The following is a 56189-nucleotide window of genomic DNA, read 5'->3' on the forward strand; positions in this document are numbered from 1 at the left end:
GTGGCCCACCGTGTTCGGCGATCCCAAGATGACCACCGCGCTCCTCGACCGCGTCACCCATCATTGCGACATCGTCGAGACCGGCAATGACAGTTGGCGCTTCAAAAACCGCAGCTGATCCGCCCCAGCGGGCATCAATTAGAAGATGCCTTGCGCTGCGCGCGCCTCCGGTCGGGCTACGCCCTCCCTACGCCGCGCGCAGCGCAAGGAAGCCCATCACATCAACGTTCCGCTATCCTGACGGGGGGTCCCTTTTGCGCGCCGATAAGGGGGCCCGTTTGGACGCCGATTGACATGTTCATTCTGATTAAGCGGACCATCGAGAATGTCGTGAAGCAGCTTGTCGATGGACGACCATCGAACCGTTATGGTCCCGATGGCGCGCAAATGGTCAGGAAATGCCTCGATTATAAGTGCCATCAAATGCCCCTAAAATAGAGGAACCTGACGGATTTGCGTGTTAGGTCAACCCCAGGATCAGGCAATCCTACCCCTATTTTTGTCCTCTACAATTTATGCGGCTTGCTCGCGTTAACCATGTCCTAAGACTGCTGACTGAACGATAGTGGCCTCCTACTTTTTAATCAGTAGCACCCGTTCAGGAGCCTGCTCAGCTATTCGATAATCTGACCTAAGGCGGGTAAGAATACCTACCCCTCCAGCAGCGACGGCTAAACCTATCGCCATAACTGCGACATCAAATCCGATTGCGGCCACGGCGGGCGCAAATGCGAAACCGGCTACGACCCCTTCAATAGGTGCGGCCGCGCCGCCGGTAGCGACAGCGGCAGGAAGAGCCGTGATTATGGCCACGGTGGCCAAGCCGATAGCTGCGAACGCAATGGCCCAAGCCACCTTCCCAGTGGCTTTAATCCGTATCACCTTCTTGGCTAAATCACCGACAATCTCGATAGTGCTTTCGCCGCTGTTCATCGCATTTTTCAGCGCATCAGCATTATCGACCTTAGACATGGAGCCTCATTTCAACCACAGCGCCACCCACTATTAGTGGCTTGCAATCAATGTCGTTGGGTAGTGATCGGACTATGCGACGCGCTCTATCAGTTCGACCGAACCATCGATGTCGAATTCCTCATCCTCGTCAAGATCATTGACATCAGGCATCTCGAAATCGGCCTTCCAGTCGTAGATCTTCTCGACCTTCTGGTCGCCTTCACCATGCCATACCAAGACGGCACCGTTCTTCGTCTCTCCGGCAGTCTTCTCTAGAAACTCAACGATGACAGCTTCAGCGGCTTGCTCAAAATCATCGCCAAAAACTGCGGTAGCGTTATATTCTTTAGGTTCACCGATGATTTGTGCCCACAACATGCGCTGCCTCCATGGATTGCTGCGGATAGGTAAGCATTTGGAGGCGGGGCCGCAACTTATGATCACGAAGGCGTCCACCAGAATTCGCCGATCCGCGTGATTTTTTGTCCTCTACAATTCATGCGGCTTGCTCGCGTTAACCATGTCCTAGCAGCACCGATTCACAAGTAGTGAGAACACAACTGGGCAGCTCGGCTCTTCGACTGATGCTGAACCGTGCCTTTAAACCGGCTGTTCATTTTATGCGGATAGCCCATGCGTAGAACGGATTCAGAGGCAAGGTATGATAGCAGCATTCATAGCGTTGGCCGTCGCATCGAGCGCCTATCCTACGCCGCCAAGGTCGCAGGTCGACGATGCTATCAAGGCTTTCAAGAGCGAATGCTTATCAGACAAAGGCATTGCTGTAGGCGTGCGAAATTGGACTGAACGCATGAGCTTTGTCGATAACCATCGGCAGACGACGCTTGCGATCGAAGCCGAATTATCCATGGCCAAGAAGGCAGTCCCTTTCGATGTTGATCGATATGCTAAGGCCCTGAAGGCCGCAAATGACGATCAGTATATTCGCCTCAGCAAAAGCAATGAGTATGAGATCAAATTCCTGCGCGACCTTCCGGTAGCGGATCGGACGCGATGGGCTAAGAGGTTAGCACGGGGCTACACACCTCCCGCCAATTACTGCGTGGAGAAATAAGCTCTTACCCTGTTAAACGGCGCTGAGGCGCTAAAATCTCACATTTGCGTGATTTTTTGTCCTCTACAATCTATGCGGCTTGCTCATTAACCATATTGCCTAACATGGCGTGGGTTGGTCATTTATAGTGGTGTGAACCTGATCCCCACTTGTCGAAATGAGCATCAACGGCCAGACTGTCGCACATGCTTCACACTCTGCTACCCATCACTCTCGCAATGCTGGCTTCGCCTTCTAAAGACGATCTTCCCTCCACCCAACCATGGGCGATTATCGCGAAAGCCGATATGTCAGCAGGGCAAATGGTCTACGACGAAATAGGCAACAGTTGGAATGTAGGCGGACACCTAATTTGGGGTCAGGTTTATCTCACCGACGACGAGGTGAGCATCGACATTGCCGCGCGTGGGTGTGTGGATCGTACTATCGATTACAGGCAGAAGATCACTTTTCCTCGCACGAATAAGGAAACCGAAATCGCAGCCCTACGCGCTTCCACGCTGACATTAGTGGGGGTGATCCAAGAGCAATGCTCATTGTCGGGCAGCACGACGGACACCTTTATGAATGGTTTGGAACCCGCATATCGAGATCTTTTCGATAAAAACAAAAACTCACGCTCCAAAGCTCAGTAATCTGGGCGCTGGAGGCGTAAAGCATGTTAGCCGCAGTCATAGCGGCGAAAGAGGACGACATGCCAAATTACGATGAGATTGCGCTGGCAGCGTTCGGGCGCGAAGCCATGAACGAAATCTATGACATCTATAACCGGAAGGGTGGTCGGGAAGCTGTCGATCGCGAAGCATTAAAGCGAGTTCTTGACCGTTTCCCCAATGCGACGGACAAAGAAAAGATCCACGTTCAAAACTGGGCAGCCTTTCGCACCCGGCAGTAAAAATCACAGAAATGCGTGATTTTTGTCCTCTACAATCTACGCGGCTTGCTCGACCACCGGATAGCCCAGCAACGTCGCGGGCTGCCCCGCACTCAGCGAAGGCTGCCACAGAAACGCGCCATCGCTCGTTTTCATCTTGCGAATAGCGCTCAGCGTCGCGCTGTTCATCACGAACGACGCCCCCTGTCGATAGGGCGCACGCAGGCTCTGCACCAGGTCGATCAGCCGGTCCTGCGGGTTGGACGCGGCGAAAGCCCCCGCCGCGCCCGACGCCACATATTGCAGCGACCCGAACGCCCGCACAGCGTCCGCCTCGTTGGTGGTGGTATAGGTCAGGAAGCCCTTGGGCTTGTTCGTGCCATTGCCGTTGATGAAGGCCGCCCCTTCCGCCACCGCAAATTCACGGGCAATCTCGCCCGCCAGCCAGCCCTCGACATCGAACTGCGCATCGTCCAGCATCGCCTGAGACGCCGCCGGATTGGCGAACAATTCGCCCGACGGCGGCGCAATCTCGTTGAAGCTTGGCGTCCCCGTCTCGCCCCGCGCCCCCGTTTCGCTGGCCCAGCCCGACACGATCCCACCAGCCGTCACCAGCTTGCGATAGCCCGCCGTCCCGGTCCGCACGACATTGGCGATCGCGCGAATGGGCGAAATGCTTTTCAGCGTCGCATCGATCAGCTGATCAATCTCCCGCGGCACCGCATAACCGCCGGTCGCACCGCTCGCGCCGGAAAAGCTCTTCAGCTCCACCCCCGCTTCCTGCCCCTGCCGCAAATAGCGATCAACGAAGTTGGCGCGCACCGGATCAACCGCCCCGCCCTTCACCCCATCCAATGCCGGCCGCTGCATAGCCACCCGCATCGCGCTCAAATCCGCCTCCAAAGCCGCAATCCGCTCCCCCTGAAGCATCACATCAAAGCTCCCCTCCAGAGCATCCGTCACGCCGTCCGTCATGTCATTCTCCCGCTAGAAAACACAAAAAAGGGCGGCCCCGCATGGGACCGCCCTGAAATTCTCAAAACCTTCTCCCCAGGGGGGAGAAGGATACGAAGCCTTGCCAGCCTGCTGGCTAGGCGAAGTTGGATGAGGGGGAGCTGCGCCCGCGTAAATCACTCCACCGCAATCACCCGCGCCCCATCCTGCATCGGATGCGTCACCAAACTCACCTCCACCAGCTCCAGCGCCAGCAACTCACGCGGTCCAGCTCCCCGTGCCTCCCGCACCCTATATCCAAACGACAGCCCATCCAGCGCCCCGGCCTTCAGCCCCGCCGCCGCCTCGCGCCCGGCCGCCGTCCGCGCCGACACCCGGCCGATCACGCGCAGCCCCGCGCATCCTCCTCCAGTCGCTCGACCGATCCGATCACCTGACCCGGCCCATGCTGCCACAGCAACGGCACGCCCGCCGCGCGCACGCCACCAAAGGCGCCCGCCCGCACCACATCCCCGCCCCGGTCCACCCGGTCGAAAATCGCCGCATAGCCCGCAAAGCGCAAGTCGCCCTCATTCCCCCCCTCCGTTCGCTTCGAGCGAAGTCGAGAAGCCCCCAGCGCCACATCGCCACTCACGTCCGCACCAACCCGACCAGCCCGGTCTTGACCGCAATCCCCAGCAACACCAGCGCCAGCGCGATCCGCACCATCCAGCCGATCACCGCCCCGCGCGCCGCCTTCTTCGCGTCGCGCCAGGCGCGCAGCAGTTCGCGCAGCTCCCGCACATCGCCCTCGGCCCGCCGGTCCGCCAGCCCCAGCCGCTCCAGCGCCCGCCCCGCGCCCAGCTCGCTTGCCTCCTCCACCAGCGCCCGGATCATCACCATATCCGCCGCCCCCGGCCCGCCATCTGCTTGCGCCACCAACCGCGCCAGCATCTCGCCATCCTGTTTCATCACGCCCCTCCCTGCGTCGCTGGCAGAAAATTCGCGCAGAGGCGCAGATGACGAGGAGAAGAAAAAAGCCGCCCAAGGCGGCCTCCAAAAATCTCTGCGCCCTCTGCGCCTCTGCGCGAAATCCCTATAACCCCAACAAAGCCTTCTTCTCCTCCGCCGACAGGAAGTCCGTCCCCGCAACCCGCTCCCACAGCGCCGCCCGCTCATCGCTCAGCGCCGCCACGCTATCCAGGTCCGGCTCGATCCGCAGCCCCGGCCACCAGCCAGCCAAACCCTGCCCCAGCCCCGCGCATATCTTCCCCACCAGCGGCAATATCGTCTGCCGCCACAGCGCCTTGTTCGCCTCGCGATAATTGGCGTAGCTATTGTCGCCGGGCAGCCCCATCAGCATCGGCGGCACCCCGAAAGCCAGCGCAATCTCCCGCGCCGTCGCCGCCTTCAATCCCACAAAATCCATCTCCGCAGGCGTCAGGCTCAGCGCCTTCCAGCTCAACCCGCCCTCCAGCAGCATTGGCCGCCCCGCATTGGCCGCGCCCGCAAAAGCGATCTCCATCTCCCGCTTCACCCGCTCATATTGGTCGGGCGCCATCACCGATCCGTCGCCCGGATCATAAACCATCGCCCCGCTGGGCCGAGCCGCATTGTCCAGCAAAGCCTTGTTCCACACGGTCGCCGCATTGTGGATCGCCACCGCCCCCGCCGCCGCACCGACACAGCCCAATCCATAATGATCGTCCAGCGGATGCAGGCTTTTCAAATGTAGCACGTTGGTCCGCCCCGCCCCATCTTCGGGTGACAGCCGCGTCACGCTCTCCCCGACGCGATAAAGATAGGCCGCCGGCCACCCCCGCGCATCCGCCTCCACCGACACCCGCTCAGGCCGCAGCGCGAACAGCTCGGCCGGCATCCCGTCCGTCCCGCCAATCAGCTGCACATAGGCATTGCCGTGCAGCAGCAAATGGCAGGCCAAAGTCTCCACCAAGCCCTGCCCCGCCGAAGCCCGCGCCACCAACGCCAGCACCCGCGCGCCATCCGCCACGCCAGCGACTTTCAGCGCCGTCGCCCCCGCCCCCTCCGACACCAGCCGCATCGCCCGCTGCGCCACCGGATTGCCGATCACCCCCGCGCGCAACTGCGCCTCATAGCTGGCAGGCCACTCCCCCAGCGCCACCGCCCCCGTCCCCCAGGCCCGCGCCAACACCGGCCGCACATCCGCCGACGCAGCGGCCTTCATCCCAAAAAATTTCATATCCTGTCCCCCAAAACGCAAAAACCCTCTCCCCGGCGGGGAGAGGGCCAAAGCGATTTCTAATCAGATAGAATATCTGATGACTCGGAAATCGCGCTAAAACTAAAGTGAAGGTTGGTGGCGAAGCCGCCTACCGAAACTGGAAGAGGGGAAAGCCCCCTCACGTCTAATCAACGATTGCGCCGCTACTTTCAGCCCAACCCTTTACAATCCAGTCGCCACGATCGAACATCCGCTGATGTGGCACCACGCACTAAGCCTACTCGCTCTGACCGACCCGACGCAGCTTCCACCAGCACCGGCAAAGCGGGAGATCATCCCCATCGCCCTGCCGACAGCGCAGGACTATGCGCTCGTGACGCTGCGGGCGGACGCCATTGGCGAAGCCATCGTCACTATCGCGCAACGCGGTGATACCGACCAGATCGATTGTACGCCGACGGACATTGTCGGAGGCCGGGACATCGCGGTGGCCAGCTGCCAACTCATCATGTCCAAAATGGGCTGGATCCTGGCGGTAAGCCGCCATGACGGCAGCAAACTGACAGTGCCGAAAATGCGCGTCATGTGGGAACCGGCTCCCTCGTCATTTCGTAGCGATTTCGGCGGAACCACGCCTTTGGCTGTCGATGGCAATCCCCCCATCACGGGAACGACCCGTCCTACGGACCTGACCAGTGACTATATCACAGATATTGACGCCACTGGACGGCCAACATCCTGTCGCATCAAAAAGTCATCAGGCAACCGCAAATATGACGACCAGTCCTGCCTCGTCGCCATGGGGCAGCGTTACTTGCCAGCGATCAATTCGGCGGGGCAACCTGTCCCCACGCAGGTGCAATCCTGGGTCAGATGGCGGGACCGGGAACTGACCACCCCCGCCAAGTGATCATTCAAGGATTACGCCGCAACACCCGGTCGCAGGTCGAATTCGTCCCCTCGCTCTTGCCGATCACCCGGCCCGCCAGCGCCCCGGCCCCCGCGCCCAGCAAAGTCTCGCCCAGACCACCGCCCGCAATCAGCCCGACGCCAGCACCACCAGCCGCGCCGATCACCGTACCCTTGTCGCGGCCCTTCTTCGCCTGGATCAGGCAATAGCGCACATCGTCACGATCCCGCGGCACCGCCCGCGCTACCCGCGCCCGCTCCTTGGCGCTCAACGTCACCGCCATCACCGGCGTCGCCACTAAAGTCGCCCCGACCAGCGCGCCCACTATCGTCACCATCTTCATCTGAATCGCTCCGCAATCAAAATATGATGCGCCAAAAACGAGCCAAGCCTATCCCTTGTTCCGATCCCCTAGCCGAGATCATCGGGCAAGCGCGCGGGCCAGCTTGCCCAGCTTCCCACGCCCAACCACAAAATCCACATGATCCAGTAAAGGGTGAAAGGAGCCGTTACCCACGCCAGAGGATATGAGGCAAGATGCACGACCGCCCACAGCAGGACCAACGCCACAAACAGGTGCAAACTCGGATAATAATCTGCGCCCCCACCGTTCCGCGCCAGCCACCATCCTGCCCGCTTCCGCCATTCGACCGGCGGCGCATAGAGCGTAAAGGCAAATCGCAGAAAGGGATAAGTCAGCAGCAGCATGACCGGGAAGGCCATCACCTCCAGCACTGGAATATAGTCGTTGAAACAATCGTCGAACGCACCGGTGAAGGTCCGCCCACCACAACGCACCTGCCATTTGGCAGCGGTGCCGAACCAGAATATGAGTGGATAGGCGATCCAAAGCGGCGCACCGATGACCGCCATCCAGAACCGTTGCCGTTCGCTCATCCGATGCCTCCGATCAGTTGATGTAACGCGCATCAAAACAAACGCCACCCCTCAAAACCCCCGCACCCGCGCCTCGCCCCTTCGCCCCAGCATCAGTTCCGTCAGCGCCCACACCAGCGCATCGGCGCGATCGGGTGACCGCCCCGGCCCGACATAGCCGCCCCCGGTCAGCAGCCCGCACATCTCGTCCTCCAGTTGCGCAAACGCCCCGCGATGCGCCACCCGCCCGGCCTCGTAGAGCGCCGCAACCGGCTCGGCCCGCGCCACCTTCCCGCGCGATGCGTGAACCAGCTTCACCGGCAGCCTCTCGTCCGCCGCGCGCAGCAGGCTTTCCACCATCGCCCCGCCATTATTCGCCTCGGCCACCACCTTGTCCGCGCCATGCACCGCCGCCGCCGCCGCCACTGCCCGCGCCCAGCTTTCGGGCGAGCAACCCTCGACACTCGCATCCGCAATCACATAGGCGCGCCCGTCACCACCCACGCCCGCCACCACGATCCCGCACGCATCGCCATGCGCCGACGCCGGCGGATCGACCGCCACCACCACCCGGCGCAACGCCGCCCCGTCTTGCCCGCCCGGCACATGCGCCACCCGGCACCGCTCGATCAGGTCGCGCGACCACAAAGCGCCCTCCACCTCCTCGATCAGCTCGCCATCCAGCTCCTGCCGCCCCAGCCGCGTGCCGCCATAGCTGCGCTCCATCGCCTCCACGAACCCGTCGGCCAGATTAGCGCGATTGTCCGCCGTCCGCCCGCGTGTCACCACCACGCTCCCCGCGGCCGCATCCGCCACCAGCCGCCGCACCAGCGCCACCGGACGCGGCGTCGTCGTCGCCATCACCTGCGGCCGCCTGCCCAGCCGCATCGCCATCATCAGATTGTCCCACGCCCCTTGCGCAAAGGGCCATTTGGCGATCTCGTCGGCCCAGCCATGGCTGAATTGCGGCCCGCGCAGGCTTTCCGGTTCCGCTGCCCCGAACAGGGTCGCCACCGCGCCATTGGGCCAGGTCAGCTTGCGCAGCGCGGGTGCAAAGACCGGGCGGCACCACCAGGGCGCAATCGCCAACAGGCCCGACGCCCCTTCCACCATCACCCGCCGCGCCTCGCCCAGCGTCGCGCCGACCAGCGCGATCCGCGCCGCCGGATCAGCCTCCGCGATTCCCCGCACCCACTCCGCCCCGGCCCGCGTCTTGCCGAACCCGCGCCCCGCCATCATCAACCAGATGCGCCAGTCGCCCTCCGGCGCCATCTGCCCCGGCCGCGCAAGCCAGTCCCAATCAAATTTCAGCGCCTCACAGCCCGCCGCCTTCAGACGCCGCAGAAACCTGTCCCGCTCGTCCGGCCACGCATCCAGCCATGCAATATGCGAAGTCTCCATCGCCCTCCCCTTGCCGGGGCGGCGACAAGCACGCCCCTATTTGCGCGGCGCCATTCCGCCGAACGTCACGATGCTCTCGCTCCCGTCCCTGGCTACCGCCGCCACGCCGATGAAATGATCGTCCACCACCACATCTTTCAGCAGCAATTCGGTCGCGCCGGTCACCAGCCTGCTATCGGTCCAGTCCTGCGCATCGGCCCGCCGCCAATATACATGATAGGCCGCCGCCCCCGGCACCGCGTCCCAAAACACCCGCGTATCCATCGACAGCGCACCATCCAGCGACACAGTCGCAGGCGCCGCCGGCGCACGCGCCAAAGCCCGCAATGCCGCGACATTCAGCGCCGTCACCTTCGCCAGATAGGGAAAGTCCATTCCGACAACCGTGTCGCCATAATCGCGGCCAGCCTCGACCCGCAGATCCTGATGCTGCCGGTCGTAATTTTCGATCCCCACCGAAAAACGCACCGCCGGATAACCCGCCTCCAGCAGCGGCGTATGATCGCCGCCGCGCCCGAAACGGTCAGGCCGCCGCACCGCAAACACGTCCAGCCCGATCTGCGGATTGGCCGCCGCAATCCCGTCGATCGCCTTGGCCAGCGCCCGCGAAGGCCCGTCATCCTCCCCGCCAATCCCGCGCCGGGTCAGCCCCGCCTTGGCATCCTCGGCGGATCGTATTCCTTCGGAAAACACCCGCACTCGGTCCGCCACGATCCGCCCGTTCAGGCCAGTCGTGTTGCCGACAATATCATTGTTCAGCATCGCCCGCACCTGCCAGCCGCGCGCCTTGGCGGTATTCGCCAGCAACTTGCCGCCCAGCAACCCCTGCTCCTCGCCGGACAGCAGCGCATAGACGATCGTCCCGTCAAATTTCTCTCCGGCCAGCACCCGCGCCGCCTCGATCACCAGCGCGCTGCCCGACCCATTGTCGTTCGCGCCCGGCGCATCGCTGGTTGCATCCATCACGTCGCTCACCCGGCTGTCGATATGCCCCGCGACGATCACCACCTGATTGGGATCGCCCGTCCCGGTCTGGATCGCCAGCACGTCGACAATATCCGCGCCATTGGGTACGCGCGGCGCGGTAAAGCGCTCCGACACGCTCTCGACCTTCAGACAGCCGCCACACCCCTTGGAAATCCGCGCAAACTCCGCCGCCGCCCACGCCCGCGCCGCGCCGATCCCCCGCTTGGGATCGGTCGCCGACGACAATGTATGCCGCGTCCCGAAACTCACCAGTTTCTCGACCGTCGCCTTCAATCGCGCCGGATCAGGCGCTTGGCTCTGCGCGGTTGCAGGCGACGAAAGCGCCGAAGCGACGGCGATCAGGATCAGTTTTTTCATATGTTCGGGTCTAGCTTTTGTTGGCCATTTGTAAAGCATCACGCCCCTTGGCCAAAAAGACTCCATATCGGATCAATCGGCTTGTTCCGTAGCGGAAATCCGTTTTCCCAAGCGCGAAAATCCGCCATTGTTCCACTATGGAAACGGTGAGGGGAGCGCTATGATTGATCGAGTTGGTGAAATCGAGCATCACCTGATCAGCTTGGGTATCAGCCCCAAAGTCGTCACAAATCTGCTCGACATCATTCGTACACATGCAACGGCCAAACCGTCCTATGAACCGGATATCACCCCGGAACCGATGGACGCAGAGATCGGGCAAATTGCACGCATGTTTCACAAGTCGTCGCTGCGCCGTGGCGAAGCGCTGGGCCAGCCCGTGTCTGACCCCGGCTGGAACATGCTGCTAGCCCTGGTTGCGGACGCCACTGAATATCGCGCGTCCTGCGTAACATCTCTATGCTATGCCAGCGGCTCGCCGATGACGACTGCACTGCGTCATCTGAGACGGCTGGAAAAGAACGGCAAAATCCTCCGGCGGGAACACCGGCATGATTCCCGAAAATCGATTATCGAGGCTACACCAGCTACTCTGGCGGTGATGAAACAACTCATTCTCAGCTTCTGCGTCCCGCCGCCATCGCGTTGAACCCGCTGCAAGGGGCCAGACGCATCAAGCGACCAGATCATCATCATGATCTGGTCGGCGAAATCAGCCGGATCATAGAGGGGCTTATCGCCGCGTCGGACGCCCGGCTTGAGGATCTCAAGAAGCAGCGGCTGGCCCCGCTCGGCGCGCCAGTGACCGCGTTTCTGGACGAAGATGTCAGCGTTGCTTTCGCCCCGGCCCAATCAACGGTCGTTCCGCTTCAGTCCGCACCAGCAGCGCCGACCGCCACTCCCAAGGCCACGACCGCCTCACTGGTCAACCCCTCACTGGAGATCAAGGCGCAGTAAGCCTTGACCCGGCTTGGCTCCCCTCCCGTCCGGGGAGGGGAGTTTTTAACGGCCAGCCCCCGGACAACTACCTAAAGACCACAACGCCACCACGCCCCATAGTCTCCCCACCAAAACAGGAGACGATAGAATGAGCGAACATGGCCACGATCTCCACAGCCTGTTTCCCCACGCCGTCGACCGGCTGCACCATCTCAAACTCACCGACGCGCATTTTCGCGGGCTGGCCGATCGCTATCATGATCTGGTCGGCGAAATCAGCCGGATCATAGAGGGGCTTACCGCCGCGTCGGACGCGCGGCTGGAGGATCTCAAGAAACAGCGGCTGGCCCTGCTCGACACGATCAGCGCGATGATCGCGCCCGAACGCACGGTCTGACAGCGCGCCTCACGTCCCCGTCGCCGCCCGCATCCGCTCCACTTCGTCCCGCGCCCGGCGTACCCGCCGCACCACCGCCGGGCTGTCGGGCCGCTCCTTCCCCGCCGCCGCGCTCGCGCGATAGGCCAGCACCCGGTCGCGATGCCGGGTCAGCAATTGCAGCGCCAGTTTCAGGTCATGCCCACGCCTGACCTTGCGGCTCTTCACCGCCCCCTCGCCGTCCAGCAAAATCTCCTCGCTCTCGCTCCCGAACAGGGCCTCGCGCATCAGCATCGCCTCAATCTCGGCATAGCCAATATCCATCGCCCGCTCCCAGTCGGCGGCAAAGCGCCGGTTGCGCTGCCTGCGGTCATAGGCGCTCGTCCGGCTCACGCCCGCCACCCGCGCCGCCTCGCTGGTGTTGCACGTCGTCGCTAGCGTCTGCAAAAACAGCCGCTCCTGATCTTTGGTCCAGCCATCCTTGCGCGGCGCACGCATCTGCACTTGGCTCTTGCCCGCGATCGTCCGGCGCGCCGGTTCCAAGTCGCGCGCCTGCGCCTCCACCCCGTCCGCCATGCCTGTCCCCCCACCCGCGCGCCACAAGCCCAACGCAAAAAGGGCCGACCCGCCCGGATCAGCCCCTGTTGCGTCGCGCCTTGGCGACTCACATTTTTCCACTGTGCCTATCTCTGCCAGAACAGCGTGACGCTGTCAAGGCAAATGTTCCATATAGGTTATTTCTTGCCCATCATTCCGGCCACGACCGGCGCCTCCAGCGCTAGCGCCGCGACCACGCTGGGCCGCGCTTTCACCGCCGCGATCCACGCCGCAACCCTCGGCCACCGCTCCGCATCCAGCCCCTCCGAACAATAGATGACATTGATGATCGGGCAGGCCGCCGCCAGATCGGCCAGCGTAAAGCGATCCTCCACCAGCCAGCCGCTGTCGGGCAAAACCCCTTCCAGATAGTCATACAGGCGCGGCATCTCCTCCGCCTCCGCCTTGTCCGCTGCGTCCAGATCCCACGGCAACTTCAGCGCCCTGGCAACGACCCGGTTGAAAAATATCTTCGCGCCCACCGGCTGCACGACGGTATCGCCAAATTCCTCAAACCATATTGTCCGCGCCCGCGCCCGCGGCTCTGCCGGAATCATCTCCGTCCCCGGTCGCAGCACATCCATATAGGTTATGATCGCGGTCGAATCGCACAGCAGGAAATCGCCATCCTCCAGCGCCGGAATCTTACCGAACGGCGACCCCTTGAAATAGCCCTCCGCCCCGCGCCCGAACCCGGCCGTCTGCACCTCGACATCAATCCCCTTTTCCGCCGCAAAGACGATAACCTTGCGCACAAAAGGCGACGGCCGCGCACCATGGATGATCATGCAATCTCTCCCTATCCTGTCAGCGCGGCAGGATGACAACCCAGTCTCAAAATGCAACTATTTTATGCATCCTGCCACAACGGAGCGATTATGGCGCAAACGCCATTTGCCGTTCCGTTACGCACAAGTAATGATGATGCTTCCGGGAGGGCAGGAATCATGCATATGTCGTTCAAGACTATTGGCCTGGTCGCAACAATTTCGATGCTATCTGGTTGCGCCAACGACGGACGCCCCACTTTTATATCGGATCGTGGCGTCACGAAAGAAGTCATCGATGCCAACGGCGCCAGCCCGACGGGTGACGGACTTCTTTTTCAGTTCAAACTTGCCGCCGCCGAAGCCAGTCCATTTACCAGCGGTCCGACCATTGCCCTCAAACCCAATGATCCCGTCAAGCAGCGCGCCTTCATGGACGCCGGCTTCGCCCTCATCCAGGCCCGCTGCAACATCTACATCCTGTCCAAGGCCGACAATCAGCGCCGCGTGAATGTATGGCGCGATACTTTCGCCCCGATCACCGCCTTGCTGACCGGGGCAGTGGCGCTGATCGGCAAGGGCGACGACACCAGCAACGACGCCCTGACCGCGCTGTCGCTCGGCACCAGCGCCGCATCGGCCGGTTTTCGCATCTATGAGCAACGCTACCTGTTCGGGGCCGAAAATGTAAACTCGGTGCGCCTGCTGATTCTCAAGGCGCTCGCCGACAATGCTCTGGAAGCGTCAAAGACTGCGGACACGAAACTCACCTATTCCCAATCCGTTACCCACCTGCTCAACAATCAGGCGGTATGTTCGCCCGGCCATATCCTGCAACTGGTCAGTGAAGCCATTGAGGCTGGAGAGGTCGAATCGACGACAAGCGACACCACATCTCCCGCGCCGACGGAAACCGCGGCGGAAAAGGAATTGAGGGAGGTGAAATCCGTGCTGGAGCAACTCAAGCTGGACAAGGCGATCACCGACCAGCAAATCACCGCCGCGAAGGCCAAATTGACGGTCACGCCGCCCGCAGCCGCAGCTCCGTCCAAAGGACTGGAAATGGTCACCACCCGCGTGCAGAACAGATGATGTTCGGCGCACAAAATGCCCGCGCGCTGCCCCCGATAAGGACAGCTGCAAACGCCGCAATACCCGACCTCACTCGCCGCCCGCGCCCTGCCCCGCACTCACCATCGTGCGCGTATAGTCGATCCGTATCCGCACCCAGCTGCCGACCATCACCTTGCCATTCTCGCGCGGGGGCAGGACCAGAAACTGCCACGCCGCCAGCCGCACCGCGCGGGCAAAGCCAGACCCCAACGGCGATTCGCCCAGCGTCTGGCAATTATCGACATGATAATGATCGACCGTCTTGCACGCGACCATGCCCCATCCATTGGGCGGCGCATTGGCGGGCAGGAAGGGGGAAAGCTCGGCATTGGTCGGTCGCCGATACCATTCGGCGTTGAACAATTGCACGCCCCCCGGCCCCTCGCCCGGCCCGGCCACCGCCGCACTATTGCCCTGCCCAGCGGCACTCGCCCCCTGCGCCGCCCTGGGCATCTGGCCGATATCGGCTGAGGCCATCTGCTCGCGGTTGAGCGTCAGGAAGGGGAAGGGCGATGGCGGCTGCTCGGCGGGCTTGGCGACCGGCACGGGTGGCCGCACCACCGCCTCGGCCTGTTTGGGCGCCGCCGCATCCTCTTTCTCGCGCCGCTCCGCCTTGGGCGCGCGCTTCTGTTGCTCCGCGCTTTTCTGTCCGGTCTCGACGTCGAACGTCACCGGCATCCGGTCATCGACCCGTTTGGGTTCAGGCTTGGGGGCCAGCGTGAACAGCGCAAGCAGCAGGATAGCGTTCAGCACCAGCGCAAACGCCATGCCGCCCGCGCGTTGCCGCAATCTGGCCCAGGAAATGGTAGAAAATGTCAAACGCGCCGACCGAACAGGACTGATGATGGGTCATGCCCAGACGCCACCGTCCCGTCAACGCCGTCGCGTCAGACCGTGCGATTGTGCGTTCGCACATTCGGACCGCACCGGCCCTCACCCCCACCCGACCTCCCAATCAGGATACACTGTGGGCGGTCGGGTGGGGGTGAGGGCCGGTGCGGCTTCAAAATGCGCCCTTTCGCGCATTTTCAAACAGGCACTTCCTCAGCACACATCTTCCTCACGCACCACCGGCCTGCTCTCCCGCGTCGCGCGCATCCGGCTGGCCTTGTCGTCGACATCGCTGGTCAGCACGACATGATCGTCATGCACCTCCAGCAGCACGCCTGCGAAGGGAAAGCCCTCCAGGCTGCCTGTCACGCGATAGCTTACCGAATCGCCGACCTTGAACGTCGCCGGATCGGTATTGAATTCAAACGGGCAACCGCCCTCACCCATGCCCTGCATCTGTCTCTCCTCAATCGGTCGATCCTACCGCCACGCGCACCAACCGATCAAGCGCCGCGATCCCCACGCCTTCACCTATCGCCCGACCGGCAAAAGGCGCTGGCGACCGGCCTTCATCTCGGCTAGGGGTCAGGTCGAATTTCCGGTCAGGCCGAGGCGAAAATGATGTTTTTTGAGAACCGGAGCGCAGCGTGCTGCCAGCACGTGAGCACCGGAAGCGGAAAAAGGCGTCATTTGCAGCCCGGCATCACCGGAAAGTCGGCCTGACCCCCGCCCGATGCTGACACGCCTTTACCAATGGATGCTGGCGAAAGCCGCCCACCGCCACGCCGAACGCTGGCTGTTCGCCTTCAGCTTCATGGAATCCAGCTTCTTCCCCATTCCGCCGCACCCGCTGCTCGGCCTCATGTGCCTCGCCCGCCCGGAACGCGCGCTGCGATTCGGGGTCATCTGCACCCTCGCCTCGGTGCTGGGCGGGCTGCTCGGCTATGCGATCGGCTATTTCCTCTATGAAACCGTGGGCCAGCAACTGCTCGCCGCGCTTGGCCTGGCTGCCAAATTCCCGGTTGCAGCCTGCTATCTGCGCGAGTTCGGGGCGGAGATCATCCTGATCAAGGGCGCAACGCCCATCCCGTTCAAGCTGATCACCATCACGGCGGGCTTCATCGGCCTGCCGCTCTTCACCTTCATCTGGGCCAGCGTCCTCAGCCGCGCGTTCCAGTTCATGCTGGTGGGCTTCCTGTTCTGGAAATTTGGCCGCCCGATCAAGGCATTCATCGAAAAATATCTCGCCCTTCTGTCGGGCCTGTTCCTTGTCCTCATCGTCGGCGGCTTCATCGCCGCCTCGATGCTGACCGGCGGCCCCAGCAAGAGCGACAGTTGCAGCGCCGCCACCATGGCCACGGTCCGCTAAACAAGCGATGCAAAGCCTGATCGCCCGGCATGTCAGGTCCTGGCCCCGCCTCGCCGCGCTGCTGGCGGGCCTGCTCAGCGCCACCGGTTTCGCGCCCTTAAGCCTCTGGCCGGTCACCCTCGCCTGCCTCGCGCTGCTCATCCACCTGGTCCAGCACGCCCCCGACCGCCGCGCCGCCTTCACCTATGGCTGGCTCTTCGGCGTCGCCCATTTCACCCTGGGCCTCAACTGGATCGCCCACGCCTTCACCTTTCAGGACAGCATGCCCCACTGGCTCGGCTACCCCGCCGTAGCGCTGCTGTCGCTCTACCTCGCTGTCTATCCGGGCCTCGCGACGCTGGGGACATGGTGGATCACCCGTCACCCAGTGTTCCCGCGCAGGCGGGAACCCAGTCCCGCCGTCTCGTCTGGGTTCCCGCCTTCGCGGGAACACGCAGCCCCAATATTCCTCCTCCTCTTCGCCGCCCTCTGGCTCGCCACCGAATATCTCCGCGCCACCGCCTTCACCGGTTTCGCCTGGAACCCGCTCGGCGTCACCCTGCTCCCCACCGGCATCGCCATCGCCGCCACCCTCATCGGCACCTACGGCCTTGGCGCGCTGACCATCCTCGCGGCAGGCGCGCTCCTCCTGGCCTTCCAGCGCCATTACCGCCCCGCCGCAGCCCTCGCCGCGCCACTCGCCCTCCTCGCACTCTGGGGCCATCTCGCCCCCGCCCCGCCGACCCCGCCCGGCGCGCCGCGCGTCCGCATCGTTCAGCCCAATATCGGCCAGGACCAGAAATATTCGGTCGAAAACGAAGTCGCCAATTTCCGCAAGCTCGCCGCCCTGTCCGGCCAGCCCCGCCCCGCCCCGCGCCTGCTCTTCTGGCCCGAAGCCGCCATCCCCGCCTATCTCGACATGGAACCGGGCTGGCGCGCCCGCCTCGCCAGCCTGCTTGGCCCCGGCGACCTGCTGATGACCGGCGCGGACAAGGTCTATTTCAAGCCGGTCGAACAGGACGGCGTCATCACGCAAAAGCTGGCGGGCGCGAACAACAGCGTCTGGATCGTCACCCCCGACGCCCGGTTGCTCGGCCGCTACAGCAAAGCGCATCTGGTCCCCTATGGCGAATATCTGCCGATGCGGAACATCCTCGAACCGATCGGCCTTTCGCGCCTGGTCCCCGGCGACGCCGATTTCTGGCCCGGCCCCGGCCCGCAAAGCCTCCCCCTGCCTGCCACGCTCGGTCGCCCGCCCCTCAAAATGGGCGTGCAAATCTGTTACGAGATCATCTTTTCGGGGCAAGTGGTCGACCGCGCCAACCGCCCATCCTTTCTTTTCAACCCCTCCAACGACGCCTGGTTCGGCAGCTGGGGACCGGTCCAGCATCTGGCCCAAGCCCGCCTGCGCGCGCTGGAGGAGGGGATTCCCATCATCCGCTCCACCCCTACCGGCGTCTCCGCCATCATCGATGCGCGCGGCCATGTCGTCCATGCGCTCGGCCTCAACCGCGCCGGTTTCCTCGATTCCGGCCTGCCGCCCGCTCTGCCCCCCACCCCGTTTGCGCGGCTCGGCAACTGGGCATCCTTCGCCTTCATGGCACTGCTGGCCGGACTGGCCATTGCCATGCTGCGCAGCAAAAGCTAATAGCCACATAAACTATTCTTTATATCGCTTTTCGGCCCAGCCGTTTATGGGAGTCCCATGCGTAACCAATTCCTCTTCACCTCGGAATCCGTGTCCGAAGGCCATCCCGACAAGGTTGCAGACCAGATTTCCGACGCCATCGTCGATCTCTTCCTGTCCAAAGACCCCGAAGCCCGCATCGCCTGCGAAACGCTGACCACGACCCAGCTCGTCGTCCTGGCGGGCGAAATCCGCTGCAAGGGCGTCTATGAAAATGGCGCATGGGCGCCGGGCGCGCAGGAGGAAATCGAAGCCACCGTGCGCGCCACGGTCAAGCGCATCGGCTATGAGCAGGACGGTTTCCACTGGCAGACCTTCCGCTTCGAAAACAACCTCCACGGCCAGTCCGCCCATATCGCGCAGGGTGTCGATGAAAGCGGCAACAAGGATGAAGGCGCTGGCGATCAGGGCATCATGTTCGGCTATGCCTCGGACGAAACCCCCGACCTGATGCCCGCCACCCTCTATTACAGCCACAAGATCCTGGAACGCCTCGCCCATGATCGCCACAACAAGGTGGTCGATTTTCTGGAGCCGGACGCCAAGAGCCAGGTGACGCTCGAATATATCGATGAAAAGCCGGTCCGCGCCACCGCCCTCGTCGTCTCGACCCAGCACGCCGCTGGCATGGACAATGACGAAAGCCGCGCCAAGCTGCGCGCCTATGTCAAGGGCGTGATGGCCGACATCCTGCCCGAAGGCTGGCTGCCCGGCGACGACGCCATTTACGTCAACCCGACCGGCCTGTTCGAAATCGGCGGCCCGGACGGCGACGCAGGCCTGACCGGTCGCAAGATCATCGTCGACACCTATGGCGGCGCTTCGCCCCATGGCGGCGGCGCGTTCAGCGGCAAGGACCCGACCAAGGTCGACCGTTCGGCCGCCTACATCACCCGCTATCTGGCCAAGAATATCGTCGCCGCCGGCCTTGCCCGTCGCTGCACGATCCAGCTCAGCTACGCCATCGGCGTCGCCGAACCCCTCTCCCTCTATGTCGACCTGCACGGCACCGGCACCGTCGAAGCCTCGGCGATCGAAGCGGTCCTGCCCACACTGGTGCGCCTGACGCCCAAGGGCATCCGCACCCATCTCGGCCTCAACAAGCCCATCTACCAGAAAACCGCCGCCTACGGCCATTTCGGCCGCACCCCCGAAGGCGACTTCTTCCCTTGGGAAAAGACCGATCTGGTGGACGCGCTCAAGGCCGCTCTGGCCTGACGCGCCATCTTCCGACGCCTGATATCGCGCCCTTCATGCTATGATGCCCAATCCGAAACGACTCGGAGAGGGTGAACATGGGGCGCGCGATGTCATATCGTCATTCTGGTGCCATATTGGCGCTGATGCTTGCGACATCGGGCAATGCCCAGACTGCAACCAGTCCCAGGACGACCAGGCCCGCAACCGCCGCGCCATCGAACGACGCTGCCATCTTCCGCGCCGCCGGGTTCATCAAGCGCGGCAATCAATGGCGCAGCGATTGCGATGATCCCGGCACGGCCAGCTATTCCCCCGGCACGATCGAAAGCCGCGCTGACCTCAATGGCGATGGCCGTCCCGAAGCGGTCGTCACCGAAGGCGGCACCTATTGCTATGGCAACACCGGCACGGCCTTCTGGCTCGTCAGCCAGCAGGCCAATGGCAGCTGGAAACTGGTCACCAACAGCACAGGCATCCCGGAATTTCTGAAAAGCAAAGGCGTTGGCGGCTGGCCCGACATTTCCATCGGCGGCCCCGGCTTCTGCTTTCCCGTCGTCCGCTGGAACGGCAAGGCCTATGTCGCCAACCGCAAGGAATATAGCGGCAGGCCCTGTCGCTAGCCCCCCTTGCCCCCACTCCCCCGTCCCGCTATCCGCGCACCCCATGACAGCGCATAAATCCGGCGATCCCACGACGCTCAACCGCCTCTATGGCCGCCAGTCTGGCCACAAGCTGCGGCAGGGGCAGCAGGAACTGGTCGACACCCTCCTCCCCGCCATCTCCGTGCCGGAAGAAGGCGAAGTGACCGCCGCCTCGCTCTTCGGATACGACCGCCCGCTCCATTTCGAAATCGGCTTTGGCGGCGGCGAGCATCTTGCCTATCGCGCCGACATGCTGCCCGATCATGGCTTTATCGGCTGCGAACCCTTCCTCAACGGCGTCGTCACCGCGCTCGGCCATATCCGCGAAGGCGCACTCGGCAATATCCGCCTCCACATGGGCAATGCGCTCGAAGTATTGAGCCGCCTCCCCGACGGCTCCTTGAGCTTCGTCTATCTGCTCCACCCCGACCCCTGGCCCAAGGCGCGCCATGCCAAGCGCCGGATGATGAACCCCGGCCCAGTCGCGATGATCGCCCGCAAACTCAAGCCCGGCGGCGAATTTCGCTTCGGCACGGACCATCCCATCTATCTGCGCTGGGCGCTGATGGTGATGAACGGCCATCCCGATTTCGACTGGCTGGCCAGCGACCCCACCGACTTCCTCACCCGCCCCGGCGGCTGGCCCCAGACCCGCTACGAAGCCAAGGCCCGGCAAAAAGGCCATGAAGTGTGGTATTTTCGGTATCGGCGTAAGTGAGCGGCGCGTCAAACCAGACCGATCCCGCCCTTTAAGCAGATCGTTGCGAAATTCGTCCTTCTCATATTTTCAAGTCATCCCCGCGCAGGCGGGGATCCATCTCCAGACCTAAAATCAACACGATAAGGTGGGAGATGGATTCCCGCCTTCGCGGGAATGACGAAGTGGCTAGTTCGAGGGAGAGGACTCAGCCCCCCCTAAAACGCCTCCGCCGCCAGCGCCATGATCGCCCCCTCACCCGCCGCGATGCTCGCCGCCAGCCCGCTCGCCTGTGGCAACACCCGCCGCGCATAATAGTCCGCCACCGCCAGCTTGCCCTGATGCAGCGCCGTATCACCCGCGCCAGCCGCCACCGCCATCCGCGTCCACATCCACCCCATCGCCACCAGCGCGAACAGCCGCAGATAGTCCACCGCCGCCGCTCCGGTCGCGTCCACGTCCGCCCCGCGCAGCGCCACCGTCGCCTCGCGCAGCAACGCCAGCGCCTCGCCGGTCCGCACCGCAATCACCAGATCACCCGCCGCCGCGACATCGGTCGCGATCCCGTCGAAAAAGCCCTCGACCACCGCGCCCCCCGCCATCGGCAGCTTGCGCCCGACCAGATCCATCGCCTGCACCCCATTGGTGCCCTCGTAAATCTGCGCGATCCGCGCATCGCGGACATATTGCTCCATCCCCCATTCGCGGATGTAGCCATGGCCGCCAAACACCTGCTGCGCCTGCACCGCGCTCTCGAAACCAAAATCGGTGAACGCCGCCTTGATGACCGGCGTCAGCAGCGCCACCAGCGCATCGGCGTGTCCCCGCTCGCCCGCATCCTCATGCCCCTTCGCCCGGTCGAGTTGCAGCGCGGTCCATCCCGCCAGCGCGCGGCCCGCCTCCACGAAAGCGCGGACATTCAGCAGCATCCGCCGCACATCGGCATGGTCGATGATCGCCACCGGCCCGCGCGTCCCGTCCGCGCTACGCCCCTGCACCCGGTCGCGCGCATAGGCCGTCGCCTGCTGATAGGCGCCCCCTGCAATGCCCAGCCCTTGTATGCCCACCATCAACCGTTCGGCATTCATCATCGTGAACATCGCCGCCAGCCCGCGATGCGCCTCCCCCACCAGCCAGCCGGTCGCGCCGTCATAATGCATCACGCAGGTCGGCTGGGCGTGAATCCCCATCTTCTTTTCCAGCGATCCCACCGACATGGCGTTGCGCACGGTAAAGCCGCCATCGGCATCGGGCAGATACTTTGGCACCAGAAACAGGCTGATCCCCTTCACCCCCGGCGGCGCATCGGGCAGCCGCGCCAGCACCAGATGGACGATATTGCCGCCAAAATCATGGTCGCCCGACGATATGAAAATCTTGGTCCCCGCCACCGCATAGCTGCCATCGTCGTTCGGCGTCGCCCGCGTCTTGAGCAGCGCCAGATCGGTCCCCGCCCCACTCTCGGTCAGCGCCATCGCCCCGGTCCACTCCCCGCTCACCAGCGGTCCCAGATAGCTGGCCTTCAATTCCTCGCTGGCATGGGCGGCAATCGCCTCGCACGCCCCGCGCGACAGGCCGGGGAAGAGGCCAAAGGACAGGTTGGTCGCCGATATCATCTCGTCGAACCAGAGTTGCAGGACAAAGGGCAGCCCCTGCCCCCCATGCGCCGGGTCCGCCGACAGCGACGTCCAGCCCGCCTCGGCAAAATCGCGATAGGCCTGCGCAAACCCGTCCGGCGTCCGCACCGCGCCATCCACCAGACGGCTGCCCTGCTCGTCCCCCTCCCGGTTCAACGGATGCAACCGCTCGGCACAGACCTTCCCCGCCTCCTCCAGCACCGCCACCGCCAGATCGGCGTCGACCTCCTTGCCCAGTTCCGCCATCGCCCGGTCGAAACCCAGCACCTCGGTCAGCAAAAAACGATAATCGTCGATCGGCGGGACATAGCTCTGCATGACGGTTCCTCTCCTGTCGTTGGCGTACTACACCAAACATATGTTACAGTCAATTTGGTGTGTGCGGGCAGCGCAACCTTCTCCCCTGGGGGGAGAAGGATACGGAGCCTTGACGACGCAGTCGTCTAGGCGAAGTTGGATGAGGGGGATCGAAGCTGGATATGCGCGCCCCACCTTCGTCACCCCGGACCCTTCGACAGGCTCAGGACAGGCTTGATCCGGGGTCCCGCTTTTTTCTCTCGCCTCCAGAGAATAGCGGCATGCCGGGTCAAGCCCGGCATGACGGAAGGAGAAATGGCAATGAACGACCCTTTGCGGACCCTAAGACATCGTCGTCGGCAACCCTCTGAAGTTGGAACAGGCAAGCGGCGCTCAGCAGCTGGTCGCGCTAGGTGCCGCTTTTTCGTCCGTGCTACCCGCTCCGACGGCGCGCTACCAGCCCAGCGGCGACTGGTCTGGCGTCGAAACAAGGTTGAACTCTATCAGATCCGCGTGGACGAAGAGGAATCCGGGATAGTCGGACGGCGGCGGCAGGACGTCAGCGGGAAAATGCTCCGGGGTCGCGGCGACCTCCCACTCTGCTGCGGGAAGGGTCTGGGGCGAAAGTTTAAGTGAGTCGATCGGCACATCGAATGCAATGAATACATCGTCCGTCGGTAAGACGATGTCGTGCAGCATGATCTGGACATCGGGGGCATGGCCATGCGCCGACGGGGAATCGGCGGGAGAAGCGCCCTCAATCGAAGCCGGGTCTAGCGCGCCGAGATCATGAAGGATCGCCGTGTCGTCGGCCGAGAGGACGGCGAGTGGCGCAGAGCCTGATCCGGCGCCCGTAAGAGTGATGTGGAGGTCCGCAACATGGGCAACGCCGTCGAATAGGACGATCGTTCCATCGCTGAGCGTCAGGGTAACGCCGGCGGTCGTCTCAGTGAACCCGTAGGGGTTTGTCCCATAGCCATCCAGAATCACCCGATCCCCGCTGTCAAAGCCGACAATCATCATACGTGAAGCGGAGTTGTAGGCATGGACGAATATGAAGGTGTCGTCAGCCCTGACGGCTCCAGGCGTGAACTCCACTGGCTGGATCCCAACGCCAGTGTACAGCCTGTAGGTCGCGGACTGCGTCGTGTCCGTAGCTAGGTCGCCGCGATGTCCGGCGTACAAGACCGTCTCAACACCATTTCCGTATTCCACAGTCGCCATGTTCTGACCGCCGGCGAAAAGCAACGCTTTCAGATTTCCCGCCTCATCGGGAGCCGTCGTGACCGAAAGCCGCTGGCCATTCGCGTCGAACCGCTCTTGGCTCAGAATGTGTCCGTCCGGGTCATAGCTGTTGGCGTAGACGCGCTGACTGCCGAGGTAGGTCGTGGTGGTAAAGTAGGCTCCGGCGAATACCGTCTCGTTCATTTGGCCGGCGCTATCGGGCGCAGTCAGCATGCGGAGCAACTGGCCGGAAGGGCTGTAGGTCTCCTGCTTCAGGATATGAAAAGCGCTGTCATAGTAGTTCCGGAGCGTGTCGGTTCGATACCCGATGTTGGTAGAATAGATGTCAACAACCGTTACGCCGTTCGCGTCCGGAACATTCACGATCCTGACGGACGCGCTACCCCGGCTGGAGGTGACCGTTTCTTGGCTCAGCAGGGTGCCGCCGATTGTGTAGTGGTTAGTCACTGTCGTAAGCGAAACCCCGAATTGAAACTGCTGGGTAGAAACGAACTCGGTGTTGGAGAACGCGAAACGGTTGGCAACGCCCGCCGAGCCGCGCGCATAGATCGAGAAAGTAGAGGCAACGCTTCCGCCATCCTCGACGGAAGCGGACAGCAGATAGCTAATTGGCGGAGCCCAGAAGGGCAGGGATTGGTTTGAACTGAACTGCCATGCGCCCGTGGAATCCGCCAACGCCGTTCCGATCACGGTGCCCTGATTGCGAATATTGACCATGATCCCTGGTGTGGCGGTCCCGTTTAGGGAGAGAACGCCCCGTGTCGCTGTACTTACCTGCTCATCCTGGAAAATGAGACTTCCAGAACTGATCGCAACCGCAGGCATACCGGCCTCCCAATGTTCGCATCGTTAAATCCGGTGTCCACTGGCCACCGACGTGAATCCGGTCCGGTGGACATAACGTGTCCGGGTCAATAATGAGTAGGTCTAAACTTCCACACGGAAGCGACAAGCGGCAATCGAGCCTCAGTCGAACAAGACTCCTCCATTTCACACCCCCCCCCCGCCGAAATCAGATGTCCACTATCCACCCATATCGGCCATTGCCGCGTATACGTCCAAACCCCACCCCCCCTACTCCGCCGTCCACCCGCCATCGACAACCAGACTCGTCCCCGTCATCAGCGCACTGGCATCTGACGCCAGGAACACCACCGCCCCCATCAGATCCTCGACCTTCCCCAGCCGCCCCAGCTTGATCTTCTCCAGCACGCTGGCCAGAAACGCCTTGTCCTCGAAAAAGGGCCGGGTCAGCGGCGTTTCGATAAAGGTGGGCGCGATCGTGTTGGATCGGATGCCATGCCCCGCCAGGTCCAGCGCCATCGCCTTGCTCAGCCCCTCCAGCCCCCATTTGGACGCGCAATAGAGCGAGCGGCGCGGCCCGCCGACATGCCCCATTTGCGATCCCATATGGATGATCGACCCGCGCAGCCCCGCGCCGATCATGCCGCGCGCCACCGCCTGTCCCATGAAAAAGGCCGCGCGCAGGTTCAGCCCCAGCACCGCGTCATAATCCTCTTCGGACACGTCGGTGAACGGCTTGGGCCGGTTGGTCCCGGCATTGTTGAGCAGGATATCGAACGCCGCGCCCCCCTCCAACGCCGACGCCACACCCGCCACATCATTCACGTCGATCCGCAGCGTATCCGCCCGCCCGCCCGCCGCGCGGATCGCCTGCGCGCCCGCCTCGATCTCCGCCCCGCTGCGCGCCGCTAGCGTGACATGCGCGCCCGCCTGCGCCAGTGCCGCCGCGCAGGCCAGGCCAATGCCCCGCCCCGCGCCCGTCACCAGCGCCCGCCTGCCATCCAGCCGGAAGCTGGGCGTCGTCGGCAGCGCGTCCATCACGCCGCCGTCGCCGCCGTGGGCGTGGCCGTCCCGGCATAGGGGACATCGCGCCCGCCATAGCGCCGCACGCGGATATTGGCCTGCTCGCCATGCCCGGCAAAGCCCTCCAGCGCGCACAACCGGCTGCAATATTCGCCGACCAGCGCCGACGCCTCATCGGTGAGTATCTTCTGATAGGTGCAGGTCTTGATGAACTTGCCGACCCACAGCCCGCCGGTAAAGCGCGCCGATTTCCTGGTGGGCAAAGTATGGTTGGTGCCGATCACCTTGTCGCCATAGCTCACATTGGTCCGCGCGCCCAGAAACAGCGCGCCATAATTGGTCATGTGCGTCAGGAAATAATCGGGGTCTGCGGTCATCACCTGCACATGCTCGAACGCCAGATCATCGGCAATCCGCACCATTTCGGCGTCATCCTCCGCCACGATCACCTCGCCATAGGTTTCCCACGCCCGCCGCGCATAGTCGGCGGTCGGCAGGATCGTCAGCAAGCGCTCGACCTCCTTCATCGTCTCACGCGCCAGTTTCTCGGATGTGGTCAGCAATATAGCGGGGCTGTCCGGCCCATGTTCCGCCTGCCCCAGCAGGTCGGTCGCCGCCAGCTCCGCGTCGCATCCGATCTCGTCGGCAATCACCAGCGTCTCGGTCGGCCCCGCAAACAGGTCGATGCCGACCCGGCCGAACAGCTGCCGCTTCGCCTCCGCGACAAAGGCATTGCCCGGCCCGACAAGGATGTCGATCGGATCGATGCTCTGCGTGCCGATCGCCATCGCGCCGACCGCCTGTATGCCGCCCAGCGCATAGATGGCGTCCGCCCCGGCCATCGCCTGCGCCGCCACGATCGCGCGAGCAGGCTGGCCCTGAAATGGCGGCGCGCAGGTGATGACCCGCGGCACCCCCGCCACCTTGGCGGTGATGACCGACATATGCGCCGACGCCAGCAGCGGATATTTGCCCCCCGGCACATAGCAGCCCGCTGAATTGAGCGGAATATTGCGATGGCCCAGAATGACGCCCGGCAGCGTCTCGACCTCGACATCCTTCATGCTATCGCGCTGGATCTGCGCGAAGTTGCGGACCTGCGTCTGCGCAAACTCTATGTCCTTGCGCTCTTGGCGGCTCAGGCTGTCGACGCACGCATCAATCTCCGCCTGGCTCAGCCGATAATCGTCCCGGTCCCAGCCGTCGAACTTGATCGACAGGTCGCGCACCGCGGCATCGCCCCGCGCCTCGATGTCCGCAAGCGTCGCCTCGACAATATCGCGAACCTTGCGATCGGCATCGGCCTTGGCCTGCGCGGTCGCGCCCCGCTTCAGATACTGCGCCATCCTGTCATCCTCCCGACATTGAACATCGAACGAATAGGCTTGCACGGCGCACCATCGCCGTCAGCCAAGCCCGGTGCGGTTGGTCCGCCACACCGAATCGTCATCTTGTTGCATACATATGCAATACCAAGCCATTCAGGCAACCCTCAACCAACAACCACTCGCAATTGCCGCAGCAAAGCCGTTGCAAACCTATGCAACATATCCCATGCATTGGCCCATGAACGACCGCATCTTCGTCACCGCCCATGATGTCGCCCGCGCCGCCGGCGTCTCGCAATCGGCGGTCTCCCGCGCCTTTACCCCCGGCGCCAGCATCTCGCCCGACACCCGCGCCCGCATCCTGACCGCCGCCGATCAGCTGGGCTACCGCCCCAATCTCCTCGCCCGCTCGCTCATCAATGGCCGGTCGAACATTGTCGGGGTCGGTGTCGGAAACCTCGCCAACCCCTTCTTCGTCGAAACCATGCAATTGCTCTCCCGCGCCCTCGACGACGCCGGACTGCGGCTACTGCTCTTCCCGGCGGACAGCGGCGCAACCGCCGAACCCTCGATCCACGAAATCCTCCACTATCGGCTCGACGCCCTCGTCCTGCTCTCGGTCGGCCTGTCCTCGACGCTGGCCGAAGAATGTCGCCGCGCCCAGGTGCCGGTCGTCCTCTACAACCGCACCACGCTGGACGATGCGGCCTCCAGCGTCATCGGCGATAACCAGATTGGCGCGCGCACCATCGCCGCCCATCTGCTCGCCGGTCGGCATCAGCGGATCGCCTATATCGCCGGCACCGCCGGATCATCGACCAACGCCCAGCGCGAAGCCGCCTTCTTCGCCTATCTCGCGCAGCAGGGCGCACCCGCCCCCCTGCGCGAGGATGGCCATTACGACATCGCCGCCGCCACCGCCGCGACCCGCCGCCTGCTCACCCGCCCGGACCGGCCCGACGCGATCTTCTGCGCCAACGACCTGATGGCCATCGCCGCGATCAACGTCGCCCGCCACGAATATGGACTGGATGTCGGGCGGGAGATTTCGATCGTCGGCTATGACGATGTCCCCATGGCCGCCTGGCCCGCTTTCTCGCTGACCAGCTATTCGCAACCCGCCGAGCAGATGGTCGCCCAGACCGTCCGCCTCATCCGCATCCTGCGCGATGATCCGGACGCGCATCAGGACGTCATCGTGGATGGCACATTGATGCTGCGCGGCAGCAGCCGTTCAGTGGCTAATCCCTCGGCTTATGCGACGACAACAAATATCGCCACACCCCGACCAGATTGATCGCCAGCATGGCGACATTCTGCCAGCCAATCCCCTCGCTGTCCTGCGCCAGAAATCCCCACGCGATCAGCGCGATCGAACTGGTGACGAACAGCACGAACGCCCATCCCGTCACCCGCCGCCCGATATTGAGCGACACCAGCAGTGCCGCCAGCACCGCCACCCCCGCGCCATAATATTGCAGCCCTGTCAGCAGCGTGTCGCTCATACAACCCCAACGCAACGGCAGTACCCAGGTTGCAATCATTCCTGTAAAATGCTGTTCCCCGGCGAAGGCCGGGGTCCAGTCCAGAGCGCGGAACTGGACACCGGCCTTTGCCGGGGAACGCCATGATCTTTTGCGCAAGTCACTATTCTAGCAATTTGCGATCACCCCCTCTAGGCAGGCACCATGATCGCCAGCATTGACCCGTTCCACGCCATCGCCATCAGCCGCGAAGCCCACCGCCTCGAAGCGGCAGGGCGCTCCATCCTCCACATGGAATTTGGCCAGCCCTCCACCGGCGCGCCCGCCGCCGCCATCGCGGTCGCGCATCATGTGCTGGACACCGATCCCATGGGCTATTGGGAAAGCCAGCCGCTCAAAGGGCGGATCGCCCGCCATTATCGCGACAGCTACGGCCTCACCATCGACCCCGAACGCATCCTGCTCACCTGTGGCGCGTCCCCCGGCCTCGTCCTGGCGCTCACCAGCCTGTTCGCGCCGGGCGCACGGGTCGCCACCGCCCGCCCCGGCTACGTCGCCTATCGCAACACGCTGAAGGCGCTCTATCTCGACCCGCTCGAAATCCCCTGCGGCCCGGCCGAACGCTACCAGATCAGCGCCGACGCCCTCGCCGCGCTCGATCCCGCGCCCGACGGCCTCATCCTCGCCAGCCCCGCCAACCCTACCGGCACCATCATCCCGGCGGATGAACTCGCCCGCATTGCCGCCACCTGCGCCGCGCGCGGCATCGCCATCATCTCGGACGAAATCTATCACGGCCTGTCCTTCGGCGACCCGGCCCGATCGATGCTGGAGTTTGCCCCCGACGCGATCATCGTCAACAGCTTCTCCAAATATTTCAGCATGGCCGGCTGGCGTCTGGGCTGGATCGTCGTGCCGCCTGTCCTGATCGACGCCGCCCGCGCCCGCATGGGCAACCTCTTCCTCACGCCCCCCGTCCTCGCCCAGCAGGCCGGGCTACAGGCGTTCGAGGAAAGCGCCGAACTGGACGGCCATGTCGCCACCTACCGCCGCAACCGGCAATTGCTGCTCGACGCCCTGCCAGCCCTCGGCCTCGCCAGCATCGCCCCGCCCGACGGCGCTTTCTACCTCTATGCCGACATCAGCCACCTGACCGACGACAGCCTCGCCTTCTGCCACCACCTGCTCCAGGACACCGGCGTCGCCACCGCGCCCGGCATCGATTTCGATCCGGTCGAAGGCCATCATTTCATCCGTTTCAGCTTCGCCGTCTCCACCGACCGCGTAGAGGACGCCATCGCCCGGATGGTGCCATGGTTCCAGGCGCAAGGCAGGCGTTGAACGCTTCAAAATCCTCCTCTGCAAGGGCAGGCTTATCGCATATGAAACTGCCCCCTCCTTCATCGTCATCCTGAACTCGTTTCAGGATCCATTTCTCGTTACGAGCGGCGGCATGTGGGGCACGATGGATGCTGAAATAAATTCAGCATGACGTTGGATGGATAGCGGAAAGTCATATGCAACCGCCCTGCCCTTCCATGGAAGGATGCACGTCGATCTGAATCGCAATGTCGGAAACAAAGTCCGGCCTAAAAATGGTGCGGGCGGTCGGAATCGAACCGACACTCCTTGCGGAACCGGATTTTGAGTCCGGCGCGTCTACCAGTTTCACCACGCCCGCACGGCCTGGGTGCCGCCAAATGACAAAATCCGGCTCCCCCGTCCAGCCGAAAATCAGTCAGGGCGATAATCAGCGGCCATCCAGCCCGGCCCGCCCGATTTTCGCTGCACCACAGCAGAGCCGTTGCAGCATCGCTGCCGGGGCGATAGCCTCCTTGCGCTATCATCCGCGTGCGCTATAAGGGCGTCATCGTGCAGATATAGATATGTTCAACGGAGAAGGACCATCCTTTGACCGAATCGTCTGCTACGTTCCTGTTATTCGGCGCCACCGGTGATCTTGCGCGGCGCATGATCTTCCCTTCGCTCTACAATCTCCTGTCCGACGGGCTGCTGCCCGACGACTTTCTGATCGTCGCCTCCGGTCGGTCGGAGATGGACGATGATGCCTTCCGCGACGATGTTGACGCGGCGCTGCGTCAATTCCTGGCCGCCGACCGCTACGACCCCCAAGTCGCCGCCACCTTCCGCACCATGATCTGCTACCAGCCGGTCGAGGCGGGCAACGCCGTCCAGTTCGCCGCGCTTGCCGAACGGATCGACGGGCGGCTGGAGCGAGGCCTGTCCGTCTATCTCTCCACCCCCCCGTCCCTGTTCGCCCCCACCGCGCAGGGTCTGGCGGAGGCTGGCCTCATCACCCCGCTCACCCGGATCGCGATGGAAAAGCCGATCGGCAAGGATCTCGCCTCCTCCAAGCAGGTCAATGACGGCATCGGCGCCCTCTTTGCCGAGGATCAGATTTTCCGGGTCGACCATTATCTGGGCAAGGAAACCGTCCAGAACCTGCTGGCGCTGCGCTTTGGCAATCTGATGTTCGAACCGTTGTGGAACGCCACCGGCATCGATCATGTCCAGATCACGGTGGGCGAAACCGTGGGCCTGGAAGGCCGCGTCTCTTATTATGACGGGGTCGGCGCGCTGCGCGACATGGTGCAGAACCATATGCTCCAGATCCTCTCGATCATCGCCATGGAGCCGCCCGCCCGCATGGACCCGACCTCGGTGCGCGATGAGAAGGTCAAGGCGCTGCGCTCGCTCCGCCCGATGACCGCCGAAACGGTCAAGACTCACAGCGTCCGCGGCCAATATACGCCGGGCGCAGTCGGCGGCAAAATCGTCACCGGCTATGCCGATGAACTGGGCCAGCCATCGACCACCGAAACCTTTGTCGCGATCAAGGCGCATATCGACAATTGGCGCTGGCAGGGCGTTCCCTTCTACCTGCGCACCGGCAAGCGGATGCCCGCGCGCCAGTCCGAAATCATGATCCAGTTCAAGCCGGTCCGCCACTCCATCTTCGGTCGCGACGGTCACGGATCGGGGCTTGAATCCAACACGCTGGTCATCCGCCTCCAGCCCGAAGAATATATCCGCCTGACCATCATGTCGAAGCGGCCGGGCCTCGAACGGCAGGTGCATCTGGACGAAGTGACGCTCGACGTGTCGCTGACCGCCGCCTTTGCCGGGCAGCGTCGCCGCATCGCCTATGAACGGCTGATCCTCGACCTGCTGGCCGGCGACGCCACCCTGTTCGTCCGCCGCGACGAGGTGGAGGCGCAATGGGCATTCATCGACTCGATCATCGACGGGTGGAAAGAGGCCAACATGAAGCCCGCCCCCTATTCTTCCGGCAACTGGGGTCCATCCTCGGCCATTGCCCTTATCGAACGTGACGGAGCCAGCTGGCATGACTGAACTTAACCCGGTGATCGCCAAGGTCACCGACCGTATCGTCGCGCGCAGCGCCAAGAGCCGCCGCCACTATCTCGACCTTATCGAACGGGGCCGGGACGCAGGCACCAATCGCGATCAGCTGAGCTGCGGCAACCTCGCCCATGCCTTTGCCGCCAGTGGCGAGGACAAGCCGGTCATCCGCACCGGCGCGGCGATGAACATCGGCATCGTCACCGCCTATAATGACATGCTGTCCGCGCATCAGCCCTATGGCCGCTATCCCGAAGCGATCAAGCTGGCCGCCCGCGAAGTCGGCGCAACGGCTCAGGTAGCAGGCGGCGTCCCCGCCATGTGCGATGGCGTGACCCAGGGGCAGGCGGGCATGGACCTCTCGCTCTTCAGCCGCGACACGATCGCCCTTTCCACCGCGATCTCCCTCTCCCACGCCATGTTTGAAGGCGTCGCCCTGCTCGGCATCTGCGACAAGATCGTGCCGGGCCTGCTGATGGGCGCGCTGCGCTTTGGCCATCTGCCCACCATCCTGATCCCCGCAGGCCCGATGCCATCGGGCCTCGCCAACAAGGAAAAGGTCCGCATCCGCCAGCTTTATGCCGAAGGGAAAGTGGGCAAGGACGAGCTGCTCGAATCCGAAAGCGCCAGCTATCATGGCGCTGGCACCTGCACCTTCTACGGCACCGCCAATAGCAATCAGATGATGATGGAGGTGATGGGTCTCCACATGCCCGCCGCCGCCTTCGTCAACCCCGGCACGAAGCTGCGTCAGGAACTGACCCGCGCCGCCACCCACCGCCTCGCCAGCATCGGCTGGGACGGCGATGATTATCGTCCACTCGGCCACTGCGTCGATGAAAAGGCGATCGTCAACGCCATCATCGGCCTGATGGCGACCGGCGGATCGACCAATCACGCGATCCATCTGCCCGCCATCGCCCGCGCCGCCGGGATCAGCATCGACTGGACCGATTTCGCCGAAATCTCCGATGCTGTCCCGCTGCTCGCCCGCGTCTATCCCAATGGCTCCGGCGATGTGAACCATTTTCATGCCGCTGGCGGCATGAGCTATATCATCCGCGAATTGCTCGACAGCGGCCTGCTCCACCGCGACATCATGACCGTCGCACGCGGCGACCTCACCGATTATGGCAAGGAACCAGTGCTGGAAAATGACGCGCTGCAATGGCGCGACGTTCCCGCCTCGCGCGACGACAATATGCTCCGCCCCGTCTCCAACCCGTTCAGCGCCGATGGCGGCATGAAGCTGCTGGCGGGCAATCTCGGCCGTTGCGTCATGAAGGTCAGCGCCGTCGATCCCGCCCTCTGGACCATCGAGGCACCGGCTGCCGTGTTCCACGATCAGGATGACGTCCTGCGCGCCTTCAAGGCGGGCGAACTGGAACGCGACGTCGTCGTCGTCGTCCGCTTCCAGGGACCAAAGGCCAACGGGATGCCTGAACTGCACAAGCTGACCCCGGCGCTCGGCGTCCTCCAGGATCGCGGTTTCAAGGTCGCACTGGTGACCGATGGCCGCATGTCCGGCGCATCCGGCAAAGTCCCCGCCGCCATCCACCTCTCGCCCGAAGCCTTGGGCGGTGGCCCCATCGGCAAGCTGCGCGACGGCGATCTCGTCCGCGTCTGCGCCCAGAGCGGCACCATCGACGCGCTGGTCGATGCCGCAATCTGGGAGGCCCGCGACATCCCCGCCGCCCCGCCGCCGCCCTATGATACCGGTCGCGAATTGTTCGCCCTGTTCCGCCATCATAGCGACCTGGCCGAACAGGGTGCCTCCCCCATCCTCGCTGCGATGGAAGCCGAGCTATAATCTCCACCGTCATCCCGGCGAAGGCCGGGATCTCTCTTCTTCTTGCCTCACGCAAAAGAAGAGAGATGCCAGCCTGCGCTGGCATGACGGATATAATGATAGGATGTCCTGATGACCAACATCATCGCCGCCGACATTGGCGGCACCAATGCCCGCTTCGCGCGCGCCTCGCTCGACGATCGCGGCGTACCGAAGCTCGGCACCGTGCGCAAATATAAGGTCGCCGACTATCCCAGCCTGCAAGCCTGCTGGGCCGCCTTTGCCGAAGACGAAGCCAAGGGCGGCGAAGGCGACCTCCCCGACGCCGTCTCCATCGCCTTCGCGACCGCCATCGGCCGCGAAGTCATCAAGCTCACCAACTCCAGCTGGGTCGTGCGCGCCGATACGCTGGCCGACGATCTGGGCGTCCGCACCGTCAAGCTGGTCAATGATTTCGAGGCGGTCGCCCATGCGGTCTCGCGCCTGCCGGATGAAAATCTGCCTTTGCTGTTCGGCGAGGACCGCCCCTTCCCCCGCGACGGCGGCGTCACCATCCTTGGCCCCGGCACCGGCCTTGGCGTCGCGATGATCGCCTATGACAATGGCCATCCCCATGTCATCGCAACCGAAGGCGGCCATCTCGACTTCGCCCCGCTCGACAGCCTAGAGGAAAAAATCCTCGCCTATCTACGCGACAAATTCCTGCGCGTCTCGACCGAGCGGATCGTGTCCGGTCCCGGCCTCAATTATATCTACAAGGCGATGGCGACCATTGGCCATGACCGGGTCATGCTGATGGAAGATCCCGAATTGTGGCAGGCCGCGCTGGAGGATAGCGATCCCTTCGCCCGCGCCGCGCTCGAACGCTTCTGCCTCTGTTACGGATCGGTCGCGGGCGATCTCGCGCTCGCCCATGGTCCCCATGCCGTGGTGCTGGCCGGTGGCCTGACCCAGCGGATGCGCGACTTTCTGCCGCACAGCGGCTTCCACACCCGTTTCAAGGCCAAGGGCCGGTTCGAAAGCCTGATGGCCTCCGTCCCGATCCGTATGGCCATCCATGATGAAATCGGCCTGTTCGGGGCCGCCGCCGCCTTTAGGGAGCAATGAACATGAGCAAATTGACCGTCGAAAAAGTGATGGGCCTCGCCCCGGTGATCCCGGTGCTGGTGGTCGACCGGGTCGAGGACGCCCTCACCATCGCCCGCGCCCTCGTCGCCGGTGGCCTGCCCGCGCTCGAAGTCACGCTGCGCACCCCCGCCGCGCTCGACGTGATCCGCGAAATGAGCCAGGTCGAAGGGGCGGTCGTCGGCGCAGGCACCGTCCTCAACCCCGAACAGCTCGACGCCGCGATGGAGGCTGGCGCCCGCTTCATCGTCAGCCCCGGCCTCACCAAGCCATTGGGCAAGGCCGCGATCGCCGCCAAAATCCCCTTCCTGCCCGGCACCGCCACGGCGGGCGACATCATGCGCGGCATGGACATGGGCCTCACCCATTTCAAATTCTTCCCCGCCGAAACGTCGGGCGGCCTGCCCGCGCTCAAAGCCCTCGCCGCGCCGCTCCACACCGCCCGCTTCTGCCCCACGGGCGGCATCACGCTCAAAAGCGCCCCGGAATGGCTCGCCCAGCCCTTCATCAAATGCGTCGGCGGCAGCTGGGTCGTGCCCAAGGGACCGGTCGATGGCGCAAAGATCGAGGAACTGGCCCGCGCCGCCGCCGCCCTCCCGCGCGGATAAAAGTGGGCGGATGACGTAGGGCGGGGCCATTGCGCCCCGCCACATCGCGCCCTAGATGGAACGCCATGATGACCCGTCGGCTGCTCCCCTATCTCGCCCTGCTCCTGTCCGGCTGCACCGGCGCGCAGCTGAGCTATCCCTCGCTCGCCAAGCGCCCGATCGAGAGCGCCCCGGTCGCCGAAGCCACCCCGCCCCCGGCCCCGATCGCCGCCGACGCCAAACTGGCGGCACAGATCAGCCGCTTCACCGCCCAGTCGGAAACCGGCCGCACCGGCTTCGACGCGGCCTACGCCACGGCGGAAAAAGCCGCCCGCGCCGCGTCGGGATCGTCGGTATCCAGCGATGCCTGGGTCGCCGCGCAGGTCGCCATCAGCGCGCTGGAAACCGCCCGCAACGACAGCGTCTCCGCCCTCGCCAGCCTCGACACCCTCTATGTCGATCGCACCAGCGCCATCGCCGATGGCAAGGAACATGGCGGCCTCGACGCCCTGGACGCCGCCCGCACTGCCGCCCTCGCCATCGTCGACAGCCAGAATGACCGCATCGACGCGCTCAAGGGCCAACTGGCCCAGCCTTAGTATTCATCCTCCCCTGCAAGGGGAGGTGGCGACGCGAAGCGTTGACGGAGGGGTGTCACCCTCTCGATAGCGGGACACCCCTCCGTCTGGCCTTCGGCCCGACACCTCCCCTTAAAGGGGAGGATCAAGAGCCGTGCAAAACTGCTTGAATATAAGCCCTAAACCGCGTCCACCGCCTGTTTATGCGCCCGCGCATAATCGACATAACGCGCCGCTCCGCTGCCCAGCTTCGCCACCATCGCGTCCGACAACTCGCGCATAAATTTGGCCGGTCGCCCAGCCCATAATTGCCGCCCCGGCAGCCGCTTGCCCGGCGACAGCAAGGCCCCCGCCGCCAGCATCCCGTCACTCTCGATCACGCAGCCATCCATGACGATCGCGCCAAGCCCCACAAAGGCCCGGTCCTCCAGCGTGCAGCCATGCACCATCGCCATATGGCCGATCAGCACATCATCCCCGATGATCGTCGGCCAGCCCTCGACTGGCCGGTCGATCCCGTCGCCGGGGCTGTCGCAATGGATCACCGTGCCATCCTGCACATTGCTGCGCGCGCCGATCCGTATCCGGTTAACGTCCGCGCGGATGACGCAATTATACCAGATGCTCGCATCCTCCCCGATCTCGACATCGCCGATGATGCGGCATCCCGGCGCAATGAAGGCTTTGGGGTGGATGACCGGCGCCTTGCCCTTATACGGGATGATGCTGACGCCCGGATAATCACTCATCTCACGCCCCCAGCAGCCGCGCCGCGTGCAGCGCATGATAGGTGAGCACCCCCGAACAACCCGCCCGCTTGAACGCCATCAGCGTCTCCAGCACCAACGCATCGCGGTCCCCTGCGCCAGCGGCAGCGGCATGTTCGATCATCGCATATTCGCCCGACACCTGATAGGCAAACACCGGCACCGCAAACTGCTCCTTAACCCGGCGGATGATGTCGAGATAGGGCAGCCCCGGCTTCACCATCACGCTGTCCGCCCCTTCGGCCAGGTCCAGCGCCACCTCGCGCAATGCTTCCTCCGCATTGGCCGGGTCCATCTGGTAATTTTTCTTGTCGCCCTTCAGCAACCCGCGCGATCCCACCGCATCACGGAACGGCCCGTAAAAGGCGCTCGCATATTTGGCGGCATAGGACATGATCTGGACATTGACATGGCCGTCGGCCTCCAGCGCCGCACGGATCGCGCCGACCCGTCCGTCCATCATGTCGCTGGGCGCAATGATGTCTGCCCCCGCCGCCGCCTGATTAAGCGACTGGCCGATCAGCACATCGACGGTCGCATCGTTGAGGACATAGCCCGCATCGTCCAGCAGCCCGTCCTGCCCATGCGCGGTATAGGGGTCCAGCGCCACATCGGTCAGCACGCCAATGTCCGGCACCGCATCCTTGATCGCCCGGATCGCCCGGCACATCAGATTGTCGGGATTCAGCGCCTCCGCCCCATCATCGCTGCGCCGTTCGGCCTGCGTATTGGGAAACAGCGCCAGGCAGGGAATCCCGGCATCCCGCGCCTCCCGCGCCCGCGCGACGATGCCATCCACCGACCAGCGCGACACGCCGGGCAATGCTGCAATCGGCTCCTCGACATGATCCCCCTCGGTCACGAACAAGGGCCAGATGAAATCGCTGGGCGACAGACGATTTTCCGCAAACATCGCCCGGCTCCACGCCGAAGCCCGCACGCGCCGCATCCGCAGCGCCGGATAGGAAGATTGGCTCATGGCGCGGGTCTAGGCGCGGGAGAGCGGGGGATCAAGCAGGAGTGATCAAACAGGGGACGTCCCGCTCCTCCGCCCGGAAAGAATAGAGAATATCCAATCCTGTCCCCCATTCCCACGATCCTGCCGATATTCTAGAAGCCGCCCATGCGCGCCGTCCATCACATAGCCATCATCTGTTCCGATTATGCCCGCTCTCGCGCCTTTTACCGCGACATATTGCAATTGCCGGTGATCCGCGAAGTCTGGCGCGCCGAACGCCAGTCGTGGAAGTGCGATCTGGACGCGGGCAATGCCCAGATCGAACTATTTTCCTTCCCCGATCCCCCTGCCCGAACGAGCCGCCCCGAAGCCTGCGGCCTGCGACACCTTGCCTTCACCGTCACAGACATTGATATCGAGGTGGCGCGGCTCGACGCCGCCGGCATTGCCTGTGAACCGATCCGCCTCGACGAATGGACTGGCCAGCGCTTCACCTTTTTCACCGATCCCGACGGGCTGCCGCTCGAACTCTATGAGCAGCCGACGCCCTGACCGCCCCTATTTCGCAAACCGCCGAAAGAAACTGTCCGCATTCCATGTCGGCCGCGCCGCCCCATTCGCCACCCTCAGCGTCACCGCCGTCACATAGTCATTCAACTTCGCGCTCTCGGCGGGCATCACCGGCTGGTTCAGATCGTCGAAGGGCGAGTGATAGATATTCGCCCGCCACGCCTTTTCGGTCGCCGCTTCGGGCGTCCCGGCCTTGAACCCATATTTGAAGAACAGCGCCGGTATGCCTTCGCGGATGAAGGCATATTGGTCCGACCGGATGAACACGTTGCGGTCGGGGAAGGGGTCGGGGGTGATAGGCAGGTTCATCGCCGCGCTCACGGCTTCCGCATCCTTGCCCAGCGAACTTTGATCATAGCCGATCGGGGTCACGCTGGTCAGCGGGAAGATCGGCAGCGCCATGTCGAAATTCAGGTCCGCGACGATGCTTTTCTGCGGCACGGTCGGCCGACGCGCGAAGTAGCGGGCGCCCAGCAGCCCTTTCTCCTCCGCGGTGACGATGGCGAACAGGATCGACCGTTTGGGCTTCACCTTACTGGCCTTCAGCGCGCGCCCAATCTCCAGCAGGCTGGCAACCCCCGACGCATTGTCCAGCGCGCCGTTATAGATCGCATCTCCCTTGATCGGCGTGCCGACGCCATAGCCGTCCAGATGCGCCGACAGCACGACATAGTCATGCCGCAGCTTGGGGTCGCTACCGGGCAGCATAGCGATCAGATTGGGCGAGGAAAGCTCGGCCCGCGTCGCGCTCACCTGCGCCTTCAGCCGCACCGCCAGCGGGAATGACGCGACCGGCGCAGAGACATCCGCCGCCGCCGCGATCGCGGCAAAATCCTTTCCCGACCCGGCGAACAGCAGATCCGATTTGGCCGGGTCAAGCTGCGCGCCCAGGAACGGCGTCTGCGTATCCCGCAAACTGACATCGCTATAATAAAGCGCAGGCGCGCCCGACAGGGCGATCCGCCGGTCCCACGGAATCTCCACCTGCTTGGGCGTCACCAAAGTGATCAGCCCCAGCGCGCCCTGCTCCGCCAGCCAGTGCGACCGTTCCGACCGCGCATGGGATTTGAGCGCGCCCGACAGGGTCGCCGGACCACCCGACAGCACGACGACGATCTTGCCCTTCAAATCCAGCCCGGCAAAATCATCATGCCCCGCTTCGGGCAGATGCAGGCCATAGCCCGCAAACACCAGGGGCGCGTCGATGCTCTCAGGCACCGGTCCGCCCCCGCCGCCAAAGATCAGGTCGCCCGGCACTGCCAACGGCACCACCCCCTGCGGCCCCGTCAGCGCCGCACTGGACTTGTCCGACACGATCCGCTGCTCGACAAAGGCGACCGGCTGGCGATAGCCCTGCGTGCCAGCGGGTTTCAGGCCCATCGCCTGAAACTGGCCGATCACATAGGCGGCCGCCTTGTCATAACCGGGTGTCCCCGTGCCGCGCCCCTGCATCGCGTCGTTCGCCAGCGCCTCGACATGCCCCCACCAGCGCGCGCCCTTATCCCCTTCCGCCTCGGCCAGCGCGGCGCTGCCGACCATCAACGCGATCAGGGATATGCCGAAGGAAAGGCCGCGCATGGTCATGCTACTCCGCTCTAAACTCATCTCTATCTTGCCCGATCCTGTTCGACGAACAAGGGGGCTTGGAACCACCACCGCGAACGTGTATTAACGTGGCAATACAGTATGGAGATGATGATGCCCCATTCCCCGACTTTGTCCGCCCTGCTCGTCGCCGGACTCGCCCTTACGACCGCCGCCTGTTCGCGCCACGCCGATGATAGCGCGCCCGCATCCAACGCCAGCACGACGCAGGACTGGTCGACGCTCAAGGATTTCACCGCGATCGACGCCACCGGCCCGGACGATGTCGCGGTGACGATCGGCGACAGCTATTCCGTCAAGGCAGAGGGTGATCCCAAGGCGATCGAACAGCTCGACATCATGGTCAAGGGCGACCGGCTGGTCATCGGCCGCAAATCGAACGGCAACTGGAGCTGGGGCCGCAGGGACGATAATGAAGGCGCGACCATCCGCGTCACCATGCCCGCCATCCGCGCCGCCGCTTTGACCGGCGCAGGCGATTTCACGCTCGACCGGGCGGAGGGCGACACGCTCGACCTGTCCCTCACCGGCGCTGGCGATTTCGACATTGGCGCAGTCAAATTGCGCAGCCTGAAAACCGACATCACCGGCGCAGGATCGGTCAAGATTTCCGGCACCGCTGATGAAGGCAAACTCGCCATCACCGGCGCGGGCGATATCGACGCGGACGGCCTCAAACTGGGCAAGGCCGACGTGTCGATCCTGGGTGTGGGTGACATTGCCTTTGCGTCGGACGGCGCGGTCGCTATCAGCATCATGGGGCCGGGCGACGTGACGGTGAAGGGCAAGGCGCAATGTACGACCAGTGGCACAGGACCGGGCGAGGCGCGCTGCGCGCCCTGACCGGCGCAGCACTCCTGATCGCGACGCCCGCAACGGCGGCAACGCGCGGCTATACCATCACCAGCTTCGACGCGATCCGGCTCGATGCGCCGGTCAGCGTCGTCATCACCACTGGTGCTGGCGCATCGGCCCGCGCGGAGGGGGATCAGGCGCTGCTCGACCGGCTTAACGTTACCGTCTCCGGTCGCCTGCTCACCATCACCATGATCCGCCCGCAGCCCGGCGAGAAAAGCGGCGGCGCAGCGACCCTGCGCCTCTCCACCGGCGATCTTTCCCGCATCGTCCTGACCGGCGGCGGATCGGTAACGGTCAGCCGGATGAAGGGACTGCGCGGGGATATCGTGCTGGGCGGCAATGGTGACGTCACCGTGGCAACGGTCGATCTTGACCGGATCGATCTGTCGCTGGCGGGCGGTGGCCGCGCAACGCTCAGCGGACGAACCGGCATCGCCAATATCCGCGTCACCGGTCCGGGTGCCGTCGCAGGCGACGCCCTGCGCGCGCGGCAGGCGACCCTTGCCAATGACGGACCGGGCAGCATCGCCCTGACCGCCGATGTCACGGCCAGGATCACCGCCACCGGCTCCGGCGACGTCACCGTCAACGGCAAGCCCGCCTGCTCGGTCGACAATCGCGGCACCGGGCGCATCGCCTGCGGTGGCGACAGCTATTGAACGATAATGACAAAGCGCCGCCGCTCTGGCATCGGCCACAGCAACTACATGCGAACGGGGCGATCATGACGACTATCGGGATTTTCGGGGCCGCTGGCCGCATGGGCCGCGCCATCGCGCAGGTCGCGGCCGACGCTGGCCTTGGCATAGCAGGCGGCACCGACCGCGACGGCAGCGGCGAGATCGCACCGGGCATCGCCATCACCACCGATCCGCTGGAACTTGCGCAGCGCAGCAACGTGCTGATCGACTTCTCCGTCCCCGGCGCACTCTCTGTCCATCTCGATGTCTGCATTGCCGCCAACAAGCCGATCCTGATCGGCACCACTGGCCTCGAGTCCGTCCATCACGCCCTGATCGACAAAGCCGCCGCGATGATCCCCATCCTCCAGACCGGCAATACCTCGCTCGGCGTCAACCTGCTCGCCGCACTGGTGGAACAGGCCGCAGCGGGACTTGGCGACGACTGGGATATCGAGATTGTCGAGATGCACCACCGGCACAAAGTCGATGCCCCCTCCGGCACCGCCCTGCTGCTGGGCGAAGCCGCCGCGCGCGGACGCGGCATCACACTCGCCGACCATAACGAGCGGGGCCGCGACGGCATCACCGGCGCGCGGGCGCAGGGCGCGATCGGCTTTGCCGCGCTTCGCGGCGGGTCGGTCGCGGGCGACCACCAGGTCATTTTCGCCGCCGAAGGCGAACGGATCGAAATCGGCCACCGCGCCGAAAACCGCACCATCTTCGCGCGCGGCGCGGTCAAGGGCGCGCAATGGCTGATCGGCCAGCCGGTCGGCCGTTACGACATGAAGGGCGTGCTGGGTCTCTGACGCCATGAACAAGGCGCAGATCTTCGACTTTTTCAGCCGCCTGGCCGAAGCCAATCCCGCGCCGGTGACGGAGCTGGAATATGGCAATCCCTATCAGCTTCTGGTCGCGGTGACGCTCTCGGCCCAGGCCACGGACGTCGGCGTCAACAAGGCGACCCGCGCCCTGTTCATGGACGTCACCACGCCGCAACAGATGGTGGACCTTGGCGAGGAAGGCCTGAAAACCCATATCCGCACCATCGGCCTGTTCAATACCAAGGCGAAGAATGTCATCGCCCTGTCGGAGATATTGGTCCGCGATTTCGGCGGGGAAGTGCCGCAGGATCGCGACACGCTGACCACCCTGCCCGGCGTCGGGCGCAAGACCGCCAATGTCGTCGTCAACACCGCCTTCGGGCAGGAGACGTTCGCGGTCGACACACACATCTTCCGCGTCGGCAACCGCACCGGGCTGGCCCCCGGCAAGACCGTGCTGGCTGTGGAAACAAAACTCGACAAGCGCGTCCCGCAGCCCTTCCGCCGCGACGCCCATCACTGGCTGATCCTGCACGGCCGCTATATCTGCAAGGCGCGCAAACCCGAATGCTGGCGCTGCCCGGTCGCCGACCTGTGCCGCTTCAAGCCCAAGACCCCACCACCCGCCTGACGTCCGCCCGTTCTTCCTGGGTTCAGGCCCGGCTTATTAGAGTCTAATAATATCCGTTCGTGCTGAGTAGAGACTGAGCTTGTCGAAGGCTCGTATCGAAGCATCACACACAGCGCTTGATCCTTCGATACGCCATTTCGACTTCACCTTTGGTGAAGTTTATCCTGAGCGACTGCTGCAAGCAGGCAGTCGAAGGGCTCAATGGCTACTCAGAGCCTGCCCCCGCGAAGGCGGGGGACGAACGGATGGCGGCGCGCTAGAGACGGGTTTCACCGTCCTGCGACGTCGATTCGTTCAAACGCAATCGAAGGAGAGAAACCATGTCCGTCCGTCTCGCTTTGGGTCTCGCGCTGGCCTGCGCCGTCACCCCCGCCATCGCCAAGACCGCGCCCGACCCCTATGTGCCGACCGCTGGCAAGGCGCTCGACTGCGTGCCGCTGACATCGATCCGATCGACCAATGTCCGCGATGACCGCACCATCGACTTCATCATGAACGGCAATAAAATCTACCGCAACACCCTGCCCAACAGCTGCCCCAGCCTGGGGTTTGAGAAGCGCTTTTCCTACCGCACCAGCCTGTCGCAGCTCTGTTCGGTCGATATCATCACCGTGCTGTGGAACAATGGTCCCGGCCTGCAACCGGGCGCCAGCTGCGGCCTAGGCAAATTCCAGCCGATGCAGAAAGCGCCGAAATAAGATGGCCCGGCGGCGATTTTGCCGCTGGCGCGGACGAACGGCCTTTGCTAAGCGGCCTGTCTGACACGGCTTACCAGCCAGCGTCGCGCACCCATAGCTCAGCTGGATAGAGCGTTGCCCTCCGAAGGCAAAGGCCAGTGGTTCGAATCCACTTGGGTGCACCATTACCCCACAATCAAACCGCTTTCCCTGAACACGGGCCCTCACGCCCGATAGCTTCGGACCCCTGCCCCCATGCGCCGGGCCAGCATTTCGGACAATAGCAGTGCGGTCAGCGACAACAGGATCGACGCGATGGCAAGCCGCGTGACCACGGCTTCCGCGCCGGGGGCTTGCAACGCCGCGTAGATGGCGATCGGCAGCGTGCGGGTTTCGCCGGGAATGTCGGATACAAAGGTGATGGTCGCGCCAAATTCGCCGATCGACCGGGCAAAGCCCAATATCACGCCCGCCAGCACGCCGGGCAGGGACAGCGGAAGGGAGATGGTCAGGAACACACGCAGCGGGCCAGCGCCCAGCGTCCGCGCCGCGCCTTCCAGTCGTCGGTCCACCGATTCGATCGACAGGCGGATCGCCCGCACCATCAGCGGCAGGGCCATGATCCCGGCGGCAAGGGCTGCGCCGGTCCAGCGGAACAGCAGGGTGATGCCAAACCAGTCCGCAAGCCAGCGCCCGACCGGCCCGTTCGCGCCGAACAAGAGCAACAACAGCCAGCCGGTAACGACCGGTGGCACCACCAGCGGCAGATAGACCAGCGCGTCGAGCAACATCCTGCCGGGGAACTGCCATCGCGCCAATATCCACGCCAGCGCGAACGCAATAGGCAGCATCGCCCCGACCGCAACCGCGCTGACCTTGAGCGACAAAGCGATGATCGGCCAGTAATCAGGCGGCAGGTCCAGCATCACGACATGATCCTGCGCAGGATCTGATTGGCCGCCATCATTCGAAATCCATCTGGACGATATGCGCGGACAGGCGTTCCGCCTCCGCCAGATCATGGGTGACATACAGGATCGGCACGCCCACTTCGTCCCGCAACCGTTCGACCAACTGCAATATGTCGGCGCGCCGTGCGCGGTCGATCGACGCCAGCGGCTCATCCATCAACAGGCAGGAAGGGCGCGTCAGCAAGGCCCGGCCAATCGCCACCCGCTGCGCCTCCCCCATCGACAGGGTCGATGGCCAGCGATCGAGCAGCGATGCAATGCCAAGGAAGCGGGCCATCTCCTCCAGCGCGTCGGCTGCATCGGACAAGTGACGGATACCGTAGAGCAGGTTGCCGCGGACCCGCAGGTGCGGGAAAAGCCGGGCATCCTGAAAGATATAGCCCAGATGTCGATGTTCGGGTGCGACATTGATGCCCAGCGCGCCGTCGAACAGCGGCACGTCCCGCACATGAATATGCCCGCCATCGGGCCGCAACAGTCCGGCGACCATGTTGAGTATCGTCGTCTTGCCTACCCCCGACGGGCCGGACAGCGCGGTCACCCCCGGCCCGGCATCGACCCGGCACGCGATCCGCCGATCGCCAAGGCTGCGCCAGATGTCGATGCGAAATGTCGACGCGGTCGAAGGCGGCGATGGATCGGGACGGGCTGTCACAGTGGGTTGGGAAAGGGACATTGCCGCCCTTGTGCCCCGATCCTGTCCAGCGATGCAAGCGCGCAACGATGGCGCAGGACAATCCATCAAGACGTCAACATGGCGTCCCGATCAGCCGGGTGCCGCCGCGGAACCGGCGAGCAGGCCACCGTCGATATTGACCTCCGTCCCGGTCATATAGGTCGCCTCGTCAGACGCCAGCATCACTGCAATCGTCGCGACCTCACCGGGCGTGCCGAACCGCTTGAGCGGCGTGTCGGCCACCATCGCCGCCATCTTCGCGTCCCGGTCCGGGCCATCGCCGATCATGGTTTCCCACATCGGCGTCAGGATCGCGGCGGGATGGATGGAGTTGCAGCGGATACGCCAGCCCTGCTGCGCGCAATAGAGCGCCACCGACTTGCTATGGTTGCGGATCGCCGCCTTGGAAGAAGCATAGGCGGCGGCCAGCGGTATGCCCACCAGCCCCGATCGCGACGACATGTTGATGATCGATCCGGTGCCACGCGCCTTCATCGCGCCGATCGCATAGCGGCACCCCAGAAATGTGCCGTCCAGGTTGATCCTGTGGACACCCTGCCAGTCGGCCAGCGTCGCATGTTCAGGATCATGGGCGACCCGGCCATGCTCGAACCCGGTCACGCCCGCATTATTGACCATGACGTCGATCGTCGGGACAGCGTCAGCAAGACGCGCCCAGTCCGCTTCCTCCCGCACGTCGAGCGCGATGAACCGGCAGCCGATTTCCGCCGCGGCCGCAGCCCCCGCGTCCTCGTCAATATCGGTCAGGATGACAGTCGCGCCTTCGTCATGGAAACGCGCCGCAATCGCATGGCCAATGCCGCGCGCAGCGCCAGTGACGACGCAAATCTTATTATTCAATTTGTGCATGATGATCTCGAAACAGAGCCAGAAGGGCGGATTGCTCCACTACTATTTGTCGTGCCGCTTCAGCGGTTACGCTGCTTCATTTCGATGACTCCTTACGTCATCCAACCTAGGCCGATCGCCGGATCGGCGCAACAGCCTATGGCCGGGCATCCCCCATCGCCCGCCGCTCATGATCGATCAGCCAAGTCTTGGCCGCCAGTCCGCCTGCAAAACCGGTCAGCGCGCCATTGCTGCCCACCACCCGGTGGCAGGGCGCGATGATCGAGATCGGATTGCGGCCATTGGCGGCCCCCACCGCGCGCGAAGCGGTCGGCTGGCCGATGGCGCTGGCAATCGCGCCATAGCTGCGCGTCTCCCCGAACGGGATCGCCAGCAACGCGGCCCAGACCCGTTGCTGAAACGCCGTCCCCCGGAAATCGAGCGGCAGGTCGAACTGCTGGCGCGCTCCGGCGAAATAATCCGCCAGTTGCGCGGCGGTCTGGCGCAGCACCGGATGATCCGCGTCATCCTGCGTTGCTGGCAGCTTCACCCGCGCGGGATCATCCTCTTCCCACAGGACAGCCACCAGCCCGGCGTCGCTGGCCACCAGCGTCAATATGCCGACGGGCGAGGGAAACAGGGTCGTGGCAAGGGTCATGGAACAGTCTCCAAATCTCCTGCCCCGTATAGCAAGGGACGGGCCAGCACGCCTCCCGCCCCTTGCGATCAAAGCCCCCTTATTTCAGCCCGCCGCCCATCGCCCGATACAGCTCGACCATATTGGTCGCGCGGGTCAGCCGCGTCGCCAGCAGGCTTTGCTCCGCCGTGGACAGCGCCCGCTGCGAATCCAGCGTCGTCAGGAAGGGATCGACCCCGGCGCGAAAACGGGCGTCCGACAGCGTATAGGCGACCCGCGCCGCATCGCGCTGCGATGTCTGCGCTTCCAACTGCTGGCTCATCGTCCCGCGCCGCGCCAGCGCGTCGGCGACTTCGCGAAAGCCGGTCTGCACGCTCTTTTCATAAGTCGCCAGCATCGCGTCATAGGTGGCTTTGGCATAGGCCAGATTGCCCTTATTCTTGCCGAAGTCGAAGATCGGCAGCGATGCCGACGGCGCGACCGACCAGAATTGGCTGCCCGACCCGAACAGGTTGGAGAGGCCCAGGCTCAGCGATCCGAACGCGGCGGTCAGCGAGATATTGGGGAAGAAAGCCGCCCGCGCCGCGCCGATATTGGCGTTGGCGCTGCGCAACTGATGCTCCGCCGCTGCAATATCGGGCCGCCGCAACAATACGTCCGACGCTATGTCTGCGGGCAGATTGTCGATCGTAGCCCCGGCGGGTGGCAGGGCATCGGGCAGATCGCTGGCCGCGACCGTCGTACCCGCCAGCAGGTTCAGCGCATTCTGGTCCTGCGCCACCAAAGTCAGCGTCTCGGCAATCGTCGATCGCGCCGAATCATAGCTGGTCTGCGCCTGCCGCACTTCCAGTTCGGACGCGATCCCCTTGGCAAAGCGCGCGCGGTTCAGCTCCAGCGTCTTGCCGAACGCAGCTTCCAGATCGCGGGCGATGCGCAAGCGTTCCTGATCCGCCGCCATGGTCAGCCAGGCATTGGCCACCTCTGCAATCAGCGCCGTCTGCGCCGCGTTGCGGGTTTCGACGCTGGCGAAATATTGCTCCTGCGCCGCCTTGCTCAGGTTGCGCACCCGCCCGAACAGGTCGATTTCCCACGCCGAAATACCGACCTGCGCTTGATACAGGTCCGTCCGGCCAGATCCGACCTGCGAGAAAGGCGTATCCTGATAGGTTGCGCTACCGCCTGCCGCCACCCTCGGCAGCAGGTCGGCCCGCTGCACCTTATATTGCGCCCGCGCCTGCTCGACATTGGCCAGCGCGACCCGCAAGTCGCGATTATTGGCGAGCGCCGTTTCGATCACCCGCGCCAGCCGGGCGTCGGTAAAGAAATCGCGCCATGCCGTGTCAGCCGGAACGATCGCGGCCCCGTCCGCCGCGCCATAGGCCGGTCCCCGCGGACTGGTCGCCGGCACCGGCAGGACGGGCCGCACATATTTGGGCGCCATGTCGCAGGCGGCCAGCGTCAGCGACAGGGTGATGGCGCCCAGCGCCTTGATATTACGCATCTCTTATGCCTCCTGCGGCGCAGCAGGGCTCGCCTGCTCATCGGCCGCATCATGGGTCTTATGCTCACGGAACAGCCGCTTCACCACGGTGAAGAATACCGGCACGAAGAAGATCGCCAGCACGGTCGCCGACAGCATCCCGCCGACCACGGCCCAGCCGATCGCATTCTGGCCACCGGCCCCTGCCCCGGACGATACTGCCAGCGGCAGCACGCCAAAGATGAAGGCGAAGCTGGTCATCAGGATCGGCCGCAGCCGCAGCTTGCCCGCTTCCAGCGCCGCCGCCGCGGGCGACATGCCCTCGCGCATCTTCTCCTCGGCAAATTCCACGATCAGGATCGCATTCTTCGCCGACACGCCGATCGTGGTGATCAGGCCGACCTGGAGGTAGATGTCGTTGTTCAACCCCGCCAGCGTCGCCGCGATCACCGCGCCCAGCACGCCCAGCGGCACCACCAGCAGCACCGCAATCGGCACCGACCAGCTTTCATAGAGCGCGGCAAGGCACAGGAACACGATCAGCATCGACAGCGCATAGACATAGGGCGCCTGCCCGCCGGACGTGCGTTCCTCATAGGAAATGCCGTTCCAGCTATAGCCGATGCCAGCAGGCAATTTGGCGGCATATTCCTCCATCGCCTGCATCGCGTCGCCGCTCGCCACGCCGGGGGCAGGCGCGCCCATGATGTTCATCGACGGCACGCCGTTGAACCGCTCCAGCCGCGCCGGACCCTGGGTCCATTCCGTCGTGGCAAAGGCCGACAACGGGGCCATGACGCCGCTATTGCCACGGACATGCAGCGCGCCGATGGAATCGGGCGTCGTGCGGAACGGCGCATCCGCCTGCACGAACACCTTTTTCACGCGGTCGCGGTCGATGAAGTCATTGACGTAGCTACTGCCCAAATTGGTGCTGATCGTGTCGTTGACGTCGGCCTGGGCAATGCCCAGCGCCCCTGCCGCCGCCTGATCGACGGTCAGCTTCAATTGCGCGCTGTCCTCCAGACCATTGGGCCGCACCTGCGCCAGCCTTTTGTCGCCCATTGCCATACCCAGCAACTGGTTACGCGCCGCCAGCAGCTTTTCATGGCCGACATTGCCCTGGTCCAGCAGCTGGAAGTCGAAACCCGACGCATTGCCCAGTTCCTGCACGGCTGGCGGCACGAAGGCGATGACCATGCCTGCGGAAATTTTGTGCAGGGCGGCATTGGCGCGTTGCGCGACGGCCATGACGCTATTGTCATGCCCCTTGCGCAGTTTCCAGTCCTTCATCCGCACAAAGGCGATGCCGACATTCTGTCCCTGCCCGACGAAGCCGAAGCCGGAAATGGTGAATACCGCCGCGACATTCTTCTTTTCCGTCGTCAGATAATAGTCGCGCACCCGGTCCAGCGTCCGTTCGGTTTCCTCGATCGTCGATCCTGACGGCAGCGACACCTGGTTGAGGATGCGCCCCTGATCCTCTTCGGGCAGGAAACCGCTGGGCAGGCGCAGGAAGATGACGGCCATGCCGACCGTGACCAGGCCAAAGACCAGCATGGTCCGGCCCCAGCGCCGCTCGACCTTCTCCACGCCCTTCCCATACCGCACCACGCCCTTGTCGAACGTCCGGTTGAACCAGCCAAAAAAGCCCTTCTGCGTTGCATGATCATGCTTGGCAGGCTTCAGGATGGTGGCGCACAAGGCAGGCGTCAGGACCAGTGCGACCAGCACGGACAGGATCATCGAGGAAACGATGGTGATCGAAAATTGGCGGAAGATGACGCCGGTGGAACCACCGAAGAAGGCCATCGGCAGGAACACCGCCGACAGAACAAGCCCGATGCCGATCAGCGCGCCGCTAATCTCATCCATCGACTTTTTCGCCGCTTCCTTGGGACTGAGGCCTTCGTCCTGGATCAGTCGCTCGACATTTTCGACGACGACGATCGCGTCATCGACCAGCAGGCCGATCGCCAGCACCATGCCGAACAATGTCAGCGTGTTGATGGTAAAGCCCGCGACATGCAGGATGGCCAGCGATCCCAGCAGCACGACCGGCACGGCGATGGTGGGGATCAGGGTCGCGCGCCAGTTCTGAAGGAACAGGAACATCACGACGAACACCAGCAGCACCGCTTCGATCAGCGTGTGGATAACCTGTTCGACCGACAGTTTCACAAAGGTCGAATTGTCGACCGGAAAGTCATATTTGACCCAGCTGGGGAAATTCTTGGACAGCGCGGCAATCTGCGCCTTCACGTCCGTAACCGTGTCCAGCGCATTGGCGCCAGGCGCCAGTTTGATGCCGAAACCGGCCGCCGGATGGCCATTAAACTTGGCGCTGAAACTGTAATTTTCCGACCCCAGCTCTACCCGCGCCACGTCGGACAGCAGCACGACCGATCCGTCACTATTGCTGCGCAGGCGGATGCCGCGAAATTCTTCGGGCGTGCGCAAACGCGATTGGGCGGTGACCGTGGCGTTGAGCGCCTGCCCATTGGGTGATGGCGTGCCGCCGATCTGGCCCGCCGACACCTGCGCATTTTGCGCCTGGATCGCGGCCTTCACGTCACCGGTGGTGACGCCCAGATTGGCCATCTTGTATGGGTCCAGCCACACCCGCATCGCATATTGCGCACCCAGCAACTGGGTATCGCCGACACCGGTGACGCGGCTGATCGGATCTTGCAGCGATGACGCGATGAAGTCGCCCGCATCCTGCTGGTCATGGATGCCGTCATCGGCATAGACCGCCATCACCATCAGGAAGCTGGCGGTCGATTTGGTGACACGCAGCCCCTGTTGCTGCACTTCCTGCGGCAACAGCGGGGTCGCCTGCGCCAGCTTGTTCTGCACCTGCACCTGCGCGATGTCCGCGTCGGTGCCCTGCTCGAACGTCAGGGTGATGGTCAGATTGCCCGCGCTGTCGCTGGTGGACGAAAAATAGCGCAGATTGTCGATGCCCTTGAGCTGCTGCTCGATGATCTGGGTCGTCGTGCTTTCCAGCGTCTGGGCGTTGGCGCCCGGATAGCTGGTGCCGATGCTCACCGTGGGCGGCGCGATTTCAGGAAATTGCGCGACGGGCAGCGATCGGATGGCGAGCAGGCCCGCCAGCATGATGACGATGGCGATGACCCATGCGAAGATGGGCCGGTCGATAAAATAACGGGCCATGATTACTGCGCCCCGCCATTGGGCGCGGTGATCTGCTGGGGCGCGCCGGGTTTGACCACCGTGCCGGGGCGCAGATTGACCAGCCCTTCGACGATCAGCCGGTCACCGGCCTTCAGACCGCTTGTGACGATCCACTTGTCGCCGACCGCGCGATCGACGGTCACCTGGCGCATTTCCGCCTTATTGTCCTTGCCAACGACCATCGCCGTCGCCCGGCCACGCGCGTCGCGGCTGATGCCCTGCTGCGGCGCGAGGATGACCTGGCTCCGCTGACCCTCGATCATCTTGGCGCGGACATACATGCCGGGCAGCAACAGCCCGTCGGGATTGGCGAAGGACGCGCGCAGCGTCACCGCGCCCGATGTCGGATCGACCGACACTTCGGAAAATTGCAGCCGACCCTCGATCGGATAAGCGCTGCCATTGGGCAGCAGCAACTGGATGCGCGCACCATCCGCCCCGCTCACCCCGCCGCTCTTCATCGCCTGTTTCAGGTCAATGATCTGCGCGGCGGACTGGGTGACATCGACATAGACAGTGTCGGTGCGCTGGATCGTCGCCAGCGGGTCCGCCTGCCCCGCCTGCACCAGCGCGCCAGGCGTGAACAGCGACCGGCCGATCCGGCCGGAAATCGGCGCGCGGATGCGGGTGAAATTCTGGTTCACCTGCGCCGATTGCACCGCACCACGCTGCGCTGCAACATCGGCGCGCGCCTGCTGCGCAGCAGCATCGGCATTGTCATATTCCTGACGGCTGACCGCATTGATGCCGACCAGTTCCTTGTAGCGCTGGGCCTGCAAGCTGGTCGACCGGATCGCGGCATTGGCCCGCGCCAGCGATCCCTGCGCCTGCGCCACGGCGGCGCGATAGGGGGCGTCCTCAATTTCATAGAGCAATTGCCCGGCCCGCACGACGCTGCCCTCGGCAAACAGGCGGCGACGGATAACGCCGCTGATTTGCGGCCGCACTTCTGCGGTTTCCACCGCCACGATCCGCCCCGGCAGTTCGTTAAGCAGCGGCGCGGAGCCAGTCGCAAGCGTCACCACGCCCACGGCGGGCGGCGGCGGCGCGGGCGGCGGGCTGTCCCCGCACGCACTGAGCGCCAGCGCCGACGCGCACGCCAGCAATCCGATGAACTTCCCCTTTTGCATCACGCATATTTCCGTTTCGATAGGATATAGAACAGGAATGAACGTTCATTCCGCTTGCGCCGCAGGTAGGATCATGCCAAAGTTAATTCAAGATAGAAAAGGGCGAGAGGGAAAAAATGATTGCAGTGCAGCAAAAACAGATGGTGCCAGAAAAGACCAGCAAGGAACGGATCATGGCGGCCGCTCGCGACCTGTTCGACAGTCATGGCTTCCACCAGACGTCGATGTCGGAACTCGCAACTGCCGCAAAAGTTTCCGTCGGCCAGATCTATCGCCTGTTCAAGGGCAAGGAGGACATCATCTCCGCCATTGTCCAGGCCGATTCCGACGAACGTTGCCTGGACATGGATGCACTGCGCAGCCGACTGGACGCAGGCGAACTGACGATCGAACAGACATTCGAGCAATTATTGCTGCATACCGTCGATAAAAGAGACGAAGCCCTGTCCTTCGACATCATGGCCGAAAGTTTCCGCAACGAAGCGGTCGGGGATACGATCGCCGCAATGTGCATACGTTTCCGCCGCTATATTCGCGACTTTGCCTGCGTGGCCAATCCCGACCTGTCTGGCGAAGCGCTGGACGGCGCGGAGGAGATTGTCCTCGCCTGCCTGTTCGGCCTTGGCCATCGCAGCCTGTCGCGCCCCAGCCTGAGCGCTGCGGACACCGCCCGCCTGTCTGCCCAAATGGTCGTCGCCGCCCTGCGCGCGATCAGATAAACCACGCGCTCACAGGGCGCGACCCCCCATTATTTCGCAGCGACCCCTTCGGGCAGGACGATCGCCGACCAGCTCTTTGCCGGGGCCAGATAGCGCGCCGCCAGCGCCTGCAACTGCGCCGGAGTGACGGTCAGCATATCCTGCGCCATGGTCTGCATCGCCGCGACATAGCGGGCATCATGGGTCGCGCCCTCCATCTGGTTCATCCAGAAGGCATTGCCCGTCCCTGCCCGCATCAGCATCTGCCGCATCGGCGCGACCGCGCGCTGCAACTCATCATCGCTGACCGGCGTCTTGGCCAGATCAGCCGCGGTCGATTTCACCACATCGTAGAAATAGCCGATCCGGTCGGGCCGCACCTGACTGGTCACCAATATATAGCCGCCACTTTCATAGGAGAATGGCCAGCTATTCTGCACACTGGGCGAATAGGCCGCGCCTTCGGTCGATCGCAGCCGGTCGAACAGCCGATCGTTGAAGATCTGCGTCAATATCTCCAGCTGGCGCGCTTCCTTTTGCAGGGTGAAGCCGCCCGATGTCGGCCACGCCATGACAGCGGCGGCCTGTTCCTTGTCGCCCTTGTGCCGCAGCACGACCGGTGTTTCGACATGGGCGGGAAAGCGCATCGCGCGATTGACCGCAGGCACCGGCGTATCGGGACGCGGCGGCAGCGCCCCCAGCGTCGCGGCCACCGCCGCGATCGCGTCGTCCGCCTTCACCTGCCCGAAAATCTGTACCTCGATCGGTCCCGACGCCAGGATCGGCTCCCATGTCGCGCGGAAGGCCTGCGGCGTCAGCGCATTGATTTCGGCCAGAGACGGTGTGCGGAACCGCACATCCTTGCCATGCAGCAGCCAGCTAAGGTCACGGCTGAGCACCGCGTCGGGCGACCGGGTCATGGCGTCATAGGCAACGGTCGCGCCGGTCTTGACCCGCGCGATCGGCGCGGGATCCCAGCCGGGCGCGCCCAGCTTGGTCGCGAACAGACGCAACTGGTCCTTATAGTCCGCCGGGCGCGTCACCGCCTGCAACTCGAATGCATCCTCGTCGGTCGCAAAGTCCATGCCCATGCGCCGACCGTTGGTCAGGTCATCCAGTTCCCGCTGCCCCAGCGTGCCGATGCCACTGGCAACCAATGCATAGTCCCCCGCCCAACTCGCCACCGGCTTGACCGGAGAGAAAGCCTGCTGCCCATGACCAAAGCGCACATTGATGCGCACTTTCTCGGTCTCGGCATCATTGGCGAACAGGGTCAGCTTGACACCGTTGGAGAAGGTGATGCTCTCCATCCCCGGCAGGCCGATCGGCGTGCGGGACAAAACGGTCGCGGGCGCGCCCAATTTGGGCAGGTCGGCCATCGTCACCAGCTTGTCGGCCAGCCGCGCATTGGTCGCGGCCTTGACCGGCGCGGCGACGGCGGCGGCCAGCCTGGCGTCCAGCCCCGGCTGCGCCTTGCCGGTCACCAGCAGGGTGCGGAACACGCCCGCGGAAAACAGCCGGTTCGTCGATTCGACGATCTTGGCAGGCGTCATGCTCGCCTTGCCGGATCGGAAGATGCTGAGCGCCGCGTCGGGACTGACCGTGGTTTCGCGAATATCGACCGCGCTGATCAGGTCGCTCGCCTGCTTGGCGCCAGCCTCCGTATCGGCATTTTCGACCTGGATCGCCAGTGCCGTATCCATCTGCGCATATTCGCGGTCGATTTCGGTCTGGCTGGGCGGCGTAGTCTTGGCGTCCTCCACAATGGCGCGCACATCGGCCAGCGCTTTCTCCCAATTATCGCCCGTCGGGATGATCGTCATGAACGTGCCGTCGACCGATCGGCTGACATCCTGCTGCTCGACGCTCGATTGCAGGAAGCTGCCGCCGCTGCGCGCAGCCTGCTCCAGCCGCCGGCTGATGATCTGCAAGGCCAGCATGTCGGTCAGCTTATCCTGATTGTACAGGATGGTGTCGGCGCGCGGTTTCCACGGGCGCAGCCACGCCAGCGTCATGCCCAGCGGCACCCCCGGCTCCACCGCGACGCGGGTCGCGGGAAATTTGGGATCGGGCGTACCGAAATCGGGCAAAGGCGCACCCTTGCCCGGCACTGTCCAGCCGCCAAACTGCTCCTTGATCAACTGTTCGGCCAATGCCGGGTCGATATCCCCCGCTATCGCGATCACCGCATTTTCCGGGCGATACCAGCGCTGGTGAAACGCCGTCATCTTCGCCGCCGTCGCCGCATTGAGCGTCGCCACCGTGCCGATCGGCGCATGGTCGGCCAGTGGTTGCCCGGCGAAGAAATGCAGGCGGCTGATGTCGGAAATCCGCATCTGCGGCCCGTCGCCCTCGCGCCGTTCGGCCAGCACCACCGCGCGTTCGGCATTGACCGCGCTGTCGATGATATTGGGATCGGCCATCATGCCCGACAGGATTTTCAGGCTCTCGCCCAGCGTCTGCTGCGTCGCCTGCGGCAGGTCGAGCGCGTAACTGGTGCCAGTCGGCGTCGTCTGCGCATTGCTGTCGCTGCCAAAGGTCACGCCCAGCCGCTGCCAGATACGCTTGGATTCGCCATCGGGGACATGGCGCGACCCGCGAAAGGTCAGATGCTCCATGAAATGGGCGTAGCCCTGTTCGTCGGGCCGCTCCATCAGCGATCCCGCGTCGATCCGCAGCCGCACCGACACCTGCCCCGGCGGCACGCCATTGCGACGGATCGCATAGCGCAATCCGTTGGACAGCGTGCCAAAGCGCCACGCCGCGTCGATGGGGACATCGCTATTTTCATAAAGCCACGGCCGCACCTGCGGCGCAAGCGCGCCGCCCGCAACGGCGGGAGCAGGATCGGTCCGGGCAGCGAGTGGCGCGGGCGAACCCGACAGCAGCAGGGCGAGGACAGTCAGCGAAGCGGCGGTGCGCCGTGGGGAAAA

56 protein-coding genes, 2 tRNA genes and 2 pseudogenes (1 of these 60 running past the window's edge) are annotated in these 56189 nt (G+C 63.9%); 29 read left to right on the plus strand and 31 right to left on the minus strand.

Annotated features, from left to right (window positions below):
* The coding region (locus ACODR8_RS00005) for an ATP-binding protein (protein WP_489005809.1) at window positions 1–118 on the plus strand (118 nt) is incomplete at its 5' end.
* 455 nt (window positions 119–573) lie between these two features.
* Here ACODR8_RS00005 and ACODR8_RS00010 read toward each other — a convergent pair.
* Window positions 574–972 (minus strand): hypothetical protein, encoded by a 399-nt coding sequence (locus ACODR8_RS00010; RefSeq protein ID WP_489005435.1) that lies wholly within the window; start codon window positions 970–972, stop codon window positions 574–576.
* A gap of 72 nt (window positions 973–1044) precedes the next feature.
* Entirely contained in the window at window positions 1045–1410 is a 366-nt protein-coding gene (locus ACODR8_RS00015) for a hypothetical protein (protein WP_489005436.1), read from the minus strand.
* A gap of 205 nt (window positions 1411–1615) precedes the next feature.
* Here ACODR8_RS00015 and ACODR8_RS00020 point away from each other — a divergent pair, with 205 nt between their 5' ends.
* From ACODR8_RS00020 to ACODR8_RS00030, 3 genes are all read left to right on the plus strand, one after another.
* Entirely contained in the window at window positions 1616–2029 is a 414-nt protein-coding gene (locus tag ACODR8_RS00020; RefSeq protein WP_489005437.1) for a hypothetical protein, read from the plus strand.
* Window positions 2030–2214: 185 nt separating this feature from the next.
* Window positions 2215–2664: a hypothetical protein gene (locus ACODR8_RS00025; RefSeq protein WP_489005438.1), complete on the plus strand. Its 450-nt coding sequence runs from the start codon at window positions 2215–2217 to the stop codon at window positions 2662–2664.
* A gap of 23 nt (window positions 2665–2687) precedes the next feature.
* Window positions 2688–2924, plus strand: a complete 237-nt coding sequence (locus ACODR8_RS00030; RefSeq protein ID WP_489005439.1) for a hypothetical protein — start codon at window positions 2688–2690, stop codon at window positions 2922–2924.
* 48 nt (window positions 2925–2972) lie between these two features.
* On the opposite strand, the pseudogene ACODR8_RS00035 reads toward ACODR8_RS00030, so the two are convergent.
* The 4 genes and pseudogenes from ACODR8_RS00035 to ACODR8_RS00050 all read right to left on the minus strand — a co-directional run.
* Window positions 2973–3878 (minus strand): annotated as a pseudogene (locus ACODR8_RS00035) (phage major capsid protein); the annotation flags it as partial.
* Between the two features lie 155 nt (window positions 3879–4033).
* Window positions 4034–4419, minus strand: a pseudogene (locus ACODR8_RS00040) (HK97 family phage prohead protease).
* Between the two features lie 68 nt (window positions 4420–4487).
* A complete protein-coding gene (locus tag ACODR8_RS00045) occupies window positions 4488–4808 on the minus strand; it encodes a DUF6127 family protein (RefSeq protein WP_489005440.1) in 321 nt (106 codons plus the stop codon).
* Window positions 4809–4932: 124 nt separating this feature from the next.
* Window positions 4933–6057 carry a phage portal protein gene (locus ACODR8_RS00050; RefSeq protein ID WP_489005441.1) on the minus strand — a complete coding sequence of 375 codons (1125 nt, stop codon included), beginning with the start codon at window positions 6055–6057 and terminating at the stop codon, window positions 4933–4935.
* A 238-nt stretch (window positions 6058–6295) separates the two neighbouring features.
* On the opposite strand from ACODR8_RS00050, the gene ACODR8_RS00055 reads away from it, so the two are divergent.
* Entirely contained in the window at window positions 6296–6949 is a 654-nt protein-coding gene (locus ACODR8_RS00055; protein WP_489005442.1) for an energy transducer TonB, read from the plus strand.
* A 4-nt stretch (window positions 6950–6953) separates the two neighbouring features.
* Here ACODR8_RS00055 and ACODR8_RS00060 read toward each other — a convergent pair whose 3' ends face one another.
* The 4 genes from ACODR8_RS00060 to ACODR8_RS00075 all read right to left on the minus strand — a co-directional run bounded on the left by ACODR8_RS00060 (window position 6954) and on the right by ACODR8_RS00075 (window position 10570).
* A complete protein-coding gene (locus ACODR8_RS00060) occupies window positions 6954–7292 on the minus strand; it encodes a hypothetical protein (RefSeq protein ID WP_489005443.1) in 339 nt (112 codons plus the stop codon).
* Between the two features lie 68 nt (window positions 7293–7360).
* Window positions 7361–7846: a hypothetical protein gene (locus ACODR8_RS00065; RefSeq protein ID WP_489005444.1), complete on the minus strand. Its 486-nt coding sequence runs from the start codon at window positions 7844–7846 to the stop codon at window positions 7361–7363.
* Between the two features lie 51 nt (window positions 7847–7897).
* A complete protein-coding gene (locus ACODR8_RS00070; RefSeq protein ID WP_489005445.1) occupies window positions 7898–9226 on the minus strand; it encodes a DNA-packaging protein in 1329 nt (442 codons plus the stop codon).
* 36 nt (window positions 9227–9262) lie between these two features.
* Window positions 9263–10570 (minus strand): M28 family peptidase, encoded by a 1308-nt coding sequence (locus ACODR8_RS00075; RefSeq protein ID WP_489005446.1) that lies wholly within the window; start codon window positions 10568–10570, stop codon window positions 9263–9265.
* 160 nt (window positions 10571–10730) lie between these two features.
* On the opposite strand from ACODR8_RS00075, the gene ACODR8_RS00080 reads away from it, so the two are divergent.
* The 3 genes from ACODR8_RS00080 to ACODR8_RS00090 all read left to right on the plus strand — a co-directional run bounded on the left by ACODR8_RS00080 (window position 10731) and on the right by ACODR8_RS00090 (window position 11906).
* Complete coding sequence (locus tag ACODR8_RS00080; RefSeq protein WP_489005447.1) at window positions 10731–11219, plus strand: hypothetical protein; 489 nt, start codon at window positions 10731–10733, stop codon at window positions 11217–11219.
* The gene (locus ACODR8_RS00085) at window positions 11216–11527 is read left to right on the plus strand and encodes an HP1242/YdcH family protein (RefSeq protein ID WP_489005448.1); all 312 of its coding nucleotides are present in this window, start codon (window positions 11216–11218) and stop codon (window positions 11525–11527) included. The genes ACODR8_RS00080 and ACODR8_RS00085 overlap by 4 nt, the downstream gene beginning before the upstream one ends.
* Before the next feature lie 130 nt (window positions 11528–11657).
* A complete protein-coding gene (locus ACODR8_RS00090) occupies window positions 11658–11906 on the plus strand; it encodes an HP1242/YdcH family protein (RefSeq protein WP_489005449.1) in 249 nt (82 codons plus the stop codon).
* Window positions 11907–11915: 9 nt separating this feature from the next.
* Here the strand turns inward: ACODR8_RS00090 and ACODR8_RS00095 are convergent, their stop codons facing one another.
* Window positions 11916–12461, minus strand: coding sequence for a hypothetical protein (locus tag ACODR8_RS00095; protein WP_489005450.1), 546 nt, complete (start codon window positions 12459–12461; stop codon window positions 11916–11918).
* 158 nt (window positions 12462–12619) lie between these two features.
* Window positions 12620–13270, minus strand: a complete 651-nt coding sequence (locus ACODR8_RS00100; protein ID WP_489005451.1) for a glutathione S-transferase family protein — start codon at window positions 13268–13270, stop codon at window positions 12620–12622.
* Between the two features lie 159 nt (window positions 13271–13429).
* Between ACODR8_RS00100 and ACODR8_RS00105 the strand changes: the two genes are divergently transcribed.
* Complete coding sequence (locus tag ACODR8_RS00105) at window positions 13430–14341, plus strand: hypothetical protein (protein WP_489005452.1); 912 nt, start codon at window positions 13430–13432, stop codon at window positions 14339–14341.
* Window positions 14342–14410: 69 nt separating this feature from the next.
* On the opposite strand, the gene ACODR8_RS00110 is transcribed toward ACODR8_RS00105, so the two are convergent.
* The gene (locus ACODR8_RS00110) at window positions 14411–15130 is read right to left on the minus strand and encodes a hypothetical protein (protein WP_489005453.1); all 720 of its coding nucleotides are present in this window, start codon (window positions 15128–15130) and stop codon (window positions 14411–14413) included.
* A gap of 276 nt (window positions 15131–15406) precedes the next feature.
* The gene (locus ACODR8_RS00115; protein ID WP_489005454.1) at window positions 15407–15649 is read right to left on the minus strand and encodes a hypothetical protein; all 243 of its coding nucleotides are present in this window, start codon (window positions 15647–15649) and stop codon (window positions 15407–15409) included.
* A 277-nt stretch (window positions 15650–15926) separates the two neighbouring features.
* Here ACODR8_RS00115 and ACODR8_RS00120 point away from each other — a divergent pair, with 277 nt between their 5' ends.
* The 5 genes from ACODR8_RS00120 to trmB all read left to right on the plus strand — a co-directional run bounded on the left by ACODR8_RS00120 (window position 15927) and on the right by trmB (window position 20787).
* The gene (locus tag ACODR8_RS00120; RefSeq protein WP_489005455.1) at window positions 15927–16562 is read left to right on the plus strand and encodes a YqaA family protein; all 636 of its coding nucleotides are present in this window, start codon (window positions 15927–15929) and stop codon (window positions 16560–16562) included.
* A 7-nt stretch (window positions 16563–16569) separates the two neighbouring features.
* On the plus strand, window positions 16570–18189 hold the full coding sequence (gene lnt, locus ACODR8_RS00125; RefSeq protein ID WP_489005456.1) for an apolipoprotein N-acyltransferase: 1620 nt from the start codon (window positions 16570–16572) through the stop codon (window positions 18187–18189).
* A gap of 57 nt (window positions 18190–18246) precedes the next feature.
* Window positions 18247–19446, plus strand: a complete 1200-nt coding sequence (gene metK, locus ACODR8_RS00130) for a methionine adenosyltransferase (RefSeq protein ID WP_489005457.1) — start codon at window positions 18247–18249, stop codon at window positions 19444–19446.
* An 89-nt stretch (window positions 19447–19535) separates the two neighbouring features.
* Window positions 19536–20048 (plus strand): hypothetical protein, encoded by a 513-nt coding sequence (locus tag ACODR8_RS00135; protein WP_489005458.1) that lies wholly within the window; start codon window positions 19536–19538, stop codon window positions 20046–20048.
* A gap of 43 nt (window positions 20049–20091) precedes the next feature.
* The gene (gene trmB / locus ACODR8_RS00140; protein WP_489005459.1) at window positions 20092–20787 is read left to right on the plus strand and encodes a tRNA (guanine(46)-N(7))-methyltransferase TrmB; all 696 of its coding nucleotides are present in this window, start codon (window positions 20092–20094) and stop codon (window positions 20785–20787) included.
* A 197-nt stretch (window positions 20788–20984) separates the two neighbouring features.
* On the opposite strand, the gene ACODR8_RS00145 is transcribed toward trmB, so the two are convergent.
* The 4 genes from ACODR8_RS00145 to hisD form a co-directional block, all read right to left on the minus strand.
* Complete coding sequence (locus ACODR8_RS00145; protein WP_489005460.1) at window positions 20985–22721, minus strand: acyl-CoA dehydrogenase C-terminal domain-containing protein; 1737 nt, start codon at window positions 22719–22721, stop codon at window positions 20985–20987.
* A 432-nt stretch (window positions 22722–23153) separates the two neighbouring features.
* Complete coding sequence (locus ACODR8_RS00150) at window positions 23154–24662, minus strand: hypothetical protein (protein WP_489005461.1); 1509 nt, start codon at window positions 24660–24662, stop codon at window positions 23154–23156.
* A 357-nt stretch (window positions 24663–25019) separates the two neighbouring features.
* A complete protein-coding gene (locus ACODR8_RS00155; protein ID WP_489005810.1) occupies window positions 25020–25787 on the minus strand; it encodes an SDR family NAD(P)-dependent oxidoreductase in 768 nt (255 codons plus the stop codon).
* Entirely contained in the window at window positions 25787–27118 is a 1332-nt protein-coding gene (gene hisD / locus ACODR8_RS00160) for a histidinol dehydrogenase (protein WP_489005462.1), read from the minus strand. The genes ACODR8_RS00155 and hisD overlap by 1 nt, the downstream gene beginning before the upstream one ends.
* A gap of 220 nt (window positions 27119–27338) precedes the next feature.
* On the opposite strand from hisD, the gene ACODR8_RS00165 reads away from it, so the two are divergent.
* Window positions 27339–28397: a LacI family DNA-binding transcriptional regulator gene (locus ACODR8_RS00165; RefSeq protein WP_489005463.1), complete on the plus strand. Its 1059-nt coding sequence runs from the start codon at window positions 27339–27341 to the stop codon at window positions 28395–28397.
* On the opposite strand, the gene ACODR8_RS00170 is transcribed toward ACODR8_RS00165, so the two are convergent.
* Window positions 28342–28605 carry a hypothetical protein gene (locus ACODR8_RS00170; RefSeq protein ID WP_489005464.1) on the minus strand — a complete coding sequence of 88 codons (264 nt, stop codon included), beginning with the start codon at window positions 28603–28605 and terminating at the stop codon, window positions 28342–28344. The two genes, ACODR8_RS00165 and ACODR8_RS00170, sit on opposite strands and share 56 nt — an antisense overlap.
* A gap of 183 nt (window positions 28606–28788) precedes the next feature.
* Between ACODR8_RS00170 and ACODR8_RS00175 the strand changes: the two genes are divergently transcribed.
* Complete coding sequence (locus tag ACODR8_RS00175; RefSeq protein WP_489005465.1) at window positions 28789–29925, plus strand: pyridoxal phosphate-dependent aminotransferase; 1137 nt, start codon at window positions 28789–28791, stop codon at window positions 29923–29925.
* A gap of 255 nt (window positions 29926–30180) precedes the next feature.
* Here ACODR8_RS00175 and ACODR8_RS00180 read toward each other — a convergent pair.
* Window positions 30181–30265, minus strand: a tRNA-Leu gene (locus ACODR8_RS00180).
* Window positions 30266–30495: 230 nt separating this feature from the next.
* Here ACODR8_RS00180 and zwf point away from each other — a divergent pair.
* The 5 genes from zwf to ACODR8_RS00205 all read left to right on the plus strand — a co-directional run bounded on the left by zwf (window position 30496) and on the right by ACODR8_RS00205 (window position 36068).
* A complete protein-coding gene (gene zwf, locus ACODR8_RS00185; RefSeq protein WP_489005466.1) occupies window positions 30496–31959 on the plus strand; it encodes a glucose-6-phosphate dehydrogenase in 1464 nt (487 codons plus the stop codon).
* Entirely contained in the window at window positions 31952–33778 is a 1827-nt protein-coding gene (edd, locus tag ACODR8_RS00190) for a phosphogluconate dehydratase (RefSeq protein WP_489005467.1), read from the plus strand. The genes zwf and edd overlap by 8 nt, the downstream gene beginning before the upstream one ends.
* A gap of 111 nt (window positions 33779–33889) precedes the next feature.
* Window positions 33890–34864, plus strand: coding sequence for a glucokinase (gene glk / locus ACODR8_RS00195; protein ID WP_489005468.1), 975 nt, complete (start codon window positions 33890–33892; stop codon window positions 34862–34864).
* 2 nt (window positions 34865–34866) lie between these two features.
* Window positions 34867–35490, plus strand: coding sequence for a bifunctional 4-hydroxy-2-oxoglutarate aldolase/2-dehydro-3-deoxy-phosphogluconate aldolase (eda, locus tag ACODR8_RS00200; protein WP_119745286.1), 624 nt, complete (start codon window positions 34867–34869; stop codon window positions 35488–35490).
* Between the two features lie 65 nt (window positions 35491–35555).
* Complete coding sequence (locus ACODR8_RS00205) at window positions 35556–36068, plus strand: hypothetical protein (RefSeq protein WP_489005469.1); 513 nt, start codon at window positions 35556–35558, stop codon at window positions 36066–36068.
* Between the two features lie 158 nt (window positions 36069–36226).
* On the opposite strand, the gene ACODR8_RS00210 is transcribed toward ACODR8_RS00205, so the two are convergent.
* On the minus strand, window positions 36227–36796 hold the full coding sequence (locus ACODR8_RS00210) for a gamma carbonic anhydrase family protein (protein ID WP_489005470.1): 570 nt from the start codon (window positions 36794–36796) through the stop codon (window positions 36227–36229).
* A 1-nt stretch (window position 36797) separates the two neighbouring features.
* Complete coding sequence (hemB, locus tag ACODR8_RS00215; protein WP_489005471.1) at window positions 36798–37793, minus strand: porphobilinogen synthase; 996 nt, start codon at window positions 37791–37793, stop codon at window positions 36798–36800.
* A gap of 144 nt (window positions 37794–37937) precedes the next feature.
* Here hemB and gloA2 point away from each other — a divergent pair, with 144 nt between their 5' ends.
* Window positions 37938–38324: an SMU1112c/YaeR family gloxylase I-like metalloprotein gene (gene gloA2, locus ACODR8_RS00220; protein WP_489005472.1), complete on the plus strand. Its 387-nt coding sequence runs from the start codon at window positions 37938–37940 to the stop codon at window positions 38322–38324.
* A 6-nt stretch (window positions 38325–38330) separates the two neighbouring features.
* Here the strand turns inward: gloA2 and ACODR8_RS00225 are convergent, their stop codons facing one another.
* Complete coding sequence (locus ACODR8_RS00225; RefSeq protein WP_489005473.1) at window positions 38331–39920, minus strand: M28 family metallopeptidase; 1590 nt, start codon at window positions 39918–39920, stop codon at window positions 38331–38333.
* 108 nt (window positions 39921–40028) lie between these two features.
* Between ACODR8_RS00225 and ACODR8_RS00230 the strand changes: the two genes are divergently transcribed.
* From ACODR8_RS00230 to ACODR8_RS00255, 6 genes are all read left to right on the plus strand, one after another.
* The gene (locus ACODR8_RS00230) at window positions 40029–40790 is read left to right on the plus strand and encodes a head GIN domain-containing protein (RefSeq protein ID WP_489005474.1); all 762 of its coding nucleotides are present in this window, start codon (window positions 40029–40031) and stop codon (window positions 40788–40790) included.
* On the plus strand, window positions 40742–41464 hold the full coding sequence (locus ACODR8_RS00235; RefSeq protein WP_489005475.1) for a head GIN domain-containing protein: 723 nt from the start codon (window positions 40742–40744) through the stop codon (window positions 41462–41464). Before ACODR8_RS00230 ends, ACODR8_RS00235 begins: the two co-directional genes overlap by 49 nt.
* A gap of 65 nt (window positions 41465–41529) precedes the next feature.
* Entirely contained in the window at window positions 41530–42294 is a 765-nt protein-coding gene (dapB, locus tag ACODR8_RS00240) for a 4-hydroxy-tetrahydrodipicolinate reductase (RefSeq protein WP_489005476.1), read from the plus strand.
* Between the two features lie 4 nt (window positions 42295–42298).
* Complete coding sequence (gene nth, locus ACODR8_RS00245; RefSeq protein ID WP_489005477.1) at window positions 42299–42940, plus strand: endonuclease III; 642 nt, start codon at window positions 42299–42301, stop codon at window positions 42938–42940.
* 320 nt (window positions 42941–43260) lie between these two features.
* Window positions 43261–43638, plus strand: a complete 378-nt coding sequence (locus tag ACODR8_RS00250; protein ID WP_489005478.1) for a hypothetical protein — start codon at window positions 43261–43263, stop codon at window positions 43636–43638.
* Between the two features lie 87 nt (window positions 43639–43725).
* Window positions 43726–43802, plus strand: a tRNA-Arg gene (locus ACODR8_RS00255).
* Between the two features lie 39 nt (window positions 43803–43841).
* On the opposite strand, the gene modB is transcribed toward ACODR8_RS00255, so the two are convergent.
* The 7 genes from modB to ACODR8_RS00290 form a co-directional block, all read right to left on the minus strand.
* Window positions 43842–44543, minus strand: a complete 702-nt coding sequence (gene modB / locus ACODR8_RS00260) for a molybdate ABC transporter permease subunit (protein WP_489005811.1) — start codon at window positions 44541–44543, stop codon at window positions 43842–43844.
* 37 nt (window positions 44544–44580) lie between these two features.
* The gene (locus tag ACODR8_RS00265) at window positions 44581–45264 is read right to left on the minus strand and encodes an ATP-binding cassette domain-containing protein (protein WP_489005479.1); all 684 of its coding nucleotides are present in this window, start codon (window positions 45262–45264) and stop codon (window positions 44581–44583) included.
* A 90-nt stretch (window positions 45265–45354) separates the two neighbouring features.
* Window positions 45355–46134, minus strand: a complete 780-nt coding sequence (locus tag ACODR8_RS00270; protein WP_489005480.1) for an SDR family oxidoreductase — start codon at window positions 46132–46134, stop codon at window positions 45355–45357.
* Window positions 46135–46270: 136 nt separating this feature from the next.
* Window positions 46271–46771 (minus strand): methylated-DNA--[protein]-cysteine S-methyltransferase, encoded by a 501-nt coding sequence (locus ACODR8_RS00275; RefSeq protein ID WP_489005481.1) that lies wholly within the window; start codon window positions 46769–46771, stop codon window positions 46271–46273.
* A gap of 79 nt (window positions 46772–46850) precedes the next feature.
* Window positions 46851–48251: an efflux transporter outer membrane subunit gene (locus tag ACODR8_RS00280; RefSeq protein ID WP_489005482.1), complete on the minus strand. Its 1401-nt coding sequence runs from the start codon at window positions 48249–48251 to the stop codon at window positions 46851–46853.
* 3 nt (window positions 48252–48254) lie between these two features.
* Window positions 48255–51407, minus strand: coding sequence for an efflux RND transporter permease subunit (locus tag ACODR8_RS00285; protein WP_489005483.1), 3153 nt, complete (start codon window positions 51405–51407; stop codon window positions 48255–48257).
* 2 nt (window positions 51408–51409) lie between these two features.
* Window positions 51410–52558 carry an efflux RND transporter periplasmic adaptor subunit gene (locus ACODR8_RS00290; protein WP_489005812.1) on the minus strand — a complete coding sequence of 383 codons (1149 nt, stop codon included), beginning with the start codon at window positions 52556–52558 and terminating at the stop codon, window positions 51410–51412.
* Between the two features lie 116 nt (window positions 52559–52674).
* Here ACODR8_RS00290 and ACODR8_RS00295 point away from each other — a divergent pair, with 116 nt between their 5' ends.
* On the plus strand, window positions 52675–53277 hold the full coding sequence (locus tag ACODR8_RS00295; RefSeq protein ID WP_489005484.1) for a TetR/AcrR family transcriptional regulator: 603 nt from the start codon (window positions 52675–52677) through the stop codon (window positions 53275–53277).
* Window positions 53278–53306: 29 nt separating this feature from the next.
* Here ACODR8_RS00295 and ACODR8_RS00300 read toward each other — a convergent pair whose 3' ends face one another.
* Window positions 53307–56189, minus strand: partial view of a M16 family metallopeptidase gene (locus ACODR8_RS00300; protein ID WP_489005485.1) — the 3' portion only. Its footprint extends 6 nt past the window's final position; 2883 of the gene's 2889 nt are visible here — the last part of the coding sequence; the start codon falls outside the window, past its right edge; its stop codon occupies window positions 53307–53309.

It is taken from the genome of Sphingobium sp. FG58 (assembly GCF_057809055.1).

Excerpts from the sequence above, each read along its gene's own strand:
- ACODR8_RS00010 (WP_489005435.1), bottom strand. The coding sequence starts at position 972 with ATGTCTAAGGTCGATAATGCTGATGCGCTGAAAAATGCGATGAACAGC.
- ACODR8_RS00020 (WP_489005437.1), top strand. The coding sequence starts at position 1,616 with ATGATAGCAGCATTCATAGCGTTGGCCGTCGCATCGAGCGCCTATCCT.
- ACODR8_RS00025 (WP_489005438.1), top strand. The coding sequence starts at position 2,215 with ATGCTTCACACTCTGCTACCCATCACTCTCGCAATGCTGGCTTCGCCT.
- ACODR8_RS00030 (WP_489005439.1), top strand. The coding sequence starts at position 2,688 with ATGTTAGCCGCAGTCATAGCGGCGAAAGAGGACGACATGCCAAATTAC.
- ACODR8_RS00045 (WP_489005440.1), bottom strand. The coding sequence starts at position 4,808 with ATGAAACAGGATGGCGAGATGCTGGCGCGGTTGGTGGCGCAAGCAGAT.
- ACODR8_RS00050 (WP_489005441.1), bottom strand. The coding sequence starts at position 6,057 with ATGAAATTTTTTGGGATGAAGGCCGCTGCGTCGGCGGATGTGCGGCCG.
- ACODR8_RS00055 (WP_489005442.1), top strand. The coding sequence starts at position 6,296 with ATGTGGCACCACGCACTAAGCCTACTCGCTCTGACCGACCCGACGCAG.
- ACODR8_RS00060 (WP_489005443.1), bottom strand. The coding sequence starts at position 7,292 with ATGAAGATGGTGACGATAGTGGGCGCGCTGGTCGGGGCGACTTTAGTG.
- ACODR8_RS00065 (WP_489005444.1), bottom strand. The coding sequence starts at position 7,846 with ATGAGCGAACGGCAACGGTTCTGGATGGCGGTCATCGGTGCGCCGCTT.
- ACODR8_RS00070 (WP_489005445.1), bottom strand. The coding sequence starts at position 9,226 with ATGGAGACTTCGCATATTGCATGGCTGGATGCGTGGCCGGACGAGCGG.
- ACODR8_RS00075 (WP_489005446.1), bottom strand. The coding sequence starts at position 10,570 with ATGAAAAAACTGATCCTGATCGCCGTCGCTTCGGCGCTTTCGTCGCCT.
- ACODR8_RS00080 (WP_489005447.1), top strand. The coding sequence starts at position 10,731 with ATGATTGATCGAGTTGGTGAAATCGAGCATCACCTGATCAGCTTGGGT.
- ACODR8_RS00090 (WP_489005449.1), top strand. The coding sequence starts at position 11,658 with ATGAGCGAACATGGCCACGATCTCCACAGCCTGTTTCCCCACGCCGTC.
- ACODR8_RS00095 (WP_489005450.1), bottom strand. The coding sequence starts at position 12,461 with ATGGCGGACGGGGTGGAGGCGCAGGCGCGCGACTTGGAACCGGCGCGC.
- ACODR8_RS00100 (WP_489005451.1), bottom strand. The coding sequence starts at position 13,270 with ATGATCATCCATGGTGCGCGGCCGTCGCCTTTTGTGCGCAAGGTTATC.
- ACODR8_RS00105 (WP_489005452.1), top strand. The coding sequence starts at position 13,430 with ATGCATATGTCGTTCAAGACTATTGGCCTGGTCGCAACAATTTCGATG.
- ACODR8_RS00110 (WP_489005453.1), bottom strand. The coding sequence starts at position 15,130 with ATGGCGTTTGCGCTGGTGCTGAACGCTATCCTGCTGCTTGCGCTGTTC.
- ACODR8_RS00115 (WP_489005454.1), bottom strand. The coding sequence starts at position 15,649 with ATGCAGGGCATGGGTGAGGGCGGTTGCCCGTTTGAATTCAATACCGAT.
- ACODR8_RS00120 (WP_489005455.1), top strand. The coding sequence starts at position 15,927 with ATGCTGACACGCCTTTACCAATGGATGCTGGCGAAAGCCGCCCACCGC.
- lnt (WP_489005456.1), top strand. The coding sequence starts at position 16,570 with ATGCAAAGCCTGATCGCCCGGCATGTCAGGTCCTGGCCCCGCCTCGCC.
- metK (WP_489005457.1), top strand. The coding sequence starts at position 18,247 with ATGCGTAACCAATTCCTCTTCACCTCGGAATCCGTGTCCGAAGGCCAT.
- ACODR8_RS00135 (WP_489005458.1), top strand. The coding sequence starts at position 19,536 with ATGTCATATCGTCATTCTGGTGCCATATTGGCGCTGATGCTTGCGACA.
- trmB (WP_489005459.1), top strand. The coding sequence starts at position 20,092 with ATGACAGCGCATAAATCCGGCGATCCCACGACGCTCAACCGCCTCTAT.
- ACODR8_RS00145 (WP_489005460.1), bottom strand. The coding sequence starts at position 22,721 with ATGCAGAGCTATGTCCCGCCGATCGACGATTATCGTTTTTTGCTGACC.
- ACODR8_RS00150 (WP_489005461.1), bottom strand. The coding sequence starts at position 24,662 with ATGGTCAATATTCGCAATCAGGGCACCGTGATCGGAACGGCGTTGGCG.
- ACODR8_RS00155 (WP_489005810.1), bottom strand. The coding sequence starts at position 25,787 with ATGGACGCGCTGCCGACGACGCCCAGCTTCCGGCTGGATGGCAGGCGG.
- hisD (WP_489005462.1), bottom strand. The coding sequence starts at position 27,118 with ATGGCGCAGTATCTGAAGCGGGGCGCGACCGCGCAGGCCAAGGCCGAT.
- ACODR8_RS00165 (WP_489005463.1), top strand. The coding sequence starts at position 27,339 with ATGAACGACCGCATCTTCGTCACCGCCCATGATGTCGCCCGCGCCGCC.
- ACODR8_RS00170 (WP_489005464.1), bottom strand. The coding sequence starts at position 28,605 with ATGAGCGACACGCTGCTGACAGGGCTGCAATATTATGGCGCGGGGGTG.
- ACODR8_RS00175 (WP_489005465.1), top strand. The coding sequence starts at position 28,789 with ATGATCGCCAGCATTGACCCGTTCCACGCCATCGCCATCAGCCGCGAA.
- edd (WP_489005467.1), top strand. The coding sequence starts at position 31,952 with ATGACTGAACTTAACCCGGTGATCGCCAAGGTCACCGACCGTATCGTC.
- glk (WP_489005468.1), top strand. The coding sequence starts at position 33,890 with ATGACCAACATCATCGCCGCCGACATTGGCGGCACCAATGCCCGCTTC.
- eda (WP_119745286.1), top strand. The coding sequence starts at position 34,867 with ATGAGCAAATTGACCGTCGAAAAAGTGATGGGCCTCGCCCCGGTGATC.
- ACODR8_RS00205 (WP_489005469.1), top strand. The coding sequence starts at position 35,556 with ATGATGACCCGTCGGCTGCTCCCCTATCTCGCCCTGCTCCTGTCCGGC.
- ACODR8_RS00210 (WP_489005470.1), bottom strand. The coding sequence starts at position 36,796 with ATGAGTGATTATCCGGGCGTCAGCATCATCCCGTATAAGGGCAAGGCG.
- hemB (WP_489005471.1), bottom strand. The coding sequence starts at position 37,793 with ATGAGCCAATCTTCCTATCCGGCGCTGCGGATGCGGCGCGTGCGGGCT.
- gloA2 (WP_489005472.1), top strand. The coding sequence starts at position 37,938 with ATGCGCGCCGTCCATCACATAGCCATCATCTGTTCCGATTATGCCCGC.
- ACODR8_RS00225 (WP_489005473.1), bottom strand. The coding sequence starts at position 39,920 with ATGCGCGGCCTTTCCTTCGGCATATCCCTGATCGCGTTGATGGTCGGC.
- ACODR8_RS00230 (WP_489005474.1), top strand. The coding sequence starts at position 40,029 with ATGGAGATGATGATGCCCCATTCCCCGACTTTGTCCGCCCTGCTCGTC.
- ACODR8_RS00235 (WP_489005475.1), top strand. The coding sequence starts at position 40,742 with ATGTACGACCAGTGGCACAGGACCGGGCGAGGCGCGCTGCGCGCCCTG.
- dapB (WP_489005476.1), top strand. The coding sequence starts at position 41,530 with ATGACGACTATCGGGATTTTCGGGGCCGCTGGCCGCATGGGCCGCGCC.
- nth (WP_489005477.1), top strand. The coding sequence starts at position 42,299 with ATGAACAAGGCGCAGATCTTCGACTTTTTCAGCCGCCTGGCCGAAGCC.
- ACODR8_RS00250 (WP_489005478.1), top strand. The coding sequence starts at position 43,261 with ATGTCCGTCCGTCTCGCTTTGGGTCTCGCGCTGGCCTGCGCCGTCACC.
- modB (WP_489005811.1), bottom strand. The coding sequence starts at position 44,543 with ATGCTGGACCTGCCGCCTGATTACTGGCCGATCATCGCTTTGTCGCTC.
- ACODR8_RS00265 (WP_489005479.1), bottom strand. The coding sequence starts at position 45,264 with ATGTCCCTTTCCCAACCCACTGTGACAGCCCGTCCCGATCCATCGCCG.
- ACODR8_RS00270 (WP_489005480.1), bottom strand. The coding sequence starts at position 46,134 with ATGCACAAATTGAATAATAAGATTTGCGTCGTCACTGGCGCTGCGCGC.
- ACODR8_RS00275 (WP_489005481.1), bottom strand. The coding sequence starts at position 46,771 with ATGACCCTTGCCACGACCCTGTTTCCCTCGCCCGTCGGCATATTGACG.
- ACODR8_RS00280 (WP_489005482.1), bottom strand. The coding sequence starts at position 48,251 with ATGCGTAATATCAAGGCGCTGGGCGCCATCACCCTGTCGCTGACGCTG.
- ACODR8_RS00285 (WP_489005483.1), bottom strand. The coding sequence starts at position 51,407 with ATGGCCCGTTATTTTATCGACCGGCCCATCTTCGCATGGGTCATCGCC.
- ACODR8_RS00290 (WP_489005812.1), bottom strand. The coding sequence starts at position 52,558 with ATGCAAAAGGGGAAGTTCATCGGATTGCTGGCGTGCGCGTCGGCGCTG.
- ACODR8_RS00295 (WP_489005484.1), top strand. The coding sequence starts at position 52,675 with ATGATTGCAGTGCAGCAAAAACAGATGGTGCCAGAAAAGACCAGCAAG.